General features: G+C 58.7%; 56 protein-coding genes, 2 tRNA genes and 1 riboswitch (1 of these 59 only partly in view). Of the genes, 31 read left to right on the forward strand and 27 right to left on the reverse strand.

All coding sequences use genetic code 11. The annotated features are described in order from the left end of the window. Positions 1–11: 11 nt before the first annotated feature. Positions 12–698, reverse strand: coding sequence for a response regulator transcription factor (locus LA304_RS00295; RefSeq protein ID WP_224501121.1), 687 nt, complete (start codon positions 696–698; stop codon positions 12–14). Between the two features lie 181 nt (positions 699–879). Here LA304_RS00295 and ribA point away from each other — a divergent pair, with 181 nt between their 5' ends. Both ribA and LA304_RS00305 read left to right on the forward strand, forming a co-directional pair. Further along, positions 880–1,968, forward strand: a complete 1,089-nt coding sequence (gene ribA / locus LA304_RS00300) for a GTP cyclohydrolase II (RefSeq protein ID WP_224501122.1) — start codon at positions 880–882, stop codon at positions 1,966–1,968. Continuing rightward, positions 1,968–2,456, forward strand: coding sequence for a L,D-transpeptidase family protein (locus tag LA304_RS00305; RefSeq protein WP_224501366.1), 489 nt, complete (start codon positions 1,968–1,970; stop codon positions 2,454–2,456). Before ribA ends, LA304_RS00305 begins: the two co-directional genes overlap by 1 nt. 66 nt (positions 2,457–2,522) lie before the next feature. On the opposite strand, the gene LA304_RS00310 is transcribed toward LA304_RS00305, so the two are convergent. Further along, the gene (locus LA304_RS00310) at positions 2,523–3,176 is read right to left on the reverse strand and encodes a YggS family pyridoxal phosphate-dependent enzyme (RefSeq protein WP_224501123.1); all 654 of its coding nucleotides are present in this window, start codon (positions 3,174–3,176) and stop codon (positions 2,523–2,525) included. A 216-nt stretch (positions 3,177–3,392) separates the two neighbouring features. Between LA304_RS00310 and LA304_RS00315 the strand changes: the two genes are divergently transcribed. From LA304_RS00315 to LA304_RS00340, 6 genes are all read left to right on the forward strand, one after another. Beyond that, positions 3,393–4,520 (forward strand): porin, encoded by a 1,128-nt coding sequence (locus LA304_RS00315; RefSeq protein WP_224501124.1) that lies wholly within the window; start codon positions 3,393–3,395, stop codon positions 4,518–4,520. A gap of 127 nt (positions 4,521–4,647) precedes the next feature. After that, a complete protein-coding gene (locus LA304_RS00320; protein WP_224501125.1) occupies positions 4,648–5,211 on the forward strand; it encodes a DUF3576 domain-containing protein in 564 nt (187 codons plus the stop codon). Between the two features lie 106 nt (positions 5,212–5,317). Then, the gene (gene leuS / locus LA304_RS00325; RefSeq protein WP_224501126.1) at positions 5,318–7,894 is read left to right on the forward strand and encodes a leucine--tRNA ligase; all 2,577 of its coding nucleotides are present in this window, start codon (positions 5,318–5,320) and stop codon (positions 7,892–7,894) included. Continuing rightward, complete coding sequence (locus tag LA304_RS00330) at positions 7,881–8,372, forward strand: hypothetical protein (protein ID WP_224501127.1); 492 nt, start codon at positions 7,881–7,883, stop codon at positions 8,370–8,372. Before leuS ends, LA304_RS00330 begins: the two co-directional genes overlap by 14 nt. After that, the gene (holA, locus tag LA304_RS00335) at positions 8,372–9,397 is read left to right on the forward strand and encodes a DNA polymerase III subunit delta (protein WP_224501128.1); all 1,026 of its coding nucleotides are present in this window, start codon (positions 8,372–8,374) and stop codon (positions 9,395–9,397) included. The genes LA304_RS00330 and holA overlap by 1 nt, the downstream gene beginning before the upstream one ends. A 60-nt stretch (positions 9,398–9,457) precedes the next feature. Next, positions 9,458–10,459, forward strand: coding sequence for an LLM class flavin-dependent oxidoreductase (locus tag LA304_RS00340; RefSeq protein WP_224501129.1), 1,002 nt, complete (start codon positions 9,458–9,460; stop codon positions 10,457–10,459). Here LA304_RS00340 and LA304_RS00345 read toward each other — a convergent pair. From LA304_RS00345 to LA304_RS00355, 3 genes are read right to left on the reverse strand one after another with little or no spacing between them, the layout of a single operon-like run. Beyond that, a complete protein-coding gene (locus tag LA304_RS00345; RefSeq protein WP_224501367.1) occupies positions 10,440–11,597 on the reverse strand; it encodes a TIGR03862 family flavoprotein in 1,158 nt (385 codons plus the stop codon). The two genes, LA304_RS00340 and LA304_RS00345, sit on opposite strands and share 20 nt — an antisense overlap. 17 nt (positions 11,598–11,614) lie before the next feature. Continuing rightward, on the reverse strand, positions 11,615–12,229 hold the full coding sequence (locus LA304_RS00350) for an enoyl-CoA hydratase/isomerase family protein (protein WP_224501130.1): 615 nt from the start codon (positions 12,227–12,229) through the stop codon (positions 11,615–11,617). Then, positions 12,226–12,981 (reverse strand): SDR family oxidoreductase, encoded by a 756-nt coding sequence (locus tag LA304_RS00355; protein ID WP_224501131.1) that lies wholly within the window; start codon positions 12,979–12,981, stop codon positions 12,226–12,228. The genes LA304_RS00350 and LA304_RS00355 overlap by 4 nt, the downstream gene beginning before the upstream one ends. 114 nt (positions 12,982–13,095) lie before the next feature. Here LA304_RS00355 and LA304_RS00360 point away from each other — a divergent pair, with 114 nt between their 5' ends. The 3 genes from LA304_RS00360 (at position 13,096) to LA304_RS00370 (ending at position 16,815) form a co-directional block, all read left to right on the forward strand. Further along, positions 13,096–14,625 (forward strand): DUF2125 domain-containing protein, encoded by a 1,530-nt coding sequence (locus LA304_RS00360; protein ID WP_224501132.1) that lies wholly within the window; start codon positions 13,096–13,098, stop codon positions 14,623–14,625. 77 nt (positions 14,626–14,702) lie between these two features. Next, positions 14,703–16,049 (forward strand): TldD/PmbA family protein, encoded by a 1,347-nt coding sequence (locus LA304_RS00365; protein WP_224501133.1) that lies wholly within the window; start codon positions 14,703–14,705, stop codon positions 16,047–16,049. After that, entirely contained in the window at positions 16,036–16,815 is a 780-nt protein-coding gene (locus LA304_RS00370; RefSeq protein WP_224501134.1) for a 3'(2'),5'-bisphosphate nucleotidase CysQ, read from the forward strand. The genes LA304_RS00365 and LA304_RS00370 overlap by 14 nt, the downstream gene beginning before the upstream one ends. 3 nt (positions 16,816–16,818) lie before the next feature. Here the strand turns inward: LA304_RS00370 and LA304_RS00375 are convergent, their stop codons facing one another. Both LA304_RS00375 and LA304_RS00380 read right to left on the reverse strand, forming a co-directional pair. Continuing rightward, positions 16,819–18,039, reverse strand: coding sequence for a glycosyltransferase family protein (locus LA304_RS00375; protein ID WP_224501135.1), 1,221 nt, complete (start codon positions 18,037–18,039; stop codon positions 16,819–16,821). 3 nt (positions 18,040–18,042) lie between these two features. Then, positions 18,043–18,855 (reverse strand): HAD-IIB family hydrolase, encoded by an 813-nt coding sequence (locus tag LA304_RS00380; RefSeq protein WP_224501136.1) that lies wholly within the window; start codon positions 18,853–18,855, stop codon positions 18,043–18,045. 159 nt (positions 18,856–19,014) lie between these two features. Here LA304_RS00380 and LA304_RS00385 point away from each other — a divergent pair, with 159 nt between their 5' ends. Genes LA304_RS00385 through lpxK form a run of 3 tightly spaced genes read left to right on the forward strand, consistent with a single transcriptional unit; the run spans position 19,015 to position 21,547 of the window. After that, positions 19,015–19,260 (forward strand): DUF4170 domain-containing protein, encoded by a 246-nt coding sequence (locus LA304_RS00385; protein ID WP_224501137.1) that lies wholly within the window; start codon positions 19,015–19,017, stop codon positions 19,258–19,260. Then, on the forward strand, positions 19,257–20,558 hold the full coding sequence (locus LA304_RS00390) for a 3-deoxy-D-manno-octulosonic acid transferase (RefSeq protein WP_224501138.1): 1,302 nt from the start codon (positions 19,257–19,259) through the stop codon (positions 20,556–20,558). The genes LA304_RS00385 and LA304_RS00390 overlap by 4 nt, the downstream gene beginning before the upstream one ends. After that, positions 20,555–21,547, forward strand: a complete 993-nt coding sequence (gene lpxK, locus LA304_RS00395; protein ID WP_224501139.1) for a tetraacyldisaccharide 4'-kinase — start codon at positions 20,555–20,557, stop codon at positions 21,545–21,547. The genes LA304_RS00390 and lpxK overlap by 4 nt, the downstream gene beginning before the upstream one ends. Positions 21,548–21,557: 10 nt before the next feature. On the opposite strand, the gene LA304_RS00400 is transcribed toward lpxK, so the two are convergent. Both LA304_RS00400 and LA304_RS00405 read right to left on the reverse strand, forming a co-directional pair. After that, positions 21,558–22,202, reverse strand: a complete 645-nt coding sequence (locus tag LA304_RS00400) for a DsbA family protein (RefSeq protein ID WP_224501140.1) — start codon at positions 22,200–22,202, stop codon at positions 21,558–21,560. Continuing rightward, complete coding sequence (locus tag LA304_RS00405) at positions 22,199–22,735, reverse strand: DUF721 domain-containing protein (protein ID WP_224501141.1); 537 nt, start codon at positions 22,733–22,735, stop codon at positions 22,199–22,201. The genes LA304_RS00400 and LA304_RS00405 overlap by 4 nt, the downstream gene beginning before the upstream one ends. 90 nt (positions 22,736–22,825) lie before the next feature. Here LA304_RS00405 and mutY point away from each other — a divergent pair, with 90 nt between their 5' ends. Both mutY and LA304_RS00415 read left to right on the forward strand, forming a co-directional pair. Then, the gene (gene mutY / locus LA304_RS00410; RefSeq protein ID WP_224501142.1) at positions 22,826–23,899 is read left to right on the forward strand and encodes an A/G-specific adenine glycosylase; all 1,074 of its coding nucleotides are present in this window, start codon (positions 22,826–22,828) and stop codon (positions 23,897–23,899) included. A gap of 31 nt (positions 23,900–23,930) precedes the next feature. Next, positions 23,931–25,088, forward strand: a complete 1,158-nt coding sequence (locus LA304_RS00415) for an alkane 1-monooxygenase (protein ID WP_224501143.1) — start codon at positions 23,931–23,933, stop codon at positions 25,086–25,088. A 97-nt stretch (positions 25,089–25,185) separates the two neighbouring features. Here LA304_RS00415 and LA304_RS00420 read toward each other — a convergent pair whose 3' ends face one another. The 3 genes from LA304_RS00420 to LA304_RS00430 form a co-directional block, all read right to left on the reverse strand. Then, complete coding sequence (locus LA304_RS00420; RefSeq protein ID WP_224501144.1) at positions 25,186–26,286, reverse strand: site-specific DNA-methyltransferase; 1,101 nt, start codon at positions 26,284–26,286, stop codon at positions 25,186–25,188. Positions 26,287–26,400: 114 nt separating this feature from the next. Next, entirely contained in the window at positions 26,401–27,039 is a 639-nt protein-coding gene (locus LA304_RS00425; protein ID WP_224501368.1) for a ribonuclease HII, read from the reverse strand. 124 nt (positions 27,040–27,163) lie between these two features. Beyond that, positions 27,164–27,622 (reverse strand): hypothetical protein, encoded by a 459-nt coding sequence (locus tag LA304_RS00430; RefSeq protein WP_224501145.1) that lies wholly within the window; start codon positions 27,620–27,622, stop codon positions 27,164–27,166. A gap of 163 nt (positions 27,623–27,785) precedes the next feature. On the opposite strand from LA304_RS00430, the gene LA304_RS00435 reads away from it, so the two are divergent. Beyond that, positions 27,786–28,076, forward strand: coding sequence for a hypothetical protein (locus LA304_RS00435; RefSeq protein WP_224501146.1), 291 nt, complete (start codon positions 27,786–27,788; stop codon positions 28,074–28,076). Beyond that, on the forward strand, positions 28,048–28,746 hold the full coding sequence (locus tag LA304_RS00440; RefSeq protein ID WP_224501147.1) for a winged helix-turn-helix domain-containing protein: 699 nt from the start codon (positions 28,048–28,050) through the stop codon (positions 28,744–28,746). Before LA304_RS00435 ends, LA304_RS00440 begins: the two co-directional genes overlap by 29 nt. A gap of 25 nt (positions 28,747–28,771) precedes the next feature. Here LA304_RS00440 and LA304_RS00445 read toward each other — a convergent pair. Further along, a tRNA-Arg gene (locus LA304_RS00445) sits at positions 28,772–28,848 on the reverse strand. Between the two features lie 334 nt (positions 28,849–29,182). On the opposite strand from LA304_RS00445, the gene LA304_RS00450 reads away from it, so the two are divergent. Beyond that, positions 29,183–30,241, forward strand: a complete 1,059-nt coding sequence (locus LA304_RS00450; protein WP_224501148.1) for a LacI family DNA-binding transcriptional regulator — start codon at positions 29,183–29,185, stop codon at positions 30,239–30,241. A 135-nt stretch (positions 30,242–30,376) separates the two neighbouring features. Next, positions 30,377–32,212 carry a dihydroxy-acid dehydratase gene (gene ilvD, locus LA304_RS00455; RefSeq protein WP_224501149.1) on the forward strand — a complete coding sequence of 612 codons (1,836 nt, stop codon included), beginning with the start codon at positions 30,377–30,379 and terminating at the stop codon, positions 32,210–32,212. A 57-nt stretch (positions 32,213–32,269) separates the two neighbouring features. Here ilvD and LA304_RS00460 read toward each other — a convergent pair whose 3' ends face one another. Together LA304_RS00460 and LA304_RS00465 are read right to left on the reverse strand one after the other, a co-directional pair. Continuing rightward, on the reverse strand, positions 32,270–33,193 hold the full coding sequence (locus LA304_RS00460; protein WP_224501150.1) for an META domain-containing protein: 924 nt from the start codon (positions 33,191–33,193) through the stop codon (positions 32,270–32,272). Between the two features lie 207 nt (positions 33,194–33,400). After that, a tRNA-Lys gene (locus tag LA304_RS00465) sits at positions 33,401–33,476 on the reverse strand. Between the two features lie 114 nt (positions 33,477–33,590). Between LA304_RS00465 and dapF the strand changes: the two genes are divergently transcribed. From dapF to LA304_RS00495, 6 genes are all read left to right on the forward strand, one after another. After that, complete coding sequence (gene dapF / locus LA304_RS00470; RefSeq protein ID WP_224501151.1) at positions 33,591–34,424, forward strand: diaminopimelate epimerase; 834 nt, start codon at positions 33,591–33,593, stop codon at positions 34,422–34,424. Next, a complete protein-coding gene (gene mtaB / locus LA304_RS00475; RefSeq protein WP_224501152.1) occupies positions 34,424–35,686 on the forward strand; it encodes a tRNA (N(6)-L-threonylcarbamoyladenosine(37)-C(2))-methylthiotransferase MtaB in 1,263 nt (420 codons plus the stop codon). The genes dapF and mtaB overlap by 1 nt, the downstream gene beginning before the upstream one ends. Beyond that, positions 35,683–36,309: a glutathione S-transferase gene (locus LA304_RS00480; RefSeq protein ID WP_224501153.1), complete on the forward strand. Its 627-nt coding sequence runs from the start codon at positions 35,683–35,685 to the stop codon at positions 36,307–36,309. Before mtaB ends, LA304_RS00480 begins: the two co-directional genes overlap by 4 nt. Positions 36,310–36,509: 200 nt before the next feature. Beyond that, entirely contained in the window at positions 36,510–37,073 is a 564-nt protein-coding gene (petA, locus tag LA304_RS00485) for a ubiquinol-cytochrome c reductase iron-sulfur subunit (RefSeq protein WP_224501154.1), read from the forward strand. A gap of 11 nt (positions 37,074–37,084) precedes the next feature. After that, on the forward strand, positions 37,085–38,398 hold the full coding sequence (petB, locus tag LA304_RS00490) for a cytochrome b (protein ID WP_224501155.1): 1,314 nt from the start codon (positions 37,085–37,087) through the stop codon (positions 38,396–38,398). 17 nt (positions 38,399–38,415) lie between these two features. Then, complete coding sequence (locus LA304_RS00495) at positions 38,416–39,237, forward strand: cytochrome c1 (protein ID WP_224501156.1); 822 nt, start codon at positions 38,416–38,418, stop codon at positions 39,235–39,237. Between the two features lie 45 nt (positions 39,238–39,282). Here LA304_RS00495 and LA304_RS00500 read toward each other — a convergent pair whose 3' ends face one another. From LA304_RS00500 to LA304_RS00515, 4 genes are all read right to left on the reverse strand, one after another. After that, positions 39,283–39,990 (reverse strand): thiamine ABC transporter ATP-binding protein, encoded by a 708-nt coding sequence (locus LA304_RS00500; protein WP_224501157.1) that lies wholly within the window; start codon positions 39,988–39,990, stop codon positions 39,283–39,285. Next, a complete protein-coding gene (locus LA304_RS00505; RefSeq protein ID WP_224501158.1) occupies positions 39,983–41,527 on the reverse strand; it encodes a thiamine/thiamine pyrophosphate ABC transporter permease ThiP in 1,545 nt (514 codons plus the stop codon). Before LA304_RS00505 ends, LA304_RS00500 begins: the two co-directional genes overlap by 8 nt. Then, positions 41,503–42,477 (reverse strand): thiamine ABC transporter substrate binding subunit, encoded by a 975-nt coding sequence (gene thiB, locus LA304_RS00510; RefSeq protein WP_224501159.1) that lies wholly within the window; start codon positions 42,475–42,477, stop codon positions 41,503–41,505. Before thiB ends, LA304_RS00505 begins: the two co-directional genes overlap by 25 nt. Before the next feature lie 40 nt (positions 42,478–42,517). After that, positions 42,518–42,623: riboswitch (TPP riboswitch) on the reverse strand. 59 nt (positions 42,624–42,682) lie between these two features. Next, a complete protein-coding gene (locus LA304_RS00515; RefSeq protein ID WP_224501160.1) occupies positions 42,683–44,002 on the reverse strand; it encodes a dicarboxylate/amino acid:cation symporter in 1,320 nt (439 codons plus the stop codon). Between the two features lie 206 nt (positions 44,003–44,208). Between LA304_RS00515 and aroC the strand changes: the two genes are divergently transcribed. Next, on the forward strand, positions 44,209–45,309 hold the full coding sequence (gene aroC / locus LA304_RS00520; protein WP_224501161.1) for a chorismate synthase: 1,101 nt from the start codon (positions 44,209–44,211) through the stop codon (positions 45,307–45,309). Beyond that, positions 45,302–46,255, forward strand: a complete 954-nt coding sequence (locus tag LA304_RS00525) for an AEC family transporter (RefSeq protein ID WP_224501162.1) — start codon at positions 45,302–45,304, stop codon at positions 46,253–46,255. The genes aroC and LA304_RS00525 overlap by 8 nt, the downstream gene beginning before the upstream one ends. Positions 46,256–46,258: 3 nt before the next feature. On the opposite strand, the gene LA304_RS00530 is transcribed toward LA304_RS00525, so the two are convergent. The 3 genes from LA304_RS00530 to LA304_RS00540 form a co-directional block, all read right to left on the reverse strand. Further along, the gene (locus LA304_RS00530) at positions 46,259–47,122 is read right to left on the reverse strand and encodes a DMT family transporter (RefSeq protein WP_224501163.1); all 864 of its coding nucleotides are present in this window, start codon (positions 47,120–47,122) and stop codon (positions 46,259–46,261) included. A 79-nt stretch (positions 47,123–47,201) separates the two neighbouring features. Continuing rightward, positions 47,202–47,489, reverse strand: coding sequence for an HU family DNA-binding protein (locus LA304_RS00535; RefSeq protein WP_224501164.1), 288 nt, complete (start codon positions 47,487–47,489; stop codon positions 47,202–47,204). Positions 47,490–47,621: 132 nt separating this feature from the next. Beyond that, positions 47,622–49,106 (reverse strand): AMP nucleosidase, encoded by a 1,485-nt coding sequence (locus LA304_RS00540; RefSeq protein ID WP_224501165.1) that lies wholly within the window; start codon positions 49,104–49,106, stop codon positions 47,622–47,624. A 142-nt stretch (positions 49,107–49,248) separates the two neighbouring features. Here LA304_RS00540 and LA304_RS00545 point away from each other — a divergent pair, with 142 nt between their 5' ends. Together LA304_RS00545 and LA304_RS00550 are read left to right on the forward strand one after the other, a co-directional pair. Beyond that, positions 49,249–50,115: an SDR family oxidoreductase gene (locus tag LA304_RS00545; RefSeq protein ID WP_224501166.1), complete on the forward strand. Its 867-nt coding sequence runs from the start codon at positions 49,249–49,251 to the stop codon at positions 50,113–50,115. Positions 50,116–50,177: 62 nt separating this feature from the next. Further along, on the forward strand, positions 50,178–50,774 hold the full coding sequence (locus tag LA304_RS00550; RefSeq protein WP_224501167.1) for an exopolysaccharide biosynthesis protein: 597 nt from the start codon (positions 50,178–50,180) through the stop codon (positions 50,772–50,774). Here LA304_RS00550 and dxs read toward each other — a convergent pair. The 5 genes from dxs to LA304_RS00575 all read right to left on the reverse strand — a co-directional run bounded on the left by dxs (position 50,771) and on the right by LA304_RS00575 (position 55,112). Then, positions 50,771–52,702 (reverse strand): 1-deoxy-D-xylulose-5-phosphate synthase, encoded by a 1,932-nt coding sequence (gene dxs / locus LA304_RS00555; RefSeq protein WP_224501168.1) that lies wholly within the window; start codon positions 52,700–52,702, stop codon positions 50,771–50,773. The genes LA304_RS00550 and dxs overlap by 4 nt on opposite strands. 14 nt (positions 52,703–52,716) lie before the next feature. Further along, positions 52,717–53,583, reverse strand: coding sequence for a polyprenyl synthetase family protein (locus LA304_RS00560; RefSeq protein ID WP_224501169.1), 867 nt, complete (start codon positions 53,581–53,583; stop codon positions 52,717–52,719). Next, a complete protein-coding gene (locus tag LA304_RS00565) occupies positions 53,583–53,825 on the reverse strand; it encodes an exodeoxyribonuclease VII small subunit (protein WP_224501170.1) in 243 nt (80 codons plus the stop codon). Before LA304_RS00565 ends, LA304_RS00560 begins: the two co-directional genes overlap by 1 nt. 73 nt (positions 53,826–53,898) lie before the next feature. Continuing rightward, the gene (locus LA304_RS00570; protein ID WP_224501171.1) at positions 53,899–54,597 is read right to left on the reverse strand and encodes a response regulator; all 699 of its coding nucleotides are present in this window, start codon (positions 54,595–54,597) and stop codon (positions 53,899–53,901) included. Between the two features lie 2 nt (positions 54,598–54,599). Further along, on the reverse strand, positions 54,600–55,112 hold the full coding sequence (locus LA304_RS00575) for a MarR family winged helix-turn-helix transcriptional regulator (RefSeq protein WP_224501172.1): 513 nt from the start codon (positions 55,110–55,112) through the stop codon (positions 54,600–54,602). A 170-nt stretch (positions 55,113–55,282) separates the two neighbouring features. Here LA304_RS00575 and LA304_RS00580 point away from each other — a divergent pair, with 170 nt between their 5' ends. Continuing rightward, a protein-coding gene (locus LA304_RS00580) for a branched-chain amino acid aminotransferase (protein WP_224501173.1) crosses the window boundary here: on the forward strand, positions 55,283–55,969 show its 5' portion. It continues 183 nt past the right edge of the window; the window shows 687 of its 870 coding nt (coding positions 1–687); its start codon is at positions 55,283–55,285; its stop codon lies beyond the right edge, outside the window.

Below are 55,969 nucleotides of genomic sequence, written 5' to 3' on the forward strand. Positions count from 1 at the left end.
GGATTTTTTCATCACGACGCGAGACGGTACCCACCGGCCTCGGTCACGAGCAAACGTGCGTTCGAGGGATCGGGCTCAATCTTCTGGCGGAGACGGTAGATGTGGGTCTCAAGCGTGTGGGTGGTCACGCCCGCATTATAGCCCCACACCTCATGCAACAGGATATCCCGCGGCACGACGCCTTCGGTCGCGCGGTAGAGGAATTTGAGAATGTTGGTCTCTTTTTCCGTCAGGCGGATTTTCTTGTCATCTTCGGTAACGAGCATCTTCTGCGCCGGCTTGAACGTATACGGCCCGAGCTGGAACACAGCCGCTTCGGATTGTTCATGCGTGCGAAGCTGTGCGCGGATACGGGCCAGAAGCACAGGGAATTTGAACGGTTTCGTGATGTAGTCGTTCGCACCCGCATCAAGGCCGAGAATCGTATCAGCATCGGTGTCATGACCGGTGAGCATCAGGATCGGGGACTTCACGCCCGACTTGCGCAGACGTTTACAAAGCTCGCGCCCGTCCGTGTCCGGCAGGCCCACGTCGAGGATCAGAAGATCGTAATGCGCTTCTTTCGCCTTCTCGACCGCGCTCGCACCGCTGTCCGCTTCGAACACGTCGAAGTCTTCGGTCATCACCAACTGCTCGCTGAGCGCTTCGCGCAGATCGTCATCATCATCAACCAGCAGAATCTTTTTCAGAGTGGCCATCACAGAGACCTCCTTTGTTCGTGTATTATCCGTGATGTGCGCCCGAAGTGGCCCCACGACAAGATTTGCAACAATCGGCTCACGCAAGCGTGTGAAAATCGCGGAGAATGTTTCACTTTATGTCAAATCCCGCTACAGCAGGGGCCTGATAATAACGATCTATACGTCAGGATCGACACCGATGAGCCTAGCGCCGAACATTTCCGAACTCATTGCGCGCGCCCGCGCCGACATGCGCATGGGCGTGCCTGTTGTTCTTTTGTCGAATTCCGGTGCCTCCCTCATCGTCGCCGCCGAAGGCCTTTGCAAAGAGCGTCTGGATGACCTCAAAGAGCTCGGTGCCCCCGTCCTCGCCATCACGTCCCGCCGCGCCGAAACGCTTTCTGCCCGCGCCTATGATGGCGATCTGGCCCGCCTGAGCCTGCCGAGTGACGCCACGACGGGCTGGATTGAATCGGTGGCTGATCCCGCCGACGACCTGACCCACCCGATGAAGGGGCCGTTCCGCACGATCCGCGACGGCGACGCGATCCGCGCGCGTGCCGCAATTGCCCTCGCCAAATCCGCGCGCCTCCTGCCCGCCGCGCTCGTTGTGGACATTCAGGACCCGCTACCCCTCGCCGCATCGCTCGGCCTCTCCACCCTCCGTGTCGAAGAGGCGCTCCCGCTCATGGCGGACCTCGCGCCGCTCCATGATGTCGTCCACGCCCGCGTGCCTCTGGTCGCGTCGGAAAAGAGCCGCGTCCACGTCTTCCGCCCAGATGATGGTGAGGAAGAGCACTATGTCGTCGAGATCGGCAAACCGGATCGAAGCAAACCTGTGCTCGCCCGTCTGCACTCTGCCTGTTTCACCGGCGACATCTTTGGTTCCCAGAAATGCGACTGTGGCCCGCAGCTCAACGCAGCCTTGGCCCAGATGGGTGAGGAAGGGAGCGGCGTGCTTCTCTATCTCAATCAGGAAGGTCGCGGCATCGGGCACGCGAACAAGATGCGCGCCTACTCTCTTCAGGATCAGGGCTTCGACACCGTTGAGGCCAACCACCGCCTCGGCTTTGAAGACGACGAACGCGATTTCCGTATTGGCGCCGCCATTCTCAAGGAGATGGGCTTTTCCTCTGTCCGCCTGCTCACCAACAACCCGAAAAAAATCGCCCGCATGGAAGATCAGGGGATCAAGGTGACGGAACGCGTGCCGCTCAAGGTCGGTGAGACCCGCTTCAACGAGGCCTATCTCGCCACCAAGGCCCGCAAGTCCGGGCATCTCCTGTGATCAAAGCGACCGACATTGTCGTCACCCGCTGGGGCGCGCGGTTTATGGGGCGGCGCTTTCCCTGTGCGATTGGCAAGGGCGGAATCACCTCTGACAAACGCGAAGGCGACGGGGCGAGTCCGCGCGGCATCCACCACCTGCCGAGACTCTATTATAGGGCGGACCGGATTCCGGCGCTGACGGCTGAGAAAATCCGAGTCGGCGATCTGTGGTGCGATGCGGGGGATCACCCCTCTTATAACCACCTCGTCCACGCGCCGTTTTCCGCGAGCCACGAAAAGATGCGCCGCGCCGACCGTCTCTATGATCTTGTGCTGATCACCGATTGGAACTGGCCGGATGCGACGCCGGGCAAAGGCTCCGCCATTTTTGTCCACCGCTGGCGCAAGCCGCGCCACCCGACAGAGGGCTGTGTCGCATTTCGTGCCGATCACCTGCGCTGGATCGCGGAACGGGTGACGCCCGCCACACGCCTTATCATCCGGTAAACGCAACACGCGCGGGGTCCGACACTTGTCCGACACTTAGCCGACGCTGTGCAGACCCCCGTTTTCTCAGTGATAATCGCGTTCACCAAAGATCGCGGAGCCAACCCGCACATGAGTCGCCCCCTGCGCAATCGCGGTCTCAAAATCGCCGGACATCCCCATTGAGAGGCCTTCAAGCCCGTTGCGCACGGCAATCTTTTTCAAGAGGGCGAAGTGCAGAGACGGCTCCTCGTCGGCGGGCGGAATGCACATCAGACCCTCAATCGGCAGGCCCAAATCGCGACATTCCTGAATGAATTCATCCGCTTCGGCCGGACTCACCCCCGCCTTCTGCGGCTCCTCACCCGTATTCACCTGTATAAAGAGACGCGGACAGTGCCCCATCTCCTCGGCCAGACGCGCGATGGCTTTAGCGAGCTTTAACCTGTCCACCGTATGGATCACATCAAAGAGGTCCATCGCCTGACGGGCCTTGTTTGTCTGAAGCGGCCCGATGAGGTGCAATTCAACACCGTCGAACTTTTCTTTAAACGCAGGCCACTTCCCTGCCGCCTCCTGCACACGGTTTTCTCCGAAAACACGGTGCCCTTCTGAAAGGACCGCCTCGACCCGCTCATCCGGCTGAACCTTGGAAACCGCGATCAACTGAACACTCTCAGGGGCACGTCCAACCCGAACAGCCTCATCCTTGATACGGTTTTTGATCTCCATAAGCCCCATATCTGCCTCCTGTTTCGAACGGACCCACATTCCTTGGTTTATTTACGTCCCATACAACCCACGGGCAACAGGTGTGTGGCGTCTTTGCATCATTTTTCAGACAGCTTGCCAAGGCGTGGCGCGTTTCCTTGACCCAAGCCCAACTTCGGAGCATTCATCTCGCCATGTGTCGGGTCAGCCGGCATGCCTGATATTTCAAATTCCACGAGGGAAAAAATGAAAAAGATCCTTCTTTCTTCCGCAGCAATCGTCGCATTCGCCGGCGCTGCTTCTGCAGAAATCACCTGGACCGGCAACGGCACCCTGGGCTACAACGATGACTACGAAGACGGCGTATACGTTGACGTTGACGTTGACATCTCCGCTTCCGCTGAGCTGAACAACGGCTGGGTCGCAACCATGACCTACGGCCTCGAGCTCGACGACAACGGTGAAGATTTCACCGACGCTGACTTCTCCGCAGACGACAACCTGACCCTGTCCCTGTCCAACGACATGATGGCGCTCACCTATGGTGACACCGAGTACGCTGCTGTTTCCTACTGGAACGGCGTGTCCGACATGGCAAACGACGGCTTCTCCGAAGTTGACGGCGAAGCAGTTCTCAAACTGACCGGCACCATCGGCTCCATCGAAGCTGGCCTGTCCGGCGGTATCTACGAGCGTAACGTTGGCGCCATCGACGGCGGCGAAGTTTACCAGCTCGGCTTTGGTATGACCACCACCGTTGGCATGGTTGACCTCTCCGTTGCTTACCAGGAAGAAGACACCGACGCTGGCACCTTCATCCCGTCGAACGCTGGCTACGGCAACGGCGACTTCAACGGCAACGAAATCTTCGGCCTCTCCGCTGGCTTCGCTCTCGGCGGCGCAGACCTGCTCGTTGCTTACGCTTCCGACGAAACCGCTGGCGAAGACTCCCTCGGTCTCTCCGTTGCTTACCCGGTTGGTGCTTACACCCTCGGCGCATACTACGTAGCTGAATCCCTCGGCGACGACACCTACGGTGTTTCCGTTGACTACGCAGACGGCCCGATCGTTGCTCGCGCTTACTGGAAAACCATCCAAGGTTCCGACGAGTACGGCATCGGCGCTGGCTACGACCTCGGCACCGGTCTCGTTGTCTCCGCTGGTTACATCGACGGTGACTCCCTCACCGACGACGACTTCGCAGGTTACATCGTTGCTGACTACGACCTCGGCGGCGGCGCTTCCTTCATCGCTTCCTTCGCTGACTACACCGGCGACGCAGCAGCCGACATCATCACCGATGATATCGACACTGTGACCGGCGGCTACGAACTGCTCTCCGGCACCACGCTGGCTCTGTCCCTGGCCTTCTAATTTTAGAAGAACAGACACAGTCTTTAGGGCCGTCCTTCGGGGCGGCCCTTTTCTTTTGCGTTCTTAAGGCTTGTCCCTTCCCGACGCGGGCGATACGGTTGCCGCAACGTGGAAGAGGGAGCTTTGTATGTTTCGCGGACCCCATATTTTGGCGCTGGCGTTTGCCATAACGCTTTCTGGTTGTGGCGCTTTTGACGGCCTGAGTTCACTCGGCGATAGCGTCGGCGGCTCCATCGGCTCCGGCCCCTTCTCTGGCGGCTCGACCGAGACCACCACCGAGGGCGAAACCATCGACGCCAAGTCCACCGGACAAGCGGTCGAACTTCCGAATGGTGAAACCATCGTCCTCGAACAGCGCACCAGACGTAAGATTTTCGGCGGCGGTGCGAACACGGTTTCCGACAGCGTTCAGGTCAACAAATACATCTGGAACGGTGCGCTCGATGTGCTCTCGTTCCTGCCCGTGCAATCCGCCGATCCGTTCACAGGCGTGATCCTCACCGGCTACGGCACGCCCCCGGGTGGCGGCACCGCCTATCGTGCCGTGATCAACGTCACCGATCCGGCCCTCGACGCCCGTGCCCTCAACGTATCGCTTTACACACGCAGCGGTCCGGTCAGTCAGGAAACCATCACCGCCGTCGAAGATGCCATTCTGACCCGCGCCCGACAGTTGCGCACAGGCGGATAAGTCACGGAAATCCGCCTTCCGTCTGGACCGTGGCGAGACAAGACATTATGACGACGCCGGGCCTGTTTGTGCCCGGCGTTTCACATTGACCCCAAGGGATGAACAGATGAGCCGTTACGCGCCCAGCGAGATCGAACCGAAATGGCAGTCCGCATGGAATGAGGCGGAGGTTTTCCTCGCCAAGCGGGATGAGAGCAAGCCGAAGTATTACGTGCTTGAGATGTTCCCCTATCCGTCGGGCCGCATCCACATCGGCCACGTCCGCAACTACACGATGGGCGACGTCGTCGCGCGCTACAAATCTTCCACGGGCCACAACGTCCTGCACCCGATGGGCTTTGACGCCTTCGGCATGCCGGCGGAAAACGCAGCAATGGCGTCCGGCGGCCACCCGAAGACGTGGACCTACGCCAACATCGACACGATGGTCGATCAGATGAAGCCTCTCGGCCTCTCCATCGACTGGACCCGCATGTTCGCGACCTGTGATCCGGAATACTATGGGCAGCAGCAAGCGATGTTCATCGACATGCTCGAAAAGGGCCTCGTTTACCGTAAAAACGCCACGGTGAACTGGGACCCGGTTGACATGACCGTGCTCGCCAACGAGCAGGTGATTGACGGCTGCGGCTGGCGCTCCGGTGCACCGGTGGAACGTCGCGAGCTGACCCAGTGGTTCTTCAAGATTTCCGACTATTCCGAAGACCTCCTGAGCGCCATCGACACGCTCGACAACTGGCCGGACAAGGTCAAAACCATGCAGCGCAACTGGATCGGCAAATCGCGCGGTCTTCAGTTTGCGTTCTCCGTCGTTGAGCCGACCGCGCATCACGACCGGATCGAGGTGTACACCACTCGCCCCGACACGCTCATGGGCGCATCTTTTGTGGGTATTTCTGCTGATCACCCGCTCGCCAAGGAGCTTGCCGCCGAGAACCCCGAAATCGCCGCGTTCTGTGAAGAATGCCGCAAGGGTGGCACGACCGAAGAGGCGATTGAGAAGGCTGAGAAGCTCGGCTTCAACACCGGCCTCACCGTGCGCCATCCGTTCGACACCGCTGTCGAACTGCCAGTCTACATCGCGAACTTTATCCTGATGGACTACGGCACAGGCGCTATCTTTGGCTGCCCCGCGCACGATCAGCGCGACTTTGATTTTGCGACCAAATACGGCCTTCCGATCACATATGTGTTCGAGCCGACCGAAGGTGAACTCGACACGTCGGAGGCCTACACCCCGCTCAAGTCCGAGAAAGTGACCTACACGCGCGGGTTTGCTGGCGAGGCCGTTCAGACCGGTGAGCAAGGCGTCGAAACCGCGATTGATTTCTGCGAGGCCAATGGTGTCGGCCATGGCGTGACAAAGTTCCGCCTGCGCGACTGGGGCCTCTCCCGTCAGCGCTACTGGGGCTGCCCAATTCCGGTTGTGCACTGCGAAAGCTGTGGCGTTGTGCCGGAGAAGAAAGAAAACCTGCCGATCGAGCTTCCGTTCGATGAAGGCGGCAAGCCAATTGATTTCTCCGTGCCGGGCAACCCGCTCGACCGTCACCCGACGTGGCGCGACTGTTCCTGCCCGACCTGCGGCGCACCGGCGCAGCGTGAAACCGACACGATGGACACCTTCGTCGATTCGAGCTGGTATTACGCCCGCTTCACCGCCCCGCGCGCCACGACGCCGACGGTTGCTGAGGATGCGGATTACTGGATGAACGTCGACCAGTATATCGGCGGCATCGAACACGCGATTCTGCACCTGCTCTACTCCCGCTTCTTCGCCCGCGCGATGAACGAAACGGGGCATCTGCCGGACAAATCCCGTGAACCGTTCAATGCGCTGTTCACGCAGGGCATGGTGACGCACGCGATCTACGAGAACGCAGAGCGCAAAAACGAGAACGGCCGCACGATCTACCACTATCCGGAAGAGGTCGAAGAGCGCGACGGTGGTGTCTTCGTCAAAGAGACCGGCGAGAAGGTGAACGTCATCCCCTCCGCCAAGATGTCGAAGTCCAAAAACAACGTCGTCGATCCGGTCGCGATCATCGAGCAATACGGCGCGGATACCGCCCGTTGGTTTGTGCTCTCCGATAGCCCGCCGGAGCGTGATGTAGAGTGGACCGCCTCCGGTGCAGAAGCCTCCAACAAACACCTCGCGCGTGTCTGGCGACTGGCGTCTGAGCTGGAAACCCAACCAGAGCAGGGCCAAGGCGACGAGGAGCTCCTCCGCGCAACGCACAAAGCGATGTTCGAAGTCACCCAAGGCATCGACTCCTTCGGCTTCAACACCTCGATTGCGAAGCTCTACGGGTTCACCAATACGATCTCGAAATCGAAGGCCGGACGTGAAGCAAAACGCTTTGCGCTCAAGACGATGGCCCAACTCATGTCGCCGATGACGCCACACCTTGCAGAGGATATGTGGGCGATGCTCGGCGGTGAGGGTCTCGTGGCGCGGGCCGCTTGGCCAGTGCCGGATGAGGCGATGCTTGTCGAGGACACCGTGACGCTTCCGATCCAGATCAACGGCAAACGTCGGGACGAAATTTCCGTGCCGAAAGACATGCCTAAGGAAGAGGTTGAAAAGCTGGTCCTAGAAAACGATGCTGTGAAAAGGGCGCTCGATGGCGGGTCCCCGAAAAAACTCATCGTTGTGCCGGGCCGTATCGTCAATGTCGTCATTTGATCGCCGTAAATTCCTGATTTCCAGCGCCACATTCGGGGCGCTGGCGGGATGCGGTTTCACTCCGGCTTATGGCCCCGGTTCAGCCGGGTCCAACCTGCGCGGACGCGTCGAGATCGCGGCCCCGGATGACCGCGAAAGCTACGCGCTCGCCAACCACCTCAAACTGAGCTTCGGCGAGGTGACGAACCCTGCGTACCGATTGAGCTATGAGATCGACACAGTCGAAAGGGCTGTGGGCATCACGCGGGATGAGGAAATCACCCGTTACCACGTCGAAGGAGAGGTGACTTTCGCTTTGACGGAGACCGCGACAGGCCGGACACTGACCTCAGACACAGTCGAAAGCTTCACCAGCTATTCGGCCCCGAACTCTCCCGTGGACCGCCTGACTGCATCCCGTGATGCTTATGAGCGCCTTATGGTGATCCTTGGCGACAAGATCGTGGACCAGATCATCACAACGGTCGAGATTGTCTGATGAAGCTCAACGCCCGCGAAGCATTGTCCTACTTTGCCAAGCCCGATCGCGGCAAGGCAGGGGTGTTGCTCTACGGGCCTGACACAATGCGGATCGCGCTCCGACGTCAGGAGATCATCGAGAACCTGATTGGCAAGCAAGGCGAAGAAGAAATGCGTCTCTCACGCATTTCCGGTGCCGAATTACGTAAAGACAAAACCCTGTTGCTCGACGCCATCCGCGAACAAGGCTTTTTCCCCGGTCCGCGCGTTGCATTTGTCGAGGACGCAACCGACACGATTTCGGAAGTCGTCAAAGATGCACTGTTCGACTGGCGTGAGGGCGACGCTCAAGTCGTCGTGACCGCCGGCCAACTCAAGGCCAGCTCCAAACTCCGCAAGCTATTCGAGGGCCATCCCTCTGCCTACGCGATCGCAATCTATGCCGATCCACCATCCCGCGCGGAGATCGAGGAAACGCTTTCGAAAGCGGGCCTGAAAGACATCTCCCGCGAGGCCATGACAGATATCGAGGCCCTCGCCCGCGTCCTCGATCCCGGCGATTTCCGCCAAACTCTGGAGAAACTCGCGCTCTATAAAATCGGCGACAGCACTCCGGTGAGTAGCGAGGACGTTCAGAATTGCGCGCCCGCAACGACCGAGGCCGAGGTTGATGACCTGCTCAATGTCGTCGCAGAGGGCAAGCAGCAGGAACTCGGGCCCTTGATGCTCAAACTTGGCGGTCAGGGGATTGACCCGGTTGCGCTCTCTATCTTCACGATGCGCCATTTCAGAACACTCCACGCCGCTGCCTCCGATCCCGGCGGTGCCGGTGCAGGGATCGCTCGTGCACGGCCTCCGATCTTTGGTCCGCGTCGCGACCGCATGACACGACAGGCGTCTGCGTGGGGCATGTATAAGCTCGAAATGGCGCTCGGCATTCTGACCGACACGGATCTGACGCTTCGTTCAGCGTCCAAGGCCCCGACAATGGCGGTCATGGAGCGCGCTCTGCTCAGGCTTACTATGCTCGCGCAACGGCGCTGAGCACAAAGAGACGTTGCACCGCCGCTCACCGACCCCAAATTGGGACGAAAGGAGCCGCACATGATCCCATATTCCCTACTCGACCTGTCTCCCGTGCCGGAAGGCACCTCCACGGCGGATGCACTGAAAAACTCCGTCGATCTGGCGCAGCACGCTGAAGCGTGGGGGTTCAACCGCTATTGGCTCGCCGAGCACCACAATATGCCTGGGATTGCGTCCGCCGCGACAGCGGTGGTGATTGGCCATATCGCAGGGCATACGAAAACCATGCGGATCGGTGCGGGCGGGATCATGCTCCCGAACCATGCGCCTTTGCAGGTCGCCGAGGCATTTGGCACGCTCCGCGAACTCTACGGGGATCGCATCGACCTCGGGCTTGGGCGTGCGCCGGGGACGGACATGCCGACCGCGCGGGCGCTGCGCCGCAATCTGATGCCCGGCCATGCGAATGGCGAAACCTTCCCACAGGATGTGCAAGAGCTAATGGGGTATCTCGGCGACATGCCTGACGACGCTCCTGTCCGCGCCTTTCCGGGGACAGGAACCCATGTGCCGGTCTGGATGCTCGGGTCGTCAACCTACGGCGCGGAACTCGCCGCATATTTGGGTCTGCCCTACGCGTTCGCGTCGCATTTTGCCCCTGCTGCGCTTGATCAGGCGGTCCAGATTTACCGCGACCTATTCCGCCCGTCTGCGTATCTGGAGAAACCCTATTTCATGCTCGCGACGAACGTCTTTGCGGCTGAAACGGAAAAAGAGGCGCTGTTTCTCCGCACCTCCATGATGCAGACCTTCGCGAACCTGCGCATGGGAAAACCCGGCAAGCTGCCGCGCCCAGTTGAGGAGATTTCGTCCGTCGTTCCCGCGCAGTTCTTGCCATCTCTCGAGGCCATTTTCGCGGTCTCTTCGACTGGGACAAAAGCTATGGTGGCGGATCAGGTGGCTGGTTTGATCGATAGATACCAACCCGATGAAATCCTGTTCGCAGCCAACATCCACGACCACGGCGCGCGGCTGCGGTCACTCGAAATCGCATCTGAAGTTATGCGAGAGAGGCAATAACGCCCCGACCAGCGAGGCGGCCTGAGGCGAGGCAGGCCGTCAGAAGGTAACCGCCCGTTGGCGCATCCCAATCGAGCATCTCACCTGCGAAGAACAGGCCCGGACTACGGAGCGCCTCCAGATGATCCGACAAAGATTCAAACCGGACGCCGCCCGCGGTGGAAATCGCCTCATCCATCGGACGAAACTTTGCGCCCTCGATTTCAAGTCCTTTGAGTGCTGCTGACAAATCCTCTGACTGCGGTCCCGCGAACTCCATCAGAAGGGCGATCTTTTCAGGCGACAGCCTGAGCGCACGCTTCAGGAACTTCGTCAGCGTTTCTTTCGTTTTGCGCTGGATTAGGGTCTTTTTGAGCTTCTCTTCGCTCCAGTCGGGCAGCAGATCGACGCGCAATTTCGCTCCATCACGAAACCCACGCGAGACGGAGTAGATGCCGCTCCCCTCGAGGCCTCGTTTCGAAATTATGAATTCGCCACGGGTCTCAAATCGTCCGCATGTCAGCTTCACACCCTTCACCGGCTTGCCGAAATGGCGCTCCATATGCGGCGTCCAATCGACCGTCAGACCAACATTCGAGGGTGCAAACGGCGCGAGATCAACGAAGCGTTCGACTTGCTCTGTCCACGCACCACTAGACCCCAATCGCGCCCAACTCGCCCCTCCGAGTGCGAGGACGATGGCACGCGGAGCGATGGTTTTCTCTCCCTCTGAAGTGTCAAAAGCCACCGTTTCGGACAGTTCGGTCATGCGCCAGTTCCGTCGCAGCTCCACGCCCCGCGAGGATAATCTCTCCAACCATGCACGAAGCAGTGGAGACGCCTTCATCACAGTTGGGAAAACCCGCCCCGACGAGCCTGTGAACATTTCTTGCCCGAGGCCTTCTGCCCAAGACACCACATCATTCGGGCCAAACTCTTTAAGGGCAGACCGCAGATACGGGTGCAACGGATCATAGGCCGACAGAAACTCCTCGAAAGGTTCATCCTTGGTCAGGTTGAGACCCGATTTCCCCGCCATCAGGAATTTGCGCGCGGGCGATGGTTTGGCTTCGGTCACGACAACAAAGAATCCGGCCCCTGAAATCACTTCCGCCGCCATGAGGCCGGCAGGCCCTGCGCCGACCACCAGCACGTCAATCTGTTCGGATGTGGCTGTCACGGCGTGATCAGAGCCTTGATGCCCGCGATATGCGCAAGGTCCGCGGCGAGGGCGTCCCCGGCGAGCACCTCAACTGCGGCCTTCTGCTCAGAAGCATCTACGATTCGATCCACCAAACCCCACGCCAAGGCTTCGTCCGCGAGGATCTTTTGCCCGCCCATCAGGATCATTTTCGCCCGCGCGGGACCGATCAGCTCACGCATACGGCGCGGATCAGAGGGTTGAGGCAGGAACCCGAGCTTCATCACCGGATAAAAGAACTTCGCCGACGGATCACTGATGCGGATGTCGCAGGCGAGCGCCATGCCAAACGCCCCACCCGCCAACGTGCCATTCAGCGCGGCAATCGTGAGACAGGGCAGTTCGGCGAACTTTCCGGAGAGTTCCTCCCAGAGATGAGACGTCGCGAGACCCGCACGCGCTTCGTCGAGATCAGCACCTGCCGAAAACACTTTTCCAGCACCCGTCAGCACGAGAACCTTCGCGCCCACTGCCGCCTCATCTGCAATCTCAATGAGACGGGATAGCATCTCGGACGTGAGAGAGTTGGCTTTCTCGGGCCGGTTCAATGTCACCGCCCAGAGGTCTCCATCACGGGTCAACTCGATCATGCGATCACCCCGATCTGACGGCGGAATGCTTCGTCCCTCAGACGCAATTCCTCGCCCATATGCGCGTCGGCTTCCGCGCTGCACATCCAAAGAAGCGCCTTCGCGGGCCACTCCGGCGGAATGTGATCGGACCACTCCAGCTTGCTCACGTCATTGATGCCCGACGCTTTGATCTCTCGCTGCATTTGGGTGGCGACAGTTCCAGGAGACAGCCCCATCGCGCGGATGCCTTTGTCGCGATATTCGAGATCGAGCGCAGAGGTCAGCATCGCAGCCCCCGCTTTGGAGGTGCAATAGGCACTCCACCCCTCAATCGCACTGTGTGCCGCACCGGACGAGACCGTGAGCACCGTCCCGCCACCCCGAGCGACCATAGACGGCACCACGCGGTGCATCGCATAGAAGACACCTTTGATATTCACGTCGATCAACCGCCCCCACGCCTCTGGGTCCACCTCTGCCAACGCGCCGATGGGGTCAATCATGCCCGCATTATTGACGAGGATATCGACCGGTCCGAGGGATTGTTCGACTTGCGTGAGGGCCTCATCCACAGCTTCCAGAGACCCGATATCACACGGCACAGCAAGCGCCCCCTCTCCGATCTCCGATGCAATGCGGAATATGTCATCCTCGCTCCGCGCCAGAAGGGCAACCTTCGCGCCGGATTTGGCAAAAAGACGCGCTGTGGCCTCCCCAATCCCGCGGCTTGCGCCTGTGACGACGGCCACCTTGCCTGTCAAATCGATCATACCTGTCCCTCCTGATCTTTGCGGCAGAATAACCATGCCTCGGCGCGGGTTCCAACCTTGACCCGTCAGTCAAAGCAGGAAACTGTATCAGGTAACTATTCAACGGAGTATTTCATGCGTTTCTTCTTCTTCTCATCCACCATTTTGTCCGCCGGTCTCTCCTTCACTTCGGCCTACGCCGAGATCACACCGGAGGAGGCGTGGGCCGCCTACGAGACGATGATGACGTCGACAGGCATGGAGGTCACGGCCGATGTGAGCCGCGAAGGCGACACGCTCGTCGTGCGTGACATGGTGTATGGCATGGAGTTGGGCTCGGGCGACATGAAAGTCAGCAGCACCTCGACCGCACCGGAGATCCGGTTTCAGGAGCGCGCGGGCGGCACGGTTGCCACTTGGTTTGCCTCGCCGATCACATCCATCGCGACGACCCCGCTTTCGCCTGAAATTGGTGACGGCATGATCGAAACTCGCTCCGTGATGACTATTGACGGAGAAACCCTGATCGAAGGCGACACCGACGACATGATGTTCTCGTTTGAGGAGATGACCGTCTCGATGGTGCAGGAGCCGGCCTATTACGAAGAGATGCTCATCCAGCCCGGCGGGGAGATGACAGTAGGCGGTATCGCGGGGACTTATTCGCTCGCCAATAGCGGCGTAGAAATCTCTTCCGAGTTCGATGTGACTGTGGCCGCGCTCACCTACGACATGGTGATGGATGACCCGGAGGGAAGCGTGCAATTCCAGATGCTCATGCAGGATATTTCTGTCGACGGCCTCTATAGCGCACCAATTATGGACGAAGCAGGTTCGTTCGCGGATGTATTCGGCGCGGCAACACTTACCATGACATCGAATTCCAGCGAAAGCGGGTTCACGATGGACATGGTGCTTCCCGATGTTGGTCCGATCTCGGTCACGGGTTCCTCTCAACATGGCGGAACCAACATCTCTCTCGCATCCGGCCTCATTGACTACGAGGCAAGCGCCGATGCCCTAGAAATCTCTGTTTCTGGCGCCGTGATCCCCTTCGGCGAGCAGACTGTTTCCATCGCATCTCTGTCCTCAAACCTGATGCTGCCACTCTCCGCATCCGACGCAGATCAACCCTTCAACTACGGGGTGGGAATCGAGGAACTCGTCCTGCCCGATTTCGTGTGGATGATGGCCGACCCGTCAGGACAACTGCCGCATGATCCGGTATATCTGCGCCTTGCAATCGCGGGCACTGTCCAAAGCGGCATCGATCTCTTTGATATCGAAGCACTTGCGGCTCTCGATGGGCCGGGCGCCGAGGTGCCCCTTTCGGTTAAAACAGTCGCAATTCCTGAGCTCTACCTATCTCTCGCGGGGGCGTCCATTGATGGCGTCGGCGAAGGGTATTTTATGGGCGACCAGTCGATCACAGCAGGTGGCCTGCCGCCGTTTGCCGGCAAACTCAATCTCGATATTCGTGGCATCCAAACACTCCTTGGCACCCTCGCCTCGACCGGCATGCTGCCGCCGGAACAGCTTATGTCCGCGCAGATGATGCTCGGCGTGATCGCACGACCGGGGTCTGAAGAGGATCAACTCGTCTCCGAGATCGAGATCACCGAGGATGGCACTGTTCTCACCAACGGACAGCCCCTTCCGTTCTAAGTCCGGTAGGATTGCTTGCGCTTTGGCGGCGAGCGGCCTAACTCCTTTGGAGACGTGAAAAACAGGAGTTGCCCCTTATGGCTCAGGACCTCGCCAAACTGACCGAAGCTCTTCTCGACGCCGCCCGCAAGGCTGGCGCCGAGGCTGCCGATGCCTTGGCCATTGACGGCACGTCCGTTTCCATCAACGTGCGCCAAGGGCAGCTGGAGCAAGCAGAGCGCTCCGAGGGCGTCGATATCGGGCTGCGGGTTCTGATCGGCAAACGTCAGGCCTGTGTGTCCGCCTCAGACACGCGCCCAGAAACACTCCAAACAGTCGCAGAGCGCGCCGTTATGATGGCGCGCCTCGCCCCAGAAGACCCGACCGCAGGTCTCGCGGACCCGTCGCAGATCGCGACGCAAACCGACATGTCCGTCCTCGAAATGTTCGATCCGTCGGGTGAACCGTCTCCCGAAACGCTCAAAGAGGACGCTCTGCGCGCCGAAGCAGCGGCCTCAGCCGTTGAGGGCATTTCCCAAGTGGACAACGCGGGCGCCGCCTACGGTCATCGACGCATCCACCTCTCTGCCACCAACGGGTTTCAGGGCGGATATGAACGCACGGACCGCATGATCTCTGCTGTTGCCATCGCGGGCAGCGGCACGGGAATGGAGCGCGATCACTGCGGCGAAAGCCGGATTTTTGGCGCGGACCTGCCGAGCCCCGAAGAGATTGGCCGCCTCGCCGCCGAACGCACCCTTGCCCGCATGGGCGCGCGCAAGCCGAAGACGGGCGCCTATCCGATCCTCTATGATGAACGCGTAGCATCTTCGCTCATTGGGCATTTGCTATCCGCCATTAACGGAAGTTCGATTGCACGTGGGTCGAGCTGGCTTCGCGATGCCATGGGTGAGCAGGTTTTGCCGACGAGCCTCTCCATCATCGAAGACCCGCTCCGCCCCCGCACATCCGCCTCGCGCCTGTTCGATGCTGAGGGCCTCGCGACGCAAAAGCGCGCGCTCGTGGAGAACGGAGTGCTCAAGAGTTGGGTTCTTGATCTCGCCAGCGCACGAAAACTCGGGCTTGAGAGCACCGGAAACGCCTCTCGCGGCGTGTCGGCCCCACCCTCCCCGTCGTCTGGCAACGTCTCACTGACGCAAGGCGAACAGAGCCGCGAGGACCTGATCCGCGATATGGGCACTGGCCTCTTGGTCACAGGCATGATCGGCGCATCGGTAAACCCGACGACAGGCGATTACTCTCGCGGCGCGAGCGGCTTCTGGGTCGAAAACGGTGAAATCGCCTATCCGGTGAACGAATGCACGATCGCCGGCAATCTGCGGGACATGCTCAAGACGTTGATCCCCGCGAACGACGCCCGAACACACCTGAGCCGCGTGGTGCCCTCTCTGCTGGTCGAGGGGATGACGCTTGCAGGAGACTGACGATCTCGAATTGCTGATCGAAGCGGCGCGAAATGCCGGCGAAATTGCGCGCCCCTACTGGCGTGCGGAGCCGAAGACCTGGGACAAAGGCGGAGGCCAAGGCCCAGTGACTGAGGCCGACCTTGCCGTGGACCGGATGCTCCACGAGTATCTTTTGTCAGAGCGCCCCGACTATGGTTGGCTTTCCGAAGAAACCGTGGACGCCACCGCGGAGCGGCTCGGGCGGGATCGTGTTTTCATTGTCGATCCGATTGACGGCACACGCAGCTTTATTCACGGCGATCACAACTGGGCGCATTCGCTCGCAATTGCCGAGGCGGGCGAGGTGGTTGCGGCCGTTGTGTATCTGCCAATGCGTGATCGTCTATTCACTGCGATAAAAGGCGGCGGCGCTGAACTGAACGGAGAAATCCTGCGGGCGTCGCAACGCTGTGATCTTGATGGGGCGACGGTTTTGGCGCCGCGTCAACACCTCGCTGACGAACACTGGCAAGGCGGATCACCCAACTTCATCCACAAATTTCGCCCGTCCCTCGCCTATCGCCTCGCGTTGGTCGCCCAAGGCCGCTACGACGCGATGTTTGCGTTTCGCCCGACGTGGGAATGGGATGTGGCGGCAGGCACCTTGATCCTCTCGGAGGCGGGCGGCGTTGTCAGCGACCGTAGAGGCAAAAAGCCGCTCTTCAACCAGCCAAAGCCTCAATTGGACGGGTTGGTTGCAGGATGCCCGGCGCTCGCACAGGGCATCCTCGCACGCCTCAAATAACGATCACTGGTATTCTTTCATGTCATCCGCAACGGCGCGCAGCATGGACGAGATGATGTCCGGATCAGCTGCATGGACGCGGGACCAGTTCGGGATAAACGGTGTCTCCATCGGGTTTTCAAGGAATACGTTCCCCGCGCCGATGATGTTGTTTGCGAACAGTTCCACTGCTTGCTCTTCGACGTGACGATCCACATGCAGGCCATTCATCCGCGCGTCGTTGAAATAGGTTTCGATGAGATCGAGCGCACCGCGATAGTACGTTGCCTTGATTGACCGGAAGATTTCTTCCGAGAACACAGTCCCATCTGCTGCAAGCTTGCGATAGAGCGCCTTACAGATATCGACCGACATCCGCGACAGGCCTTTGGAGGCGTCTTCCTGGCTCAAATCCTGATGCTTGTGATCGTAGCGATCCGAAACTTCGACCTGACATACCGCACGCGGGCTCAGATTGCGCCATGCCTCAGACAGCAGGCCAATTTCGAGACCCCAATCAGACGGAATCCGCATGTCCGGCAAGATCGAGGTGCGCATGGCAAACTCACCTGCGAGCGGGTAGCGGAAGTCCGCGAGAAAATCGAGATAATCCCGCGGCCCAAGCACCTTCGCCAGAGCGTGGATCATCGGCGTCACCAAAAGGCGGGACACGCGACCATTCAGCTTTCCATCCGCAACGCGGGGATAAAAGCCTTTCGACATCTGATATGGGAATGTCGGGTTCACAACCGGATAAACGAGCCGCGCGAGCATCTCGGCAGTGTATGTCACAACATCACAGTCATGGACCGCGACAACCGCGCTATCCGCGCAGGCAATCGTATAACCCATGCAGAACCACACATTCCGGCCTTTACCCGGTTCCGACGGAGACAGATCAAGTTCCTGAAGACGTGCGTCAACGGCGCGAAGGCGGGGGCCGTCATTCCACAGAACAACATGGTCTGCCTTCAGCTTGGAGAAGAACTTGCGCGCGTAGAGGTATTGTTCCTCTGTCGCGCGGTCGAGGCCAATGACGATGCGGTGGATGAAATCTACCTTGTTCAATTCTTCAATGATGTTCGGGAGCGCATCGCCCTCTAACTCGGAGAACAGAGACGGCAGAATGAGTGTGATTTTTCGGGAGGAGGCAAAGGCATTGAGTTCCCGATTGAGGTCCTCTTCCGTGTTGATTCTCAGATTGTGAAGCGTCGCGACATGCCCGCCCTGATGGAAATCAGCCATTTTTCAGCCTTCCTTGGTCTTATCGTAAAGTTGCGCGATGCGTTCGAGCACCGCGATGTTCCATCCCTCCGGACCCGGGCGCTCTGTCCGCGCAATCCGCCCATCGTCCTCGCCGCTCAAAGGCGGGATACCTGGTCCGTGTGTGTTTCGAATGACAATGCCGAAATCCGCTGTCTCAATCATCTCGACATCGTTCGGCGCATCGCCGAGGGCCATTGTCACCGGACGCGGCTCGAAACCTGAAATGATCGCGGCCATCTGATCGGCTTTGGTCGCCCCGAAGGACAATGTGAGGTATCGCCCCCCCTGCCGCGCACGTATTCCTTTCTCGCCGAGCAACGCTTCGAACTTTGCCAAATCCTCGTCCGACCCGTTCCAAAGGCCGGGTTCGGAAAATTGGCGCCGGGCCGCCTTTTCCGCCTGCTGGAGCGGCAATCCGGTCTTGTCCGCAACGGCCTCGACAGGCCAATCGGAAAAACCCTCGTAGCAAGCGCGCAATTCAGCAGGCAGCTCATCAAGTGCTTTCCGGATCGCGTCGTGCTCGGAGGTGTCGGCGCCGGCGCCCGCACCGGCCGGCAAAAGACCTGCACCATTTTCGACAATGGCAGGAACGTCTTCAAATCCCATCTGCGCACGCAAGTCTGCAATCTCTGAAGCGGTCTTCGAACTTGCGAGGACGAGTGGAATCCCCAACTCTCGCATTTTATCGAGTGCTTCATTTGCCGCATCCCACGCATAGGTCGCATGGTCGAGCAAAGTGCCATCCAGATCAGAAAAAACGATCAGTCGCGGAGCGGATTTTGACGTCGCATTCATGGGATCATGATGGCGCTATCCGCGGGAAAGGAAAACAGGCGATCTGCAATATTTCGCGGGAGATGTAATTTCCCGCCCAAGATTTAGGCAGGGCTTGCGGCCTGCTTGACCCTCCTCAGGATTGGTCTAGGGTGCGCCCAGAAACTTGGGAGAGCTTTCATGGCACAAAGACTGCATCTCGTTTTCGGTGGCGAACTCATCGATCCGTCCAAAACGATCTTTCGCAACGTCGATGACATCCACATCGTCGGAATTTTTCCCAACTACGAGACCGCACACAACGCGTGGAAGGCAGAGGCCCAGCGGACTGTAGACAACGCGCATATGCGTTACTTCATCGCGCACCTGCATCGCTTGCGTGACGAAGAGCAAGTCGGCTCCAAAACCGAAGAATTCGGTGCGTGACGCCCACGCTTCCATTTATTCTCTATGCGGGCCTCGTCGAGCGCTCGGAACACCGTCGCGTTAGCCACCTCGACTTTCTTGTCGAAAGTGGCCAAATCTCGCAACGGGATCGCGACGCTCGGCTTGCCGTTAATCTCCCGGAGCGACCTTCAGGGGAACTGCTCTGGATTCATGCGGAAACGACACACGCCGCGCGATCCGCATTCGAGCTTTTCGCCCATATCCGTGACGAAAGACCGGATTTAGCCGGAATCGTGACTATTTGTCCGAGCGCAGAGCCACCTGCGGCGCTTCATCCTCATGTCTGTCAGATTCTCCCCGTCCCAGAGGACACACGCCAAAGTGTGCAGCGTTTTTTAACACACTGGGATCCGGATGCGCTTATTTGGATCGGCGGCGGCTATCGGCCCGCGCTGCTACGGCGCGCGAAGGAACGAAAAATCCCGACCCTCTCGATCGAGGCCCCGGACACCTCAACAGATCTCTTCGCGCCACATCGAATTCCCGGCCTCTTGGCCGCGACGATGCGGTGTTTCGACAGGGCCGTGACAGCCAAAGGGGAGACATTGCCGCTCTGGCGACGCGCGGGCCTTGCAAAAGATCAGGTCGATTTTCTCGGATATATCGAAGAAAGCGGCATCGCGCCTGTTCTTGATGACGACGAGTTAGAGTACCGGCTAACACAGATCGGCACACGACCGGTCTGGTTTGCGGCACAGATCGCGGCAAACGAAATGCGGGATGTGATCTACGCCCACAAACGCGCCCTGCGCCGCGCGCACCGTCTTTTGCTCGCCATTTCCCTCGCCGAAACAGGCATGCGCAAAGCGCTTCATGACCAACTAAGCGCCGCGGGTCTGGTTGCAATCGATCTCTTGGAAGCCCCTTCAATTCACGAGGCAGCGCAGGTTGTGCTTCTGCCGGGGGATGACGACCTCGGGGACGCGGATGCGCTGTGGCACAGGATCGCCTCTACGAGCTTTCTCGGGAAGTCACTCGCCCATCTGGGCGGGACAAACCCGTCTGCCGCCGCTGCAATGGGATCGGCAATTCTACACGGACCTCACGTCGACAATTTTTCGAATTTCTATGCACGATTGGCGCATGGTGGCGCGACCTGTCAGGTAGGAAACGGAACACAGCTCGCCGAAGAGGTCGATCGCCTGCTCGCGCCCGATCATGCCGCGCTCATGGCCAACGCAGCTTGGGAAGTGACCTCGAGCGGGGCAGAAGTGACAGAACGCGTCGTCGCATTGGCGCACGATATGCTCGATCTGAGTGACAGGAACCGCGCATGAAACAACCGATATTCTGGTCAAATCCCGCGGACGCACCAGGGTGGCAGGCCCACCTCTTGGCTCCGTTATCCAAACTCTACGCGAGCGCCACGGCCCGACGCCTAAAACAGGACGGGTATAAAGCGAGCGTCCCCGTGATCTGCGTTGGCAATATCAACGCCGGTGGGACTGGCAAGACCCCGACGACCATCGCGCTCGTGCAGTATCTCATTGCACGAGGCAAAAACCCACATGTCGTGTCTCGCGGTTACGGTGGCTCGCTCGAAGGCCCGGTTCGCGTTGATGAGCGCACCCATTCAGCCGAGGAAGTCGGCGACGAACCTCTCCTGATGGCCGCATTCACGCCCGTCTGGGTTGCGAAGGCCCGCGATGAAGGTGTCAAAGAGGCGGAGAAAAACGGGGCGGACGTCGTCATCCTTGACGACGGCATGCAGAACCCTTCGGTTCAAAAGGACCTGACACTCGTGGTCGTGGATGCGCATCGCGGCTTTGGCAACGGGCGCGTTCTGCCGGGTGGCCCACTGAGAGAATCTGTCACCACGGGCCTCAAAAGAGGGGATGTATTGATCTCGATCGGGTCTCCCGAAGCACAAGAGCGCTTTGAGACCAATTGGGCTGGATTAGTGTCTATTCCGAGGGTGAAGGCCGCCCTCGAACCGCTGCAGACCGGCATCGATTGGGACGGAATGGAGGCTCTCGCCTTTGCCGGGATCGGGCATCCGGAAAAGTTCTTCCAGACGCTCCGCGAGCTTGGCGTCACACTGTTGAGGGCCGAAGCGCTCAAAGATCACCAACCGCTCTCGACCCCACTCATGAAACGCCTTGAGGTCGAGGCCCTCGCCCTCAGTGCGCAGATGGTGACCACAGAAAAAGACGCGGTGCGATTGCCCCGCGCCTTTCGGACTCATGTCATTACTCTGCCGGTGCGTTTGTCCGTCGAGGACTGGTCACCGATCGACCATCATCTCAGCCAACTTGGGCTAGATTAGGGTCAAATTTTTAGAGTTTTGCGTCCAGAATTTCTTTGAGATCAGCGTAGCTCATGTTGGAGTGCTTTACGCCGTCGATGATCAACGTCGGGGTCGCGTCGACGCCATACTCTTCCATCTCTTCAGTGAACTTCTGATACATGGCCTCAGCCATCGCGCCGTCGTTCAGGCACTCGTCCAAGTTCTCGTCGGTGAGGCCCGCGCGCTTACCAATCGTGCGGAGGTTTTCGACGATCGCCATCGTGTCTTTGCCGGTGCCGATCCAGTCGCGCTGCTCTTCGTAAAGAATCTTCTGGATACCGAAGTAGCGCATGTCGCCGCCGCAACGGGCAACCATAGCAGCCCAAAGACCGAATTTGTCGAAGTAAACCTCGCGGTAAACAAACTTCACCTTACCGGTGTCGATGTAGTCGGCTTTCAGCGGTTCGAAAACGGCACCGTGGAAGTTTGCGCAGTGTGGGCAGGTGTAGGACGCATATTCGATAAGTTCGATCGGAGCATCCGGATCACCAAGCACAATATCGGCCACAACCGGCGCGTCGGTCGCGTCTTGTGCATTCGCTGCACTCACAAAGCCGCCAGAGCGCGGGTCGATCATCAGACCGGCGCCGATCATGGCCATGGCGGTCGTCGTCAGGAAGTTGCGTCGATTCATTGTTCGTCCTTTTGGTTAAGTCTTTGCCGGCTGAGGAAGGTTCCGGCGAATTTCTCAAGAGCGGCGCGCAGCGCATCATTTTCGACCCCTTCGGCGAGATCGTGTGCAACGGCGCGGGTTTCTGGTGTGACCGAAACCGATTGTTCCGGTTTGGCGTGTGTGAACTGAGCCCGCCCTTCGGAAAATCCGGTCGGAGCGGTCTGGGTAATATGGATGCGGCTGATCGCGTTGTAGCCATAGACGGCGTTCACCCGTTCAGTGATTTTCGGCAGCTCGGCCTGCAACATGGGCGCGAAGGCCCCCGTCGTCAAAACGGTCAAGGAGGCCCCGAAGCCGCCTTTGGCGTAGGACACCTTCACGGGGCGCGCCATGGCTGCGGTTTGTTCGCCGACGATCTCTTCCCAGTGGGTGAGGAGCCGCGATTCAGAGAAGCCGCGGGTTTCCGAGGCCTCGCGGATACGCGACTGCAAGAGGCTCGCGGTTCTTTCGAACCCGCGTTTGCGTCTTTTCGTTCCTGAGTGAGTCTCGGCCATGAATTCGCGACTGGTTTATTTACATCTGACCGCTATTTTAGAGGGCTTGAAACAAGGCGCCAGAGCAAAGCGGATGACGAGGTCTAAACATTGCGTGACGAGTTGAAACAGAATGACGCTTTAACGAAAATCGCGCCTGCACTTCTGGCTTGGTATGACGTCCACGCGCGGGAGTTGCCGTGGCGGGTTTCACCGTCGGACCGCAGTGCCGGTATCGCCCCCGATCCCTATCGGGTCTGGCTATCCGAAATCATGTTGCAACAAACGACTGTCGCAGCGGTCAAATCCTACTTTGAACGCTTCACTCAGCTCTGGCCGACGGTCAGCGATCTTGCGTCTGCCGAAGATGAGGTCGTCTTGGGCGAGTGGGCAGGGCTTGGGTATTACGCACGTGCACGCAATCTGCTCAAATGTGCGCGGGCAGTTCAGAGGCAATATGGCGGCGAATTCCCGAATACCCGCGCTGAGCTGCTCTCTCTTCCGGGAATCGGCCCCTATACATCGGCTGCTATTTCCTCAATTGCTTATGACCTTCCGGAAACTGTCGTTGACGGGAACGTTGAGCGGGTTGTCTCACGGCTCTTTCGCGTCGAAACACCCCTGCCCGCGGCGAAGCCAGAATTGACGAGCCTCGCGGAGACGCTCACGCCCGAGAAGCGTCCTGGAGATTATGCGCAGGCAATGATGGATTTGGGCGCGACCATTTGCGCCCCACGCAATCCGGCCTGTTCTTTGTGCCCGCTCAACGCCTCCTGCGCCGCGTTTGAGGCCGGAGATGCGTCTCGATTCCCGCTAAAAATGCCGAAGAAGGCAAAGCCAACCCGCTACGGACACGCTTTTATTGGCCGCACCACTGCCGGTGAATGGATTCTTGAGACACGCCCGGAAAAGGGCCTGCTGGGCGGGATGCTCGGGTGGCCGGGAACCGAGTGGCAGGAGGAACACGAAGTGGTCGCTCCTTATGACGCGAACTGGCAGGCGCTCGGGGAGGTCAAACACACATTCACCCACTTCCATCTCATTCTGACGGTCCACATGGCCGAGGGGGTCACGGTCCGGAAAGAGGACTTCACGCTCAGAGGGGCAAACAGCTTTCGCGCCTCGGATCTGCCGACAGTGATGCGAAAGGCATTTGACCTCGTAGACAAGTCGTCCGACAAGTAGGCCGTAGGCATCTCAGAGGGACATCCCGCCGATGAACATGGCCGAAATCCGTATTCGCAACGCACTGCCGTTCTGGCTGTCGCTGACAGTCATCCCATTGATCTGGGTCGGTGCGCTTTGGGGCGGTTGGAGCGTGATCATTGTCCCGCTCTATGCGTGGTATATGTTCGGCATCCTCGACGGCATTCTGGGCCTTAACTCCGAGAACGCCGACCCGAACACGCCGGAAAGCGAGCTCTTCTGGTATCGCGCGGTCACGATCATCTGGTTTCCGGTCCAGTTCGTGAACGCATTCGGCCTGATCTATTTCGTGACCCATACTGACCACTTGTCCGCGCTTGAGATCATCGTCCTCTTCTTCGGTGTCGGGGTCTCCTCCGGCACGACTGGGATGGTCTACGCGCACGAGTTGCTCCATCAGCGCAACAATCTCGAACGCTGGCTTGGTGATCTCCTTTTGGCCTCCGTTCTCTATTCCCACTTCCGGACGGAGCACCTCCTCGTTCACCACAAACACGTCGGCACGCGGCGCGATGCCGTCACCGCTCTCTATAATGAGGGATTTCACCATAATGAGGGATTTCACCGCTACTTCTGGCGCGTTCTCAGGGAATGCCCGAAATCCGCATGGGAGGCTGAGAAAGCGATGCTCTCTCGGCGCGGCCTTTCCGCTTGGCACCCGCGCAATCCGCATTTCCGGTATTGGACGCTTCAGATTCTGATGCTTCTGCTGGCAACCTTGCTCGGGGGTGCTGCCGGGCTCGCCCTCTTTGCATGGCAGGCCATCGTCGCGATTTGGCAACTCGAACTCACCAACTATGTCGAACACTACGGCCTCACGCGCCGACATCTCGGCGATGGCAAGTATGAGCACGTCAAACCGCACCATAGCTGGAACGCCGCGCATATGGCGACGAACTGGTTGCTCATCAATCTCCAGCGGCATTCGGATCACCATTACAAACCGGATCGCCGCTTCCCCCTGCTCCAGAACTATGACGAGGCCGAGGCTCCGCAGCTTCCTTATGGCTACACCCTCATGGGCGTCGCCGCGATGGTTCCCCCTGTCTGGCGCCGGATCATGAATCCGAAGGTCAAGGCATGGCGAAAGCTGCATTACCCTGATCTCTCCACCTTCGAGGATTGGGCGCCCTACAAGAACGGGACCAATCCCCTGCCGCCGCTCTGACAAAAAAGGCCCCGCTGATGACACAGCGGGGCGTAAGGTCGTGCCGCGAAGTCAGGCCGCAGGCACCAGGCGGTAATTTATAATTGGTCCGGGGGGATTACTGCATTTCCGCACGAATTTGTTGACGCAGCACGTCGATCGGCACGTTTTGCCCGTCGCGCTTGAAGGTCCAGTAGGTCCAGCCGTTGCAAGACGGCGCACCTTCGAGGTGGGCGCCGACTTGGTGGATCGACCCTTTGACGTCGTTGGAGACCAGCGTTCCGTCTGCACGCACCTTCGCCTTACGGCGGCCGTTCATGGAGACGAGCTCATCACCCGGCTGCAAAAGACCTCGCTCAACCAGCTGGCCGAACGGCACACGCGGCTCTGCACGTTTGGAGGTAGAGACACGAAGCGCCTCTTTGTCGAACTTGCGGACAGACGCGATGCGGGCCTCGGCCACCTTGCGATATTTCTCTTCACGCTCGATGCCGATGAATTCACGGCCAAGCATTTTGGCAACAGCCCCCGTGGTGCCGGTGCCGAAGAACGGGTCGAGCACAACGTCGCCGGGGTTGGTCGTGCCAATAAGGAGACGATGCAGCAGGGCCTCGGGCTTTTGCGTCGGGTGTGCTTTCTCACCGTTCTCGTCTTTGAGACGCTCGCCGCCGTTACAGATCGGGAGCACCCAATCGGAGCGCATTTGAATACCTTCGTTGAGCGCTTTGAGCGCCTCGTAGTTGAAGGTGTATTTCGCCGCTTCGTTCTTGGACGCCCAGATCAGGGTCTCGTGGGCATTCGTCAGACGCTTGCCACGGAAGTTCGGCATCGGGTTCGATTTGCGCCAAACGACGTCGTTGAGAATCCAGAAGCCCTGGTTCTGCAGCTCCGCGCCGAGGCGGAAGACGTTGTGATAGGAACCGATCACCCAGATCGCGCCATTCGGTTTGAGAATGCGGCGTGCGGCTTTGAGCCACTCGTGGGTGAAGTTGTCATAGACCTTGAAACTATCGAACTGGTCCCACGCGTCGTCGACCGCATCCACTTTGGAGTTGTCGGGACGGTGCAGGTCGCCGCGAAGTTGCAGGTTGTAGGGGGGATCCGCGAAAATCAGGTCAACGCTCTCTTCGGGGAGAGAATTCATCTGCTCAATGCAATCGCCAGCCAAAATTTGGTTGAGCGGGAGCGTTACCGCGCCCGAGCCGGTTTTCTTTTTCATCTTCTGCCTCATAGCGCGCCCCTTGTGGGACGTCATTTTAACGCGTCATTTTTGACGTCATTTATGGCCCTAAAGATGAGTCATTGCTGATTCCCAGTCAATTTCTTTTTCGAATCAGTCGCTTATGCTTTTGTCTTGATACAATATATTGTGTATCGGTTTGAACGAACGTCTATGGTGTGGGGTGACACCAATTTTCTGGAGTCCCTCCAGATGCACCTTCGTTCCGTAACCCGCGTTTTTTTCCCATCCGTAGCCGGGATACTGTTGCGCTAAATCCACCATCAGGCGATCGCGCCATGTTTTCGCGATGATCGACGCCGCCGAGATCGACAACGACCGCGCATCGCCTTTCACGATGGCTTCGGCATCTAGGCCGAAGGCGGCGGGAATCTTGTTTCCGTCGACTAAAACATAGTCAGCGGTGGACTTAAGACCCGCAACCGCACGCTCCATCGCTCGGAGAGAGGCCTGCAGGATGTTGATCTCGTCAATTTCTTCGACAGAGCATGATGCAATCGACACGTCGGCTGTTTCCATGATTTCGTCATAGAGCCGTTCGCGGCGCTTTGCCGTGAGGGCCTTCGAATCGTTGAGACCCTCAGGGATGTGATCCGGATCGAGCCAGACAGCAGCCGCCACGACAGGACCAGCAAGCGGTCCACGCCCGACCTCGTCGACACCAACAATCCGCGTATACCCGCGACGCGCCGCCGCCTCTTCGAATGAAAAATCAGGAACAGTTTTTGCCATAGCCCTGTGAACCCCACCGCAGGCCGTGGCGCAAGAAAAAAGGCGGGTGGGACGCATGAGCCCACCCGCCAGGTGACGCGACACATGGGGACATCCGCCGCGCTTCTGCTCGATTATGAATGGATTATCTTTGAAAACGGGCGAGGCCTTCACGAACCTTGAAGCCATTCTTTTCCAAGCACTTCAGATCGTAGGCCGTCGTGACACCACCGCTTCGGGTTCTGACCGGCTCGTCGCATTTGCTCGGCAGGTCTTTCACTTTTACCGTGCGAACAAGACAGTCTTGCGTCGCCATCTCTTTGGTCTCACCCTGATAGCGGACCTTTTCCACGCAGTAGGCGGGCACGATTTTTTCACCGTAATGTGGCGGGTTCAGGACAGGACGCGAAAACTTATTGTCCTTCGTTGTCTCAACGGGCTTCGGCTTGTCATCATCTAGCGCCTCGCTGATCACAAGAAGCGCCAGAAGACCGCCAAGCGCCCAAGCCACCTCTTCATCTCCGGCATGTGCAGGCGTCACGGCGACTCCTGCGGTTGCAATGGAGAGCGCCACGAGTCCTGCGGTAAACTTTGTAAATCTCATCGGTCGTCCTTTCCCTGTTGCCCCTGACGGGCGCAAAGCTGATGGGACGTTGATGCGGCAAAATTCGAAAATCGCGCAATAACAGGGGGATGTCATCGGATAGCAGCATGCGAGCACCGCTTTGATATTGAATAACATCGGGTCTCGGGCCAATGATCCGCTCATGAAAACACATCTGACTCTCCCCCTCCTCGCAGTTTTGGCACTCGCCCCTGGCCTTGCCGACGCGTCCTGTTATGCGAGCTACAAAGCGAAGCAGGATTCACCACTCAAACTCCATTTCGGGGTGGCAGAGATTGATGACACCAAGTGCACCAAAGCTGTTGCGCGTGACGCCCTCAAACCGAGACTCGCGACAGACGGCTGGATTCTCCTGTCGATCGTCGACATGATCCCTGAGGAAAAACTCGACGAGGTGAAGGCGGATGCTGGCGACTATTTCCTCAGATACTGACAGCCGCAAAATCCGACGCCGGATTGTTTGGGGCCTGATTTCGCTCGTCGTGATTCTGCTCGTGTCCGCCGGTTTTCTTTTCCGCAACTTGCCGGACGCAAACAAGTTTAACGAACGCGTTGAGCAGCTCTTTGTCGAGAGCGACCTGACTTCGAGCACCGAGATCGCCGCGCTTGAGATTCTCGCGCAATCTGGGACGGCCTTTTCAGAGACACTGAACAGCTACCTGATGGTGATCTTCGTTCTGGTGCTGTTTTCCATCGCCGTGCTCGTCACGGCGCTCGTCTTTCTGTTCACCGTCATTGCCGCGAACCGGCGTCTGGCAGAAGTTGAAAAACGTGGGATCGAAATCACGTCCCTTATGATTTCCCGCGCCGAGAACGCCGTTTACCTGAACAATATGGCGTTCCAGCTGACGCCAGCGGCCATTGAAACCCTCTCCGTTCTCGCAGAGGCACGTATGGACGAGGAAACGCTCTCGGGCGCCGAAATCGAAGCGATGATCTCTGGCAAGCTGGCCGCCGACTGTGACGAAGCGTCTGGCGCAACACGGATCAAACGTCTTCGCGATGCGCTCGGGAATCAGATGGTGAGCGAACTTCTCGTGAAAAACATTGCACGGAAAGGCTACATGCTCGCCTGTCCGCCGGATGTCATCCGGATGGACTGAATGCGACTGAGTCCCTCACGGAGATTGGTGACCCCGGCAGGATTCGAACCTGCAACCTGCCCCTTAGGAGGGGGCTGCTCTATCCAGTTGAGCCACGGGGCCACGCGAGACAGTCTTTAGCCATATAGGGTGATTGAGCACAAGAGCGCAGGCCAGAGGCTCTAGCCTGGTCATCATCATAAGGTTCGGAAGAAAAAGAACGCGGGAGGCGTGAATTGGCCCACATCGCCTCCCGCAGGTCAGCACACCTGCCTTGACGCGTGGTCTCGTCGGGTGGCTGAGATCTTTTCGCAATTCTTCTCGCGTCTCAATTGGACAGTGCAGATGCGAAATAAAATTGTTAGCGATAACATATATCACTTGCCACAGATAGACAAGGGCGTTTTATAATGTAAAGTGAAGGCTATATTGAGAGAGAATTGAGGAGGGAGAACATATGTCGCAAGGTTCCGGGAAGACACCGTCGAAAAGGCCGCTAACCCTCCGTGACGTTTCAGAGGCCTCCGGTGTATCGGAAATGACCGTAAGCCGGGTTTTGAGGAACCGTGGCGATGTCTCTGAAGCGACCCGCAAAAAGGTTCTCGAAGCCGCCCGCGAACTCGGATACGTCCCGAACAAGATTGCAGGCGCCCTCGCCTCTTCACGCGTTAACCTCGTCGCTGTCATCATCCCATCCATGTCGAACATGGTGTTTCCGGAGGTTATGACCGGCATTTCCGATGTTTTGGAAGACACGGAACTTCAACCGGTTGTCGGCGTGACGAACTACAAACCGGAGCGCGAAGAAGCGGTTCTCTACCAAATGCTGTCCTGGCGTCCGTCCGGTGTCATCATTGCAGGGCTGGAACATACCGAAGCTGCGAAAGCCATGATGGGCGCGGCAGGCATTCCGATTGTCGAGATCATGGATACGGATGGCGAGCCGATTGATTCTGCTGTCGGCATCTCTCATCGCCGTGCGGGTCGCAAAATGGCTCAGGCGATCATTGACGCGGGGTACAAACGCATCGGCTTCCTCGGAACGAAGATGCCGCTCGACCACCGCGCCCGCAAACGCTTCGAAGGGTTCACCGAGACCCTCGCCAAAGCGGGTCTCGAAGTGGCAGACAGCGAATTCTATTCCGGCGGCTCTGCACTCAAGAAGGGCCGCGAGATGACCGAAGCCATCCTGACACGGAACGCGGAAGATCCGCTCGATTTCCTATACTACTCCAACGATATGATCGGCGCTGGTGGTTTGATGTATTGCCTCGACAATGGCATTGACGTTCCGGGTGAGGTCGGTCTCGCAGGGTTCAACGGTATCGAATTCCTTGACGGTCTGCCGCGCAAACTGGCGACGATGGACGCTTGTCGCGTCGAAATCGGTCGCGCAGCGGCGGAGATCATCGCGAAACGTGTCGAAGAAGGTGATGAAGCAGCGGGTGAGGTGATTACCCTCGAACCGTCTCTGGAGTTCGGCGAGACCCTCAAGCGCAAGAAGAAACTGATCTAAAGCGCGCGACCTCTCGCAACTTTATTCATCTCTGCACACGGCTTCCTGACTGGAAATGTCGTCGCAAACCTCTTATGGAGCTACAACCCCGCGCTTTGCGCGGGTCCGCAATGTAGTAGTTTGAGAGCCAACACCATGCCCCATTACAGATCCCGCCGCTCCACCCATGGCCGCAATATGGCCGGCGCACGCGGCCTTTGGCGCGCCACCGGAATGACCGACAGCGACTTTGGCAAGCCGATCATTGCCGTGGTCAACTCATTCACACAGTTCGTTCCCGGTCACGTACACCTGAAAGACCTCGGTCAGATGGTCGCCCGCGAGATTGAGAAAGCGGGCGGCGTTGCGAAAGAATTCAACACCATTGCTGTGGATGACGGCATCGCCATGGGCCACGACGGGATGCTCTATTCCCTGCCGTCGCGTGAAGTGATCGCCGACTCGGTTGAGTATATGGTGAACGCACACTGCGCCGACGCCATGGTCTGTATCTCCAACTGCGACAAGATCACCCCGGGCATGATGATGGCCGCCATGCGCCTGAACATCCCCGTGATCTTCGTCTCCGGCGGCCCGATGGAAGCTGGCAAGGTTCAGATCGGGGATTTGGAACGCGCTGTGGACCTCGTGGACGCGATGGTTGCCGCCGCTGATGATCAATACACCGACGAAGAAGTCGATGCGTTCGAGCAGAACGCCTGCCCGACCTGTGGCTCCTGCTCCGGCATGTTCACCGCGAACTCCATGAACTGTCTCGCTGAGGCGCTGGGTCTCGCTCTTCCGGGCAACGGGTCTACTCTTGCGACCCACGCAGACCGAAAGAACCTCTTCCTCGAGGCCGGTCGCAAGATCGTCGAGATCACCAAGAAGCACTACGAAGAGGAGCTTCCAGGCTACCTGCCGCGCGACATCGCGACGTTTGAGGCGTTCGAGAACGCCATGTCGCTCGACATCGCTATGGGTGGTTCGACGAACACTGTTCTTCACCTGCTCGCCATTGCGCACGAGGGCGAAGTCGACTTCACCATGACCGACATCGACCGTCTATCGCGCAAAGTGCCTTGCCTCTGCAAAGTGGCGCCGAACATCCATAACGTGCACATGGAAGACGTGCACCGCGCGGGCGGTATCTTCTCCATTCTGGGTGAGATGCATCGCGGCGGCTTGCTCCACGGCGACGTTCGCACCGTTCACAGCGACACCATGGGCGCAGCGATTGCCAAGTGGGACATCACGGTCGCGAACAACCCCGAAGCAGAACAGCTGTTCAAGGCTGCCCCGGGTGGCGTTCGCACGACGCAAGCGTTCTCGACCCAGAACCGCTACAAAGAGCTCGACACCGACCGTAAGGGCGGCGTGATTCGCTCTGTTGAACACGCATTCTCGAAAGACGGCGGTCTCGCTGTGCTCTTTGGCAACATCGCGGAGCGCGGCTGCATCGTGAAAACGGCAGGCGTGGACGAGAGCAACCTCACTTTCTCGGGCAAAGCGCATGTGTTCGAATCTCAGGACGACGCTGTCGAAGGCATTCTGACGCGCAAGGTGGAAGCCGGTGAGGTCGTCATCATACGCTACGAAGGCCCGCAGGGTGGTCCGGGGATGCAAGAGATGCTCTACCCGACCTCCTACCTCAAATCCAAAGGTCTCGGCAAAAAATGCGCGCTCCTGACCGATGGCCGCTTCTCTGGTGGCACCTCCGGCCTTTCGATCGGCCACGTGTCTCCTGAAGCTGCTGAGGGCGGTCTGATCGGCCTCGTGGAAGATGGCGACATCGTCGAGATCGACATCCCGAACCGGACGATCAACCTCAATGTCGATGACGCCACTCTGGCGGCCCGCCGTGAGGCGAAAGGCCCGCTGCCGTGGAAACCGGCGGCACCGCGTCCGCGCGCTGTGTCTACTGCGCTCAAGGCCTATGCAATGTTTGCGTCTTCCGCAGACAAAGGCGGGGTTCGCATCCTGCCGGAATAAGGCAGCGAACCGATGCGAGAGAATCGAAACGCCGTCCCGATTGGGGCGGCGTTTTTGCTATCTGACCGCTGTGATGGACTCTTCCCCTGCGCCATAGAGAATGAGCTCACCGGCGTCGCCAAAGTCGAACCGGTAGACGGATGAGAGCAGGGTCAGAAACCGAGTCTCCTGCACCATGAGCGCCTCAGAGCACATCATCCGCGTCGACGCGAGCGGACCAATGTTCATCCCCTCCCCCGTCAACTCAAATTCTCCGGTGTATCGGTTGCATCCGGCGGCACCTGACAGGCGCCCGAAACTTGTGATGGCGATGTCCAATACGCTCCCGTCTACGACGTCAGCCCCCGACAGGCTCTGTATGTGCCAAGTCGAACCAGTCAAAAGGGACAAGGTCTCGCCCGAACATCCCCGATATGTCTGACCATCAAAGGTCATCTCGACAGTTTCCGGATAGGGGCGGCCCGACATGTCATCACGACAAAGGTCAGGACGCACGGCGAGGCGAATTCCTGCGTCGGCAAGATCATAAACGAGCGCGCCGTCACTCACCTGCGCTTCGACACGCAGGGCAGAGAGACTCACCTCACCATAGGACAGCGATGCGTCGAATGTGGCGGCATTAGCGGTGATCATCCAGCCCGGCTCATTTCCACGGGCAACCCAATCCGAGTCACTCTTCTCGACTGTACAATTCTCAAACACCAGATCTTGATAAGTGAAACGCGCGTGTTCCCCTTTGAACCATACAGAGGCTTCCCCGCTTTCGGATTGATACCGCGCGCCAGATGCGGATGCGACAGCCCCCAATTCGTGCGTCTCTCCATCCAACGACAGAAGCAGAGCATCAGACCCGAATCCGACCCGTGCTGCGGCACCCTCGCAGGTTAGCTTTGTGGAAAATCCAATCGGCGCAGATTCTTGCGCCATCGAAGGAAAGATGCTCGCGATCCAAAGGGCTGCGCCCACAAACAACACCCGCATCTATTCCTCCCCATCCAGACTGATTCCAGCCTAGATTCGAGAAAGCACTTCATGAAAGGGGAAAACCTGTGAGGACATTAACAAGATCGCGAGCCGAGAATCGCCAGCATGACTTCAAAAGCGGAGTGCAGCGGCCAATCCAATCCACCAAAAACAAAAAAGGCACGCCCGAGGCGTGCTACTTTGTTTTCCCATTAAGGGGAGAAGTGGTGAGCCGTGCAGGATTCGAACCTGCGACCCACTGATTAAAAGTCAGTTGCTCTACCAACTGAGCTAACGGCCCACTTTCTCACTGTCTTGCGACTGTGCGGCGGGGTTTACTGATGCTGGTCGGGACCGTCAAGCGCAAAACTGAGATTTTCTTGGAAAAGGTTTCGACAGGGGTTATATGCGCGCCATGCAAAAAGAGAATGACACCACGCGCCTGCCGTTTCTAAAGATGCACGGACTGGGCAATGACTTCGTGATTTTTGATTCACGGGGACGCGACGCAATTGTGACGCCCGAACTGGCGCAGGCGATCGGCGACCGCCATCGCGGCGTTGGGTTTGATCAGCTCGCAGAGATTCGCACATCTGACGTGGCGGACATTGATCTGGATTTCTGGAACTCCGATGGATCCCGCGCTGGGGCTTGTGGCAATGCGACTCGCTGCGTCGGTCGATTGATGCTCGACGAATTGGGGAAAAATGAGATCACCATCCGAACCGAACGCGGCATTCTGATTGCCCGCGACGTGGGAGATGAGGTCTCGGTGAACATGGGGCATCCGCAACTCATGTGGGACGAGATTCCGCTCTCCCATCCGGTCGACACAGAATTTCTGCCGCTTGAGGGTGAGCCTGTGGGCGTCGGCATCGGCAACCCACATGCAGTCTTCTTCGTCGACAACGTGAATGAGACGGACGTCGCGGGATGGGGCCGTAAGGTCGAATACGACCCGCTTTTCCCGAAGCGCACAAATGTCGAATTTGCCGAAGTCCGAAACCGTAACGAGATTCGCATGCGTGTCTGGGAGCGCGGAACGGGAATCACGCTCGCCTGTGGCTCCGGCGCCTGCGCGACGGCTGTTGCCGCGAACCTACGTGGGCTAACGGAAAAGTCCGTCCGTATGGAAGTTGATGGCGGCTGGCTCCAGCTCGACTGGCGCGATGATGGCGTCTGGATGACCGGACCGACCCAGATCGTATTCCAAGCAGAGTTCGACGCGTCCTTTCTGGAGCGCGTCTAATGTCTGCTAAACCTCCTGTCTTTGCGACGCTCGGCTGTCGCCTCAACGCCTATGAAACCGAGGCGATGAAAGATCTCGCCGCGAAAGCCGGGGTCGAAAACGCCGTTGTCGTGAACACCTGTGCTGTGACGGCCGAGGCCGTTCGCAAAGCGCGGCAGGAGATCCGCAAGCTTCGGCGCGACAATCCCGAGGCTAAAATCATTGTCACAGGCTGTGCTGCGCAAACGGAGCCAGAGACCTTCGCCACCATGGGCGAGGTCGATCTTGTGATCGGCAACTCGGAGAAGATGCAGCCGGAAACCTGGAACGCCATGGGGCCGAATTTCATCGGGGACACAGAGCGGGTTCAGGTCGATGACATTATGTCCGTCACCGAAACGGCCGGTCACCTGATCGACGGTTTCGGCACGCGCAGCCGCGCCTATGTGCAGGTTCAAAACGGGTGCGACCACCGCTGCACCTTCTGCATTATCCCCTATGGCCGCGGAAATTCGCGCTCCGTGCCCGCCGGCGTCGTCGTGGATCAGATCAAACGCCTCGTCGACAAGGGCTTTAACGAAGTCGTGCTGACGGGTGTGGATCTGACCTCTTGGGGAGCCGATCTGCCAGCTACACCGCGCCTCGGCGATTTGGTTATGCGAATCCTCAAACTCGTTCCCGATCTGCCGCGGCTACGGATTTCGTCGATTGATTCGATTGAGGCCGACGAGATGCTGATGCAGGCGATTGCGACCGAACCACGCCTGATGCCGCATCTTCACCTGTCCTTGCAGCATGGCGACGACCTCATCCTCAAGCGCATGGCACGCCGTCACCTACGTGACGATGCCATTGCGTTCTGTGAGGAGGCCCGGAAACTGCGTCCGGACATGACATTCGGCGCCGACATTATCGCGGGCTTCCCGACGGAAACCGAAGCGCATTTCGAAAACTCGCTCAAACTCGTGACCGAATGCGACCTGACGTGGCTTCATGTCTTCCCGTATTCGAAACGCGAGGGCACGCCTGCCGCCAAGATTCCCAATCAGGTGAAAGGCCCCGTGATCAAGGAGCGCGCCGCGCGTCTCCGTGCCATTGGCGACGAACAAGTTCGGAAACACCTTCAGGCACAGGTTGGGCGCACCCATCATATCCTGATGGAAAACCCGCACATGGGCCGCACAGAGCAGTTCACCGAAGTATCCTTCGCCACTCCGCAGATCGAAGGTGCCCTCGTCCGCGCCACGATCACTGGAATCGACGGCACGCAACTGATCGCATGACCCCCATTCTCTACTCCTTCCGCCGTTGCCCCTATGCGATGCGTGCGCGTCTCGCGATTGCGTCCGCCGGGATTGAAGTCGAACTGCGTGAGATCGTGTTGCGCGACAAGCCCGCCGAGATGCTGGCCGCTTCTCCCAAAGGAACGGTACCCGTGCTGATTGTCAGCGATCAGGTGATCGACGAAAGCCGCGACATCATGGATTGGGCGCTTGCACAGAACGATCCAGAGTGCCTTTTGGATATGCCAGCCGAGGGCGAGGACTGGATTGCGGCTATCGAAGGCCCGTTCAAGACCGCACTCGACCGCTACAAATACGACACGCGGTATGAAGATGCCGACGCGACGGCCGAACGCGAAGTCGCCGCATCCATTTTGCGACAGGTTGATCCGCAGCTGCGGCAGACCCCGTGGCTCTTCGGGGAAAAGCCGTCTCTCGCGGATTTGGCGACGATCACTTTCGTGCGGCAATACGCGATGGTGGATCGCGACTGGTTCAACGCGCAGGACTGGCCGGGCGTGATCGGTTGGCTCGACAGATTTCTCGACTCGCCCCGATTTGCGGCGATTATGACCAAGTACGAGAAATGGAATGCACAAATGATTCCTGTGACTTTCCCCTGATTCCCACTCAGAATCACTCGTTAGCGATCACAAACGTCCCCATTGGGTCACATTGCGACAGATCGCGCCACTTCACATTGGATTGAATGCTAGACGCACACGCCTCACCTCGTTAAAAGCGCCTGCGAAGGGCTACGGGTAAACCGTGGCCTCTCAAGCATTGGCCGGGGAGTCCGGCTTGAGAGAATGGAGATTTGCTCGTGTCCCACGTAGACGAACACGAAGGCACCCGCCGCGATTTCCTGTACTACGCCACTGGTGGCGCAGGTGCAGTAGCCGCAGGTGCCGCTGTATGGCCTCTGGTCAATCAGATGAACCCCTCTGCTGACGTTCAGGCGCTCAGCTCGATCCGCGTTGATGTCAGCGGCGTCGAGACGGGCACCCAGCTGACCGTCAAATGGCGCGGCAAGCCGGTGTTCATCCGTCGCCGCACGCAGGAAGAAATCGACGCAGGCCGCGCAGTTCCGCTGTCCGATCTCGTGGACCAAGATGCAGAAAACGCGAACATCGCGGCTGGCTCTGCGGCAACCGATGAAAACCGGACGCTCGACGAAGCAGGCGAATGGCTGGTGATGATGGGTGTGTGTACCCACCTCGGCTGTGTGCCGCTCGGCGATGGCGCTGGCGAGTTTGGCGGCTGGTTCTGCCCCTGCCACGGTTCGCACTACGACACCGCAGGCCGTATCCGCAAAGGACCGGCTCCGCGTAACCTCGATATTCCGGTTGCAGCCTTTGACGGCGACACCGAAATCGTTCTGGGCTGAGGGAGAAACTGATGTCTGGTATTCCACACGACCATTATGAACCGAAGACCGGTCTCACCAAAGCGGTGAACTCCCGTCTTCCGGTCATCGGCCTGATCTACGACACGCTGATGATCCCGACCCCGAAAAACCTGAACTGGATGTGGATCTGGGGCATTGTCCTTGCATTCTGCCTCGGGCTTCAGATCGTCACCGGTATCGTTCTGGTGATGCACTACACGCCGCACGTTGATCTGGCATTCGCTTCCGTCGAGCACATCATGCGCGACGTGAACGGTGGCCACATGCTGCGCTACCTACACGCCAACGGCGCGTCGCTCTTCTTCTTCGCTGTGTATCTCCACATCTTCCGCGGTCTCTACTACGGCTCCTACAAAGCCCCGCGCGAAATCACGTGGATCATCGGTATGATCATCTACCTCCTGATGATGGCAACCGGCTTCATGGGCTACGTTCTGCCTTGGGGTCAGATGTCCTTCTGGGGTGCAACCGTGATCACCGGTCTCTTCGGCGCGATCCCGTTCATCGGCGAACCGCTCCAAACTTGGCTGCTCGGCGGACCGGCTGTGGACAACGCCACGCTGAACCGCTTCTTCTCGCTGCACTATCTCCTGCCGTTCGTGATTGCTGGTCTCGTGATCGTCCACATCTGGGCGTTCCACCACACCGGCAACAACAACCCGGCAGGCATCGACGTGCGCAAGACGTCCAAAGCCGAAGCTGAAAAAGACACCCTGCCGTTCTGGCCGTACTTCGTGATCAAAGACCTCTTTGCTCTCGGCGTTGTTCTTGTTGTCTTCTTCGCGGTTGTTGGCTTCATGCCGAACTACCTCGGCCACCCGGACAACTACATCGAAGCAAACCCGCTCGCGACACCTGCACACATCGTTCCGGAATGGTACTTCCTGCCGTTCTACGCGATCCTGCGTGCGTTCACCGCTGACGTTTGGGCCGTGCAAGCCGTGTCCTTCCTGACCGGTGGCATCATCGACGCGAAGTTCTTCGGTGTGCTCGCAATGTTCGGTGCAATCATCGCGATGGCGCTCGTGCCGTGGCTCGACACCTCCTCTGTTCGTTCCGGCAAATACCGCCCGATGTTCAAATGGTGGTTTGCACTGCTCGCGCTCGACTTCCTCGTCTTGATGTGGGTTGGCGCAATGCCGACCGATGGCATCTACCCGTATATCTCGCTGATCGGCGCAACCTACTGGTTCGCTTACTTCTTCGTGATCCTCCCGCTTCTGGGTGTGATCGAGAAACCGGCCCAACTGCCGGCGACGATCGAAGAAGACTTCGCGTCCCACTACCCGGGCGCGGCAGAGTGAGAAAGGAAACAGGGACTATGATTAAGAAACTTACCCTCTCCGCACTCGCTGCTCTGAGCCTCTCCGCTGGCGCGGCTATGGCTGCAGGTGAATCGGGTCACAAGCTCCACGACGTGGACTTCTCCTTCGAAGGTCCGTTCGGCACCTTTGATCAGATGCAGCTTCAACGCGGCCTGCAGATCTACACCGAAGTGTGTTCTGCTTGTCACGGCCTGAAGTTCGTGCCGATCCGCACGCTCGCAGACGAAGGTGGCCCGCAGCTTCCGGAAGATCAGGTGCGCGCCTACGCGTCCCAGTTCCCGGTGAACGACGAAGCCTCCAACATGCACCTCTTCGACTACGATGAGGGCGCTGCACGGACTCTGACCGAGAACGACCACTTCCCGGCAAACAACTCGCAAAACGCACCTGACCTGTCCCTGATGGCGAAGGCGCGCGCTGGCTTCCACGGTCCGGCCGGTCTCGGCATCAACCAGTTCTTCAAGGGCATTGGTGGACCCGAGTACATCGTCGGCATCCTGACCGGTTACACCGGCGAGGAAAAAGTCGAAGCAGGCACCACCTACTACGAGAACACCGCGTTCCCGGGTGGTTGGATCGCAATGGCACCGCCGCTCTATGGCGATGACGTTGAATTTGCTGATGGTCACTCTGCCGAGCTGCACCACGAAGCAGAAGATCTCGCAGCCTTCCTGATGTGGACTGCAGAGCCGAAAATGATGGCACGCCAGAAAGCCGGCTTCCTTGCCGTGACTTTCCTCGTGCTCCTCACCTCGCTTCTGTACCTCACCAACAAGAAGCTCTGGGCACCGCACAAAGGTAAAAAGACCACGCTCTAAGGCTGGTCTGCTCCAAATAGAAAAGCGCCCCTCGGGGCGCTTTTTTTATGTTCCGATATAGGCGGAGAGACCGCTCGGCGGGTTGGCTTTGATCTCGCTCCAATCCCTTGGCGGATCACAGCGCCCATCCTCAATCCAAATGACCTGATCCGCGAACGCCTCAACATCCGCAATGTCGTGCGTGACCATGAGCATCGTCGCCCCGAGCCGCGTCCCCACATCTTTGGCTAGCGCGATCATCTCCCGCCGCATCGCAGGCCCGAGCGCGGAGAATGGCTCATCAAGCAACACGAGCGGCTTTTCCTGCACCAGAACCCGCGCAAGGGCCACGCGACTTTGCTGTCCGCCCGAGAGTTCAGCCGGTTTGCGCCGCTCAAAGCCTTTGAGACCAACAGCCGCGAGCGCCTCACACACCCGCGCAGTTTCCTCCGACGACAGGCGCAGGTTCGGACGGATACCGAGACCGACGTTCTGAGCGGCAGTCATATGAGCGAAGAGATTATGATCCTGAAACAGATGCGCGATCGGGCGTTTCGCAGGCGTCGAATTAGTGAGGTCTTCCCCACGCCAAATCAGTTGCCCCTCGTCGGACCGCGCAAATCCTCCGATTAGAGACATCAGGGTCGATTTGCCGGCGCCAGACGGACCGATCACGGCGATCCGCGAGCCATTTGGCACGGCCGCAGACACAGAGAGCGTAAAGTCCGCTCCGGCTTCCTTTTGCGTCAGTCTGATATTGCGAAGTTCAAGCACGGCGTCGCCCCCACGCGTCAAAGATATAGAAAAGCCCGAGGCTTAACATCAAAAGCAAGAGCGCCGCCCCCATTGCCTGCTCCATTCGGTAGGACCCCATCAGGCGGTAAATCTGCAGCGGCAGCGTTGCACCGTCCGGACGCGCGAACAGGGTGATAACGCCGAGATCGCCCATAGACAGCGCCGCCGCCAACCCGCCGGAAAACCCGAGCGGCAAACGCAGACGCGGCAGGAGCACGAGTCGGACATAGGCCCAGCCAGTCAAACCAAGTGAGGCAGACAAACGGCCATAGTCCCGCTCGGCCGCCGCCAGAGCGGGCGACAGCGCGCGGAGCATGAAGGGGAGCGACATGACCGCGTTGACCAGCGCCGTCACCAAAAGCGCCCAATCCGCAGGGTCCGTCACGGCAAACATCACGATATAGAGTCCCGTGCCCATCACCAAAGGTGAGGCAGCAATGGAAGAGAGGCCGATCACTTCGAGAACTTTCCACCGCTGCGCAGACAGTACCAAGGAGAGGGCCAGACAGATCGCGAGTGCCGCCGATCCCACCGCCGTCACCACGGACCGAAGTGCCGCCTCCCAGACGGAGACAGGCAAGGAGAAGATCCCCGCACCACCGCGGATGAAGATCATCAAAAGTGGTGTCAGAAGAAAGAGGCTCACAACCACGATCCAGAAACCATCGAGAACACGGCTCTGCGCATGGTGCCCATCAAACCGCAGCACCCGACGCCCGATCCCCCCGTGACCGACCTGCGGCACCCGAAAGAAGAGAGAGCCAGCGGCCGCAATCACGCAGATCGCCACTTGGACCAGAGCAAGGAGAGACGCTTTCCCGAGATCAAAATCATACCGAAACGCCTCATAGATCGCGAGTTCAACAGTCGTCGCCTTCGGCCCGCCGCCAAACGTCAACGCCACAGCAAAGGACGTGGTGCATATCAGGAAAATGACCGTAAGCGCCCCCGGCACGATCTCCTTGAGCATCGGAAGTTCGATATGTCGGAAGGTCGCCGAGGGGCTGAATTCCAAAGCTGAGGCTAGGCGGAAACGCTCTGCGGGAATGGCGGACCAGCCCTGTAGCAAGAGACGGGTGGCCAGTGGCAAATTGAAAAAAACGTGCGCGAGAATGACGCCGTGGAATCCGTAGATCGAAATCGGTTCCAACCCGACCCAACCGAGCGCAACTGCGAGCAGCCCGCTTTTGCCGAACACGGCAGTGAGGCCGAGGATGGCAACAATGGTCGGGAGGATGAAGGGCGCGCCGAGCAATGTGATGAGCAGCCCGCGCCCGAAAAACTCACGACGGGCCAGCGCACGCGCCGCAGGGATCGCGAAGAGCACCGACAAAAGCGCCGAGAGCGCGGCCTGCACGACCGTGAACCGCACAGCCATCCAGTCAAAGCGGGAGAGACCGGACATCCCCTCCGCCCGAAGCGCAACCGCGCCCAAGGTGCCTAGACTCAGGACGGCAACAATCGCCGCCGCCAAGAGCCCGGGCCAAAGTCTTATTGCGAGAATGCGGAACGCCATTCTGAAATGGCCTCCTCACGCGTTGCATCGGCCTCATCTTCAGAGAGGAAGATCGCTTTCTCCGGATAGTTCAGCTCGGAAAATGCCGCAGGCCACTGATCTTGCGGCAGGGCCGCAGGGTAAGACCAGTTTGCGGTTGGAATGATTTCCTGAAACGTCGGGGACATAACGAATGCCATGAACTGATCCGCCAATTCCGGTTGATCCGTGCCTTTCAGTTTCGCCGCCAGCTCCACCATGAAGTAGTGGCCTTCGTCAAAGAGGGCTGCGGACTTCGTCTCATCCTCTTCGGCAATGATGTGGTAGGCAGGCGAGGTCGTGTAGGAAAGGACCATATCGACCTCACCATCGGTGAAGAGGCCGTAGGCCTCCGACCAGCCCTTGGTCACGGTCGTGACTTTCGGAGCGAGCTTCGCCCATGCGGATTCAGCGTCATCGCCGAACACTTCTTTGCCCCAGAGAACGAGTGCGAGACCAGAGATCGAGGTGCGCGGGTCCTGAATCGCGATAGACCAGTCTTCATCGGAGTTCACCAGCTCGGCGAAAGACGCCGGCGGGTTTTCGATCTTGGTGTTGTCATAGATAAAGGCCGTGTAGCTCCAGTTGAACGGCAGGAACGTGTCGTCCGTCCAGTCGAGCGGCAGCGTCAGCGGCGACAGATCAAGACCGTGCGGCGCAAACAGACCCGTTTCGCGAGCTTTCTTCGTCACATCGGAATTAAAGCCGATGGCGACATCCGCCTTGGTGCGCTCTCCTTCGAGCAAGATACGCGGCAGCAAATCGCCCGTCACATATTCGATCTCGCAGCCACATTCGGCCTCGAAGGCCTCTTTGATCGCGGGGCCCGGGCCCCATTCGGACGCGAAGTAATCCGGTGCGTAAATGGTGAGAGGGTCTGCCGCAGCAGAGGTTGCGACGCAGAGAGCCGCAAGGGTGAGACCATATTTCATGGTTCGCTCCATACAATATGGGCGAAGAAAAAGGGCAGCGTTCAAGTGCTGATACCTTCCCTCCGCCGGTGTTAGCCGGTTCAGGTTCAACGGGTTCGCAAAATGCATCTCAGCCGTGTCGAGCACGGGCACCCCGAGGTAGGCGCGAAGCTATGTGTCTCTGGTAAAAAGTGCAAGCCCCCCGAAAAACACGGGGGGCGAGGGATTAGTGCTTGTGGGCTGCAACGGCGAGTTCGGCTTCTGCGGCTTCGTCGATGTGAATGTCATCATCTGTCAGAACGCCCGCATCCGGATCCGAGAAGATCGCGAGATCAATTTTGCCTTCGCCTTTCGCAACGATGGTGGTCACGACAGCGTCGCCCGTGATGTTCACGGCGGTACGGATCATATCCATCAACCGGTCGACCCCGAGAATTAGGGCAATCCCCTCAATCGGCAGACCAACCTGACCGAGCACCATGGTGAGCATGACAAGGCCAACACCTGGCACACCCGCCGTCCCGATGGAGGCGAGAACTGCCATTGCGATCACGGTGAGATAGCCCACGAGTCCAAGTTCGATACCGTAGACATTCGCGAGGAACACAGTCGCAACACCCTGCATAATCGCGGTCCCGTCCATATTGATCGTCGCGCCAAACGGCACACAGAACGACGCCACGGAGTTATCAACACCCATCCGCTCAGTCACCGAGCGCAGGGTGACCGGAATGGTCGCATTCGAGGATGCGGTCGAAAACGCAAACATTTGCGCGGGGCGAATCTTGGCCATGAAGGTGAAAGGGTTGAGACCCGTTAGCAGCTTGAGCATCAGCATCAGCGTGACAAAGAGGTGCAGGAGCAAAGCGCCTGTGAGGGTAAAGACATAGGCCAGAACCGGAATGAACAGTTCGATCCCCTGTTCTGTGAATGTCTTTGTAATCAGACAGAAAACACCAATGGGGGCGGCGGACATGACGATGGTCACGATCTTCATCATCACCTCGTTCATGTATTCGCAGCCTTCCACAAACCCTTTAGAACGGCTCCCGAGCATCAGCACGGCCACGCCAAGGACGATGGTGTAGAAGATGATCTGGAGCATTTCGCCGCTCGCAAACGCGGCTATCGGGTTCGTCGGTACAATCGCCGCAAACACGTTCCAGACGGTCGGCGCGGCCTTTCCTTCGATCCCGCCGACCTCAACGCCCGTCATGTCAAAGCCCTTACCCGGCCCGATAATGAGCGCGAGCATGATGGCGACGCCGATCGCGAGCGCGGTTGTCGCGAGGTAGAGGCCGAAACTTTTGCCCCCCACACGCCCGAGCAGACGAATGTCACCAATCCCCGTCACCCCAGTCAGCAGGGAAAAGAACACGAGCGGCACAACAAGCATCTTAAGCGCGTTGACAAACATCTTGCCGATCATGCCGAAAAGGCCGCCGACGATGTGCGTGTTGATGAACGCGCTATCGATCATGTTGAAGATTACGCCGAGGATCACACCCGCGACCATCCCGATCATAATTTTCACAGTAAGGGACATTTTTTTCTCGCCCATATCCGGGCCCGGAGTCGTGTCAGTTGCAGTCATTTTCAAATTCCACTTCTCTATTTGTCCCTCAACTCTCTCACGAATCCCGAATTTTCCCAAATTTCGCCCCGCCGCAGTCGCGCGAAACTCCTCGAACACGCACTGTTTGCTCAAAGATGTAACATCGGATAAAGCAGAGGAAATTTGAGGAGTCCCCGATGAGCATGAACACTTTCGGACATCTTTTCCGCTTCACCACCTGGGGTGAGAGCCATGGCCCCGCCTTGGGCGCCACGATTGACGGCTGCCCTCCGGGCATCGAAATCTCCGAAGAGATGCTTCAGGTCTGGCTCGACAAGCGCAAGCCGGGCACCTCGAAATTCACGACGCAACGCCGTGAACCGGATCAGGTCGAGATTCTCTCGGGTGTGTTTGAAGGCAAGACCACCGGCACGCCCATCCAGCTCATGATCCGAAACACGGACCAGCGTTCAAAAGACTATGGCGAGATTGCAGAGGCCTTCCGCCCGGGTCACGCCGACATCACCTATTGGCAGAAATACGGGATTCGCGACTATCGCGGTGGCGGACGCTCCTCCGCCCGCGAAACAGCCGCTCGTGTGGCGGCAGGCGGTATCGCCCGCGCTGTTCTGGCTCAACTGGTGCCGGATCTGAAAATCACCGGCTACATGACGCAGATCGGTCCGCACGGGATCGAAGGTCCACGCGATATGGCCGAGATCAATAACAACCCGTTCTGGGTCCCCTCCGCTGCTACGGCAGAGACTTGGGCCGACTACCTCAACGGCATCCGCAAAAGCGGCTCCTCTGTTGGCGCCATCTGCGAAGTCACTGCAGAGGGCGTTCCCGCGGGTCTCGGCGCACCAATCTATGCGAAGCTCGACACGGACCTCGCAGCGGCGATGATGTCGATCAACGCGGTCAAAGGCGTCGAGATTGGCGAAGGCATGAACGCGGCCTGCCTGACGGGCGAAGAAAACGCAGATGAGATGCGCATGGGACCGAACGGCCCAGAATACGGCTCAAACCGCGCCGGTGGCATCCTTGGCGGCATTTCGACAGGCCAGGACGTGGTTGTCCGCTTTGCGGTGAAACCGACATCCTCCATCCTCACACCGCGCAAGACCGTGACGAAATCGGGCAAAGACACCGATCTCATCACGAAGGGTCGCCATGACCCCTGTGTCGGCATTCGCGCTGTCCCCGTCGGTGAAGCCATGATGGCCTGTGTCATTCTCGACCATCTCCTGCTGCATCGCGGACAAGTCGGTGAAGGAACCCGAGGAAAAATTGGCTGACTTCGTCACGATTCTGGGCATCACGTTCCCCATTTTCGCGCTGATTGCCCTTGGGTTCACACTGGTCTCGAAAGGCGTGTTCAATCGCGCCGCACTCGACGTGTTCAGTTTCTGGGTGATGAACATCGCGCTGCCGTCGCTGATCTTTGCGGCTATTGCGTCACGGTCGATCTCGACCGTATTCCATCCAAATTACCTCATTCTCTATGCCGGAACGGCGCTCATCCCGATGGCCGTCGCCTTTCTGTGGTTTTCGCGGCAATCCGACCCGTTGCGGCGCGCCGTGGCCGTCATGGTCTCTGCCTGCCCGAACACCGGCTTTATCGGCTCGTCGATCTTTCTTCTCGTGATACCCGAACAGGCTGGGGTTGCACTTGCGCTCAATCTGCTTGTCGAAAACATCCTTTTGGTGCCTCTGTCGCTCGTTCTGTTTGAACTGGCCCGCAACGGCGAAGACACCGGACACACGCTGCGCCAACGCTTGATGCAGGTGTTCATCGGTCTCGCGCGTCGTCCCCTAATGATTGCAATTGTGATGGGGCTCGTATTTTCCGCCCTCGGCGCCCCTCTGCCAGAGGCCGGATTGCAGTTTTTCAAACTGCTTGGAGCCTCGGCACCCGCCATCGCGCTTTTTGTGATTGGGGGTTCTTTGGTTGGGCAGTCCTTTGACGGAAACCTGCCTTTGGCCGCTCAATTGGGGATGATCAAGCTTGCGGTCATGCCCTTGGCCGCGATCGGGTTGATCCTACTGTTCGGCCAGTTTGGGGTCGAATTGGAGCCGGATTTGTTCAAGGCGCTCCTCATCACCTCAGCCCTACCCACCATGGCGTTGGCCGCCGTTTTTGCCCAAGAGGTCGGGCGCGGCACGTTTGCCTCGCTCGCGATCCTGCTGAACACGCTGGGCGCGTTTATCTCGCTCAATCTGGTGCTGTATTTCGTCTTGTAGAGATTAACGCGCTTTGGACATCTGAACGGCGAGTATGCCGACCATGATGGTCAGAACGCCCGCGACGTCCCAAATGCCGACGGTCTCCCCGAGCAGAGCTGCCGCAATCGCGACACCAAAGAACGGGTTGAGAAAGTGGAATGCGGAGGCTTTCACGGTGCCGATCCGTTCGACAAGTTTGAACCAAATCCACGTTGCCATAAGGCCAGGCACAAAGGTGGTGTACAACATGGCCCAAACGAGTTTGGCGGAGAACACCATCTCATAGGTGTCGATTACTGGAGAAAGAGCGGCGAGGACAATTGCGCCCACAAAGCTCTGCACCCCGACGACCATGAGAACATTGCCTCCTGCACCTGTCGTCCGCACCGCCAAAGTCGCAACGGCAAGCGCAACTGTCCCGATGACACACATAAGAACCCCCACAAGGTCACTGCCCGCCGACAGGCGCGTGCCCATGATCACGAGGACGCCTACAAAACCGATCACAAGACCGATCAGGGCAAGAGGTTTGGGGACCTCTTTGAGCACGAGGACGGAGAGTGCCGCCACCACGAGCGGCATGGAGGACGCGAGCACAGAGGCGAGAGACGCCTCGACAGAACGCATCGCGAGGAAATAGAGACCGAGATAGGCCGCGTTTTGGCATAGGCCAAAGATGATGATGCCCTTCCACTGCGCCCTGCTGAAATTCCACGACTGGCCGAGCGCCTTTGCGATCAGGACACCCGCAGTGCCAGTCAGGAGAAACCGGACAGCTAGGGACGCAAGCGCCGGAGCGTCTGCGACGATAATCCGCGCCGAGGTAAAGGCCGATGACCACATCAGGACAAATGCGACTCCCATCACGATCGCTTTGAAATCCATATCCGCTCCCGCTCACAGCATCCAAAAACGCGAAAGGGCCGCGACCAGCGCGACCCTCCCGTTCAAAGCGTGTATAGGCTTAGCCGTTGACGCTGTCTTTGAGCGCTTTTGCAATGGTCATTTTCACGACCTTGTCAGCGTCTTTCTTCATCATGTCGCCGGTCTGCGGGTTGCGGACCATGCGCTCCGGACGCTCACGGCAATAGATTTTGCCAACGCCCGGAAGGGTCACAGCGCCACCAGCGGAAACTTCGCGGGTGATGAGAGCAGTAACAGCCTCGAGAGCGCTACCTGCGGATTTTTTATCGGTGCCCATTTCTTCGGCCAGTGCAGCGATCAGTTGGGTCTTCGTCATCGGTTTCGACATGTCTGTATACTCCTCGTATTCCCCCATGGTTTAGGGGGTTATTGCGCATTTTTAAGCGAATATTGAGAGGACGCACAACGGCTAGTGTCGCAAACGCGGGCTTTTTCACGCATTTTGAGCAAAAAATGTGGCTTATAGGAAAGCCGTCTCCTCAAACGACCGCAATTTCCGGCTGTGAATGCGCTCGATCGGCATCTCGCGGAGGATTTCCATTGCACGTATTCCGATCTTCAAATGTCTCGAAACCTGCGATTTGTAGAAATCTGAGGCCATTCCGGGGAGCTTCAGTTCACCATGAAGCGGCTTATCCGAGACACACAGAAGCGTGCCGTAGGGCACACGGAACCGGAAGCCGTTCGCCGCAATCGTCGCGCTTTCCATGTCGAGTGCAATCGCCCGTGATTGCGAGAGACGCTGCACCGGACCCGACTGATCACGCAGTTCCCAGTTTCGGTTGTCGATGGTCGCCACAGTACCCGTCCGCATGATCCGCTTGAGGTCATAACCTTCGAGTTCGGTCACCTCTTCCACCGCGTCTTCGAGCGAAGTTTGAATTTCAGCGAGCGCCGGAATCGGCACCCAAACCGGCAGGTCGTCATCAAGGACGTGATCCTCGCGTAGATAGGCGTGGGCCAGAACGAAGTCGCCCAAGCGCTGGGAATTCCTCAGACCCGCGCAGTGCCCGACCATGATCCACGCATGAGGGCGAAGAACAGCAATGTGGTCCGTGGCCGTTTTCGCATTCGACGGCCCCACCCCGATATTCACGAGGGTGATCCCCGACCCGTCTGCACGTTTGAGGTGATAGGTCGGCATTTGCGGCATTTTGGCCGAGGCTGGAATTTCTGCGTCCGCATCGAAAATCTCGACATTCCCGGTGGAGACAAAACTCGTATAGCCACTCGCGGGATCAGCGAGCATCGCGCGGGCGTAGGCTTCGAACTCGGAGACGTAGAACTGGTAGTTGGTGAACAACACGTGGTTCTGGAAGTGGCTCGCATCCGTCGCCGTGTAGTGGGACAGCCGCGCCAGCGAGTAATCAATACGCTGCGCCGTGAAGGGCGCGAGAGCGTGCGATCCGTCCGTGTGCAGATAGTCGAATCCGTTGACGATATCGTCGTGCGTCGTCGAGAGGTCTGGCACATCAAAGACGTCGCGCAGCGGATAAGACAACGCGCCTTCCTGCGGCACGGTGATCTCTTCGTTATAGGCCACAGCAAAGTGGATCGGCATCGGCGTCTTCGACGGACCGATCAGAACCTCGACACCGTGGTTGCGCACGATCTGCTTGATCTGCTGGCGCAGGTAGTTCCGGAAAAGATCAGGCCGCGTGATCGTCGTCGAATAGGTTCCGGGCTTAGCCACGTGACCAAAGGACAGCCGGCTATCCATCGTCGCATAGGACGTCGTTTCGACCCGAATCTCCGGGTAAAAGGCCCGATAGCGGGACTCTGGCTGCACACCTTCGGCCACCGCAGAGAATTTGTCGGTCAGGAATGAACAGGCTTCGTCATAGAGCTCTTCGAGATATGCGACGGCCTTCGCTGGGTCCGAGAAAAGTTTCGGCTCACGTGCTGGGGGCGTTTCCAAGCTCAGGCTCTTCGATGTGCTGTTCATTTCTTTTCCTTTTTGTCCGTTCCGCCCTAGCTAGGGCGATACCGTTTACACTTGTAATTCGACTTGGGCCTCGTCACTCAGTTGAGACTAAGTCAAAGACGGACGCAAGCGCTCCTGCCCCTACGACATGGAAGGTTCACACATGACACAGAAAACTCTCTTCTCGTTTGGACATGGATATAGCGCACAGGCGCTCGCCCGCCTCCTCGTGCCCGAAGGATGGACCATCTACGGGACGACCCGAAATCCAGAGAAGGCAGAACAGTTCAAAGCCGACGGTGTGATCCCCGTAATCCTCGGAGTAGACCCGATTCCGGCTAAATTCGGCGCTGCGACGCATTTGTTGATGTCTGCAGCACCAAGTGAAGATGGCGATCCGTTGCTCCGTGAATATTTTGACGAACTGGTCAGCGCGGCGCCCAATCTTGAGTGGGTCGGGTATCTGTCGACCACCGGTGTCTATGGCGACCATGGCGGCGATTGGGTGGATGAGAACACGCCCCTCACCCCTGCCACCAAGCGTGGCCAGATGCGTGTCGCGGCCGAAACTCAGTGGACAAAGGCCGCCGAAGACCTCGGTTTTCCGCTTTCTATCTTCCGCCTCGCGGGGATTTACGGCCCCGGCCGCGGCCCATTTGCGAAGGTTCGGTCAGGCTCCGCTCGCCGGATCATCAAAGAGGGACAAATCTTTTCCCGCACACATGTCGAAGATATTGCGCGTGTGCTAGAGGCCTCCGTGAAGCAGCCCGAAAAGGCCGGCATCTACAATGTCTGCGACGACCTCCCCGTCCCGCCGCAAGACGTCATCGGCTATGCCGCCGAACTGCTCGGCCTCCCTTTGCCGCCCGAAGAACCTTTTGAGACCGCCGATATGACCCCAATGGCGCGGAGCTTCTACGCAGAGAGCAAGAAGGTGCGGAATGACCGCATCAAGGATGTGCTGGGCGTCACCCTGCTCTATCCGGACTACAAGACAGGTCTGAAAGCACTTCTGGCGCTGGAGCCGTAGTCGCGCGAACTGAACCTTTTTGCTCCTTTATGCGTTGGTGAAGAACCATGAAGGGACAGGACATGAACGAACCACGCTCTGTGAACGACATTTTGCGCGCCATTGAGGCTGCGCAGGATGATCAGGTTGGCCGTGTGTCCGTCGACGCGATCTTTGACGAAATCGGTCACGCGTCCTTTGCGCCTGCGGTCCTTGTGCCCGCCCTCATCCTAGTGTCGCCAATCTCCGGCATCCCCGGTTTTCCGACCTTCGGTGCGATCATCATCTTTCTCTTCGCGTTTCAGGCGGTACTCGGCACGGACCATCTCTGGTTACCAGAGTTCATCCGCCGCCGACATTTACCGTCCGAGAAGGTGCAAAAAGCGCTCGATTGGCTCGAGAAACCCGCAAACTGGATCGACGAGCGCACGGAAACGCGCCTCTCATTCCTCGCGAAGCGCCCGTGGCATCGGCTGACCTATCTATTGATGGTGCTGATCGCGATCACCATTCCGGCACTGGAACTGTTGCCCTTGGTCACGTCAGCCGCTTGCACCGCGATCAGTCTCATGGCGCTCGGCCTTATGGTGCGAGACGGACTTCTGGTCCTGCTCGGCTATCTCTCAATCGGGGCATTTGCAGGGCTGGTAATCGTGTTGAGCCAGCAGATTGCGGCTTAGGCCCGCTTGCTCGACAGGTCCGCGACACCGAGGGTCGTGAGCACCTTCGTCTCGATGTCAGACGCGCTCAGTGCGGCCACTTTGTACATCGCGTCAGGGCTCGCGTGGTCAATGAAGGTATCCGGCAGAGTCATCATGCGGAATTTCAGACCGTTATCGAACAGCCCCTCATTTGCGAGGAAGTCGGCCACATGCGACCCGAACCCACCGATAGAGCCCTCTTCGAGTGTGATCAGCGCCTCATGCTGGCTCGCGAGGTCGCGAATCAAATCGTGATCCAGCGGCTTGGCAAAGCGCGCATCCGCAACAGTGCAGGAAATGCCCTTCGCATTCAGGTTCTCGGCGGCTTTGAGAGCATGTTCGAGACGCGTGCCAAAAGACAGAAGCGCAACGCGCGTGCCCTCCATCACCACACGGCCCTTACCGATTTCGAGGACTTCGCCCCGCTCAGGCATCTGAACGCCAACGCCCTCACCGCGCGGATAGCGGAAGGCGATCGGGCCATCATCATAGGCCACGGAGGTCGCGACCATGTGCTTGAGTTCGGCTTCATCCGCGGCGGCCATCACGACCATTCCCGGCAGGTTGGCCATAAATGCGATGTCAAACGCACCCGCGTGCGTCGCGCCGTCGGCCCCAACGAGACCCGCACGGTCAATCGCGAAGCGGACAGGCAGACGCTGAATCGCAACGTCGTGGACAACTTGGTCATACCCGCGCTGAAGAAAGGTCGAATACATCGCACAGAACGGCTTCATCCCGCCCGCAGCCAAACCCGCGCTAAATGTCACGCCGTGCTGCTCCGCAATACCGACGTCAAAACAGCGCGACGGGAAGCGTTCGGCGAAGAGATCAAGGCCCGTCCCATCCGGCATCGCGGCGGTCACAGCAACGATCTTGTCATCCGTCTCGGCCTCTTGCAGGAGGCTCTTGGCAAACACAGAGGTGTAGGACGGCGCATTGGACTTCGCCTTCTTCTGTTCACCCGTTTGCACGTTGAACTTCGCGGTAGCGTGCCCCTTGTCCGGACGGCCCTCAGCGGGTGCGTAACCTTTGCCCTTTTGCGTGATCGCATGGATCAGGATCGGGCCAGTCGAGCGCGCTTTGACGGTGCGCAGAACGCTCAGCAACTGGTCCATGTCGTGCCCGTCAATCGGACCAACATAGGAGAAGCCGAGCTCTTCGAACAGCGTGCCACCGATCGTCATGCCCTTAAGCATTTCCTTGGCACGTTTTGCACCCTCTTGGAAAGGGTGCGGGAGAAGCGAAACCGCGCCCTTCGCGGCGGCTTTCAGTTCCTGATACGGAGCACCGGAATAGAGGCGAGTCAGGTAGGACGAGAGCGCCCCCGTGGGCGGCGCAATCGACATTTCATTGTCGTTGAGGATCACGATCAGGCGCTTACCGAGGTGGCCGGCATTGTTCATCGCCTCGAACGCCATGCCCGCCGACATGGACCCGTCGCCGATCACCGCAATCGCATCGCCGATCCCGTGCTCCGGCGCACCACCCAGATCGCGCGCCACGGCAAAACCGAGCGCGGCAGAGATAGACGTCGAACTATGCCCTGCCCCAAACGGATCAAACGGGCTCTCGGACCGCTTGGTGAAACCGGACAGACCGCCCTCCATCCGCAGGGTGCGGATGCGATCACGGCGACCGGTCAGAATTTTGTGCGGATAACACTGGTGCGACACGTCCCAGATGAGCCGATCTTTCGGCGTATCGAACACCGCGTGCAGCGCGACGGTCAGTTCCACGACGCCGAGACCAGCCCCCAAATGCCCGCCCGTTTCGGAAACAGCAGAAATCACCTCTTGGCGCAGTTCATGCGCGAGGCGTTTCAGGTCCGCATCAGAGAGCGTCTTCATGTCCGCAGGGACATTGACGCGATCGAGCGTGGGCGTGGCTGGACGATGATCAGACATAGCGTCTCGCTTTCTCAGGTTTCTCGCGAGATAACGAAGCGGGCGACATCTCGCAAGGGTTCCGCCCGTGTTCCAAAGGGGGACAATGCGGCGCAGGCTTCATCCACGAGATCTTGCGCACGTGCTTTCGCGGCGTCCAACCCCAGCAGAGAAACAAAGGTCGCTTTGCCCGCGTCCGCGTCTTTCCCGACGGCTTTGCCGGTCTTCGTCACATCGCCCTCTACATCCAAGATGTCATCCTGAATCTGAAAGGCAAGTCCGAGCGCCTTGGCATAGGCCGCGAGCGGCGCTGTATCCGCCTCCGCCATCCGTGGCCCAGCACAGGCCGACCATTCAATCAGCGCGCCGGTTTTCTTGTTCTGAAGGAGGGTAATTTCCGCCAAATCAAGCGGCGTGGCCGCCGTCTCGGCCGCGATGTCGAGAGCTTGGCCCAAGACCATCCCCTGAACGCCCGAAGACTGCGCCAACGTGCGCATCAATTCGACCCGAACACCGCTCGAAACGTCGAATTCGGGGCGGGTCAAGAGGTCAAACGACAGGGTCTGAAGCGCATCTCCGACGAGGACCGCCGTGGCCTCATCCCAGCGCTTGTGCACCGTCGGCTGGCCGCGTCGCAGGTCGTCGTCATCCATGCAGGGAAGATCATCGTGTACGAGGCTATAGGCATGGAGCGCCTCAATGGAAGCCGCCGCCCAAACGGAGGTTTTCGCAGAAACGCCATAGAGCGCCGCGCCCTCCATCACGAGAAACGCGCGCAGCCGCTTGCCACCATTGAGCGCATACCGCATCCCCTCTTCGACGGGGAGAGAGCCCAACGGCGCAAATACCGTCTCGAAACAGGCGGTCACAGCCGCCTTGCACCGCGCCAGGTCGTCTTGCATCAGAGGCCTTCGGTTTTTGTCGTGCCGGCAGCCTGCCCGTCGGGGCCGATGGTAATCTTCTCGACCTTCTCCTCGGCTTCCTTGAGCTTGGCTTCGCAATGCGCCTTCAACTTGGCCCCGCGTTCATAGAGCGTGATGCTGTCTTCCAGCGCCACGTCCCCGCGTTCCAGCTTGCTGACGACCTGATCGAGCTCGGTCATGGCCTGTTCAAAGGACATGTCTTCGACCTTATTCTCGCTCATTTCACGGCTCCCGTTTGTTACTGGACCTGCATATAGGAAAGTCGGGGGGAATGACCAGTTCCCCTGTGCCACATCATTCCGGCGTGAGCATATATCCTGCGCCACGGACGGTCTGCAGATACCTAGGTTGGCGCGGGTCATCTTCGATCTTGCGGCGCAAGCGCGTGATCTGGACGTCAACAGCGCGCTCCTGTGCCTGACCGCCATCCCGCCCAAGACGCTCCACGAGTTGGGCACGGGTGAACGGCTCGCCCGGATCGGAAACGAAAATCTTCATGAGCTGCGACTCGGTTCCCGTCAGGCGCACGACCTCTTCACCCTCCCAAAGCTCACCGCGTTCCGTGTCATAGCGGAATTTTCCGAGATGGAGGAATTTGGGACCGACCTCTTCGGGTTCGATTTGTGGCATCCGGCGCAATACGGCGTTGATCCGCAGGAGGAGTTCTTTCGGCTCAAATGGTTTCGACAGATAGTCATCTGCCCCGGCCTCAAGACCTTTGATCCGGTCTTCGGTTTCGCCCTTCGCCGTGAGCAACATGATCGGCGTGGAGATGGTTTTACGCAGATCTTGCGTAAGGCTGATCCCGTCCTCTCCCGGCATCATCACATCGAGCACGATCATGTCGAACTCCAGCCCAGCCAAGAGACGACGCGCATGGGCCGCATCGCGTGCGGCTGTGACACAAAACCCGTGCCGGATCAGAAACTTTTGTAACAACCCCCTGATCCGCGCATCGTCATCAACGATCAGCAGATGGATTTCACCGCTCAAGCCTACTCCTCCTTCACCGACATGGCGTTGAAATGAACGACTTGATCCGGGTCCATCATTGCCTCCAGAACTTTCCGGAACCCGGCGACCGCTTCATGCCCCGCCTCGCGGTAGGCCGCACGCATCCGCGCGCGTTGAGCTTCGGATAATTCCGCCTCCAATGCCTTGCCGCTCTCGGTAAGATAGAGATGTCTTTCTCGTTTGTCTTGTGTGCCAACACGACTTTCGACAAGACCGTCCTCAATCAGTGCGCGGAGCACACGGTTCAGCGATTGTTTGGTCACACCTAGGATGCTGAGCAGGTTGTTCACATTTGTGCCAGGCGTACGCCCGATGAAGTGAACTGCACGGTGATGCGCCCGACCGTATCCGTATTTCTCCAGAATGCGGTCCGGGTCTGCAGTAAAGCCGCGATAGGCGAAAAACATCGCCTCAATCCCTTTGCGAAGCTGCTCATCCGTCAGAAAAAGCAGGGCTTCTCCGCCGCTACCGCCACCTGCCTTGTTCTCCGCCATAGTCCGCCCTGTCTTCGCCTGCGTTCAAACTCCGACCACTTTAAGTCAGTGTTATTGACATTCCAAGATTGAATTGATAGCGAAACCAGGATTTCGCGCAACAATACTCCCCCTTACAATTCGATGGCGCAATTTCCTGATAAGGGGAGCAAAAGCATGAGGAGGTTTTCATGACCGGAAGCTACGAAGATCGCGACGGTAAAATCTGGATGGATGGCGAACTCGTCGACTGGCGCGACGCGAAAGTCCATATCCTTACTCACGCCATGCACTATGCCTCCTCCGTGTTCGAAGGCGAACGTTGCTACAACGGCAAAATCTTCAAATCCGTCGAGCACTCCGAACGCCTGCTAAAATCCGGCGAACTTCTCGACATGCCGATCCCCTACACCGTCGAGGAAATCGAGAAGGCGAAATATGACATGCTCGCTGCCAACGGCTGGACCGACGCCTACGTGCGCGTGATCGCATGGCGCAGCGCTGGCGAGGACATGGGTGTTGCCGCCAATCGCAACCCTGTCCGCATGGCTGTCGCTGGCTGGGAATGGGGCGCCTACTATGGCGACGCCAAGACCAAAGGCGCGAAACTAGACATCGCGAAATGGAAGCGCCCGTCTCCGGAAACTATCCCGACGTCTGCCAAGGCCGCCGGACTCTATATGATCTGCACCATGTCCAAGCACGCTGCCGAGGCAAAAGGCTGTTCCGATGCTCTGTTCATGGACTACCGCGGCTACGTGGCCGAGGCGACCGGCGCGAACATCTTCTTCGTCAAAGACGGCGAAGTGCACACTCCGATCCCAGACGCGATCCTGAACGGCATCACCCGCCAGACCGTCATTGGCATGCTCAAAGAC

The organism is Celeribacter litoreus, from assembly GCF_020165855.1.
GTDB lineage: Bacteria > Pseudomonadota > Alphaproteobacteria > Rhodobacterales > Rhodobacteraceae > Celeribacter > Celeribacter litoreus.

Excerpts from the sequence above, each read along its gene's own strand:
- LA304_RS00295 (WP_224501121.1), bottom strand. The coding sequence starts at position 698 with ATGGCCACTCTGAAAAAGATTCTGCTGGTTGATGATGATGACGATCTG.
- ribA (WP_224501122.1), top strand. The coding sequence starts at position 880 with ATGAGCCTAGCGCCGAACATTTCCGAACTCATTGCGCGCGCCCGCGCC.
- LA304_RS00310 (WP_224501123.1), bottom strand. The coding sequence starts at position 3,176 with ATGGGGCTTATGGAGATCAAAAACCGTATCAAGGATGAGGCTGTTCGG.
- LA304_RS00315 (WP_224501124.1), top strand. The coding sequence starts at position 3,393 with ATGAAAAAGATCCTTCTTTCTTCCGCAGCAATCGTCGCATTCGCCGGC.
- LA304_RS00320 (WP_224501125.1), top strand. The coding sequence starts at position 4,648 with ATGTTTCGCGGACCCCATATTTTGGCGCTGGCGTTTGCCATAACGCTT.
- leuS (WP_224501126.1), top strand. The coding sequence starts at position 5,318 with ATGAGCCGTTACGCGCCCAGCGAGATCGAACCGAAATGGCAGTCCGCA.
- LA304_RS00330 (WP_224501127.1), top strand. The coding sequence starts at position 7,881 with ATGTCGTCATTTGATCGCCGTAAATTCCTGATTTCCAGCGCCACATTC.
- holA (WP_224501128.1), top strand. The coding sequence starts at position 8,372 with ATGAAGCTCAACGCCCGCGAAGCATTGTCCTACTTTGCCAAGCCCGAT.
- LA304_RS00340 (WP_224501129.1), top strand. The coding sequence starts at position 9,458 with ATGATCCCATATTCCCTACTCGACCTGTCTCCCGTGCCGGAAGGCACC.
- LA304_RS00350 (WP_224501130.1), bottom strand. The coding sequence starts at position 12,229 with ATGATCGAGTTGACCCGTGATGGAGACCTCTGGGCGGTGACATTGAAC.
- LA304_RS00355 (WP_224501131.1), bottom strand. The coding sequence starts at position 12,981 with ATGATCGATTTGACAGGCAAGGTGGCCGTCGTCACAGGCGCAAGCCGC.
- LA304_RS00360 (WP_224501132.1), top strand. The coding sequence starts at position 13,096 with ATGCGTTTCTTCTTCTTCTCATCCACCATTTTGTCCGCCGGTCTCTCC.
- LA304_RS00365 (WP_224501133.1), top strand. The coding sequence starts at position 14,703 with ATGGCTCAGGACCTCGCCAAACTGACCGAAGCTCTTCTCGACGCCGCC.
- LA304_RS00375 (WP_224501135.1), bottom strand. The coding sequence starts at position 18,039 with ATGGCTGATTTCCATCAGGGCGGGCATGTCGCGACGCTTCACAATCTG.
- LA304_RS00380 (WP_224501136.1), bottom strand. The coding sequence starts at position 18,855 with ATGAATGCGACGTCAAAATCCGCTCCGCGACTGATCGTTTTTTCTGAT.
- LA304_RS00385 (WP_224501137.1), top strand. The coding sequence starts at position 19,015 with ATGGCACAAAGACTGCATCTCGTTTTCGGTGGCGAACTCATCGATCCG.
- lpxK (WP_224501139.1), top strand. The coding sequence starts at position 20,555 with ATGAAACAACCGATATTCTGGTCAAATCCCGCGGACGCACCAGGGTGG.
- LA304_RS00400 (WP_224501140.1), bottom strand. The coding sequence starts at position 22,202 with ATGAATCGACGCAACTTCCTGACGACGACCGCCATGGCCATGATCGGC.
- LA304_RS00405 (WP_224501141.1), bottom strand. The coding sequence starts at position 22,735 with ATGGCCGAGACTCACTCAGGAACGAAAAGACGCAAACGCGGGTTCGAA.
- LA304_RS00415 (WP_224501143.1), top strand. The coding sequence starts at position 23,931 with ATGAACATGGCCGAAATCCGTATTCGCAACGCACTGCCGTTCTGGCTG.
- LA304_RS00420 (WP_224501144.1), bottom strand. The coding sequence starts at position 26,286 with ATGAAAAAGAAAACCGGCTCGGGCGCGGTAACGCTCCCGCTCAACCAA.
- LA304_RS00425 (WP_224501368.1), bottom strand. The coding sequence starts at position 27,039 with ATGGCAAAAACTGTTCCTGATTTTTCATTCGAAGAGGCGGCGGCGCGT.
- LA304_RS00430 (WP_224501145.1), bottom strand. The coding sequence starts at position 27,622 with ATGAGATTTACAAAGTTTACCGCAGGACTCGTGGCGCTCTCCATTGCA.
- LA304_RS00435 (WP_224501146.1), top strand. The coding sequence starts at position 27,786 with ATGAAAACACATCTGACTCTCCCCCTCCTCGCAGTTTTGGCACTCGCC.
- LA304_RS00440 (WP_224501147.1), top strand. The coding sequence starts at position 28,048 with ATGCTGGCGACTATTTCCTCAGATACTGACAGCCGCAAAATCCGACGC.
- LA304_RS00450 (WP_224501148.1), top strand. The coding sequence starts at position 29,183 with ATGTCGCAAGGTTCCGGGAAGACACCGTCGAAAAGGCCGCTAACCCTC.
- ilvD (WP_224501149.1), top strand. The coding sequence starts at position 30,377 with ATGCCCCATTACAGATCCCGCCGCTCCACCCATGGCCGCAATATGGCC.
- LA304_RS00460 (WP_224501150.1), bottom strand. The coding sequence starts at position 33,193 with ATGCGGGTGTTGTTTGTGGGCGCAGCCCTTTGGATCGCGAGCATCTTT.
- dapF (WP_224501151.1), top strand. The coding sequence starts at position 33,591 with ATGCAAAAAGAGAATGACACCACGCGCCTGCCGTTTCTAAAGATGCAC.
- mtaB (WP_224501152.1), top strand. The coding sequence starts at position 34,424 with ATGTCTGCTAAACCTCCTGTCTTTGCGACGCTCGGCTGTCGCCTCAAC.
- LA304_RS00480 (WP_224501153.1), top strand. The coding sequence starts at position 35,683 with ATGACCCCCATTCTCTACTCCTTCCGCCGTTGCCCCTATGCGATGCGT.
- petB (WP_224501155.1), top strand. The coding sequence starts at position 37,085 with ATGTCTGGTATTCCACACGACCATTATGAACCGAAGACCGGTCTCACC.
- LA304_RS00495 (WP_224501156.1), top strand. The coding sequence starts at position 38,416 with ATGATTAAGAAACTTACCCTCTCCGCACTCGCTGCTCTGAGCCTCTCC.
- LA304_RS00505 (WP_224501158.1), bottom strand. The coding sequence starts at position 41,527 with ATGGCGTTCCGCATTCTCGCAATAAGACTTTGGCCCGGGCTCTTGGCG.
- thiB (WP_224501159.1), bottom strand. The coding sequence starts at position 42,477 with ATGAAATATGGTCTCACCCTTGCGGCTCTCTGCGTCGCAACCTCTGCT.
- LA304_RS00515 (WP_224501160.1), bottom strand. The coding sequence starts at position 44,002 with ATGTCCCTTACTGTGAAAATTATGATCGGGATGGTCGCGGGTGTGATC.
- aroC (WP_224501161.1), top strand. The coding sequence starts at position 44,209 with ATGAGCATGAACACTTTCGGACATCTTTTCCGCTTCACCACCTGGGGT.
- LA304_RS00530 (WP_224501163.1), bottom strand. The coding sequence starts at position 47,122 with ATGGATTTCAAAGCGATCGTGATGGGAGTCGCATTTGTCCTGATGTGG.
- LA304_RS00535 (WP_224501164.1), bottom strand. The coding sequence starts at position 47,489 with ATGTCGAAACCGATGACGAAGACCCAACTGATCGCTGCACTGGCCGAA.
- LA304_RS00540 (WP_224501165.1), bottom strand. The coding sequence starts at position 49,106 with ATGAACAGCACATCGAAGAGCCTGAGCTTGGAAACGCCCCCAGCACGT.
- LA304_RS00545 (WP_224501166.1), top strand. The coding sequence starts at position 49,249 with ATGACACAGAAAACTCTCTTCTCGTTTGGACATGGATATAGCGCACAG.
- LA304_RS00550 (WP_224501167.1), top strand. The coding sequence starts at position 50,178 with ATGAACGAACCACGCTCTGTGAACGACATTTTGCGCGCCATTGAGGCT.
- dxs (WP_224501168.1), bottom strand. The coding sequence starts at position 52,702 with ATGTCTGATCATCGTCCAGCCACGCCCACGCTCGATCGCGTCAATGTC.
- LA304_RS00560 (WP_224501169.1), bottom strand. The coding sequence starts at position 53,583 with ATGCAAGACGACCTGGCGCGGTGCAAGGCGGCTGTGACCGCCTGTTTC.
- LA304_RS00565 (WP_224501170.1), bottom strand. The coding sequence starts at position 53,825 with ATGAGCGAGAATAAGGTCGAAGACATGTCCTTTGAACAGGCCATGACC.
- LA304_RS00575 (WP_224501172.1), bottom strand. The coding sequence starts at position 55,112 with ATGGCGGAGAACAAGGCAGGTGGCGGTAGCGGCGGAGAAGCCCTGCTT.